Origin of the sequence: Streptomyces sp. NPDC006552, assembly GCF_040611655.1 — a bacterium.
GTDB lineage: Bacteria > Actinomycetota > Actinomycetes > Streptomycetales > Streptomycetaceae > Streptomyces.
In genome coordinates, this window is sequence record NZ_JBEXOS010000055.1 from 1 (window position 1) to 56,519 (window position 56,519).

General features: G+C 71.8%; 53 protein-coding genes. 11 read left to right on the forward strand and 42 right to left on the reverse strand.

Annotation, left to right across the window (positions count from 1 at the left end; translation table 11 throughout):
• From pheT to infC, 7 genes are all read right to left on the reverse strand, one after another.
• Positions 1-2,295: phenylalanine--tRNA ligase subunit beta (gene pheT, locus ABZY33_RS26620; protein ID WP_356494208.1), on the reverse strand; the 2,295-nt coding region annotated here is incomplete at its 3' end.
• Positions 2,295-3,422, reverse strand: a complete 1,128-nt coding sequence (pheS, locus tag ABZY33_RS26625; protein WP_356494209.1) for a phenylalanine--tRNA ligase subunit alpha — start codon at positions 3,420-3,422, stop codon at positions 2,295-2,297. The genes pheS and pheT, both read right to left, overlap by 1 nt.
• Positions 3,423-3,550: 128 nt before the next feature.
• The gene (locus ABZY33_RS26630; protein WP_356494210.1) at positions 3,551-4,639 is read right to left on the reverse strand and encodes an ATP-binding protein; all 1,089 of its coding nucleotides are present in this window, start codon (positions 4,637-4,639) and stop codon (positions 3,551-3,553) included.
• Positions 4,640-4,787: 148 nt separating this feature from the next.
• Entirely contained in the window at positions 4,788-5,618 is an 831-nt protein-coding gene (locus tag ABZY33_RS26635) for an RNA methyltransferase (protein ID WP_356494211.1), read from the reverse strand.
• A 170-nt stretch (positions 5,619-5,788) separates the two neighbouring features.
• On the reverse strand, positions 5,789-6,175 hold the full coding sequence (gene rplT / locus ABZY33_RS26640) for a 50S ribosomal protein L20 (protein ID WP_356494212.1): 387 nt from the start codon (positions 6,173-6,175) through the stop codon (positions 5,789-5,791).
• A 100-nt stretch (positions 6,176-6,275) separates the two neighbouring features.
• Positions 6,276-6,470 (reverse strand): 50S ribosomal protein L35, encoded by a 195-nt coding sequence (gene rpmI, locus ABZY33_RS26645; RefSeq protein ID WP_007829094.1) that lies wholly within the window; start codon positions 6,468-6,470, stop codon positions 6,276-6,278.
• A gap of 122 nt (positions 6,471-6,592) precedes the next feature.
• Positions 6,593-7,276, reverse strand: a complete 684-nt coding sequence (gene infC, locus ABZY33_RS26650) for a translation initiation factor IF-3 (RefSeq protein ID WP_356494252.1) — start codon at positions 7,274-7,276, stop codon at positions 6,593-6,595.
• Positions 7,277-7,666: 390 nt separating this feature from the next.
• Between infC and ABZY33_RS26655 the strand changes: the two genes are divergently transcribed.
• Positions 7,667-8,056, forward strand: coding sequence for a DUF1844 domain-containing protein (locus ABZY33_RS26655; protein ID WP_356494213.1), 390 nt, complete (start codon positions 7,667-7,669; stop codon positions 8,054-8,056).
• On the opposite strand, the gene ABZY33_RS26660 is transcribed toward ABZY33_RS26655, so the two are convergent.
• Entirely contained in the window at positions 8,053-8,790 is a 738-nt protein-coding gene (locus ABZY33_RS26660; protein ID WP_356494214.1) for an SseB family protein, read from the reverse strand. The genes ABZY33_RS26655 and ABZY33_RS26660 overlap by 4 nt on opposite strands.
• 96 nt (positions 8,791-8,886) lie before the next feature.
• Here ABZY33_RS26660 and ABZY33_RS26665 point away from each other — a divergent pair, with 96 nt between their 5' ends.
• A complete protein-coding gene (locus tag ABZY33_RS26665) occupies positions 8,887-9,834 on the forward strand; it encodes a serine hydrolase (RefSeq protein WP_356494215.1) in 948 nt (315 codons plus the stop codon).
• On the opposite strand, the gene mycP is transcribed toward ABZY33_RS26665, so the two are convergent.
• Together mycP and ABZY33_RS26675 are read right to left on the reverse strand one after the other, a co-directional pair.
• A complete protein-coding gene (gene mycP / locus ABZY33_RS26670) occupies positions 9,818-10,978 on the reverse strand; it encodes a type VII secretion-associated serine protease mycosin (protein ID WP_356494216.1) in 1,161 nt (386 codons plus the stop codon). The genes ABZY33_RS26665 and mycP overlap by 17 nt on opposite strands.
• A complete protein-coding gene (locus ABZY33_RS26675) occupies positions 10,975-11,796 on the reverse strand; it encodes a hypothetical protein (RefSeq protein WP_356494217.1) in 822 nt (273 codons plus the stop codon). Before ABZY33_RS26675 ends, mycP begins: the two co-directional genes overlap by 4 nt.
• A gap of 652 nt (positions 11,797-12,448) precedes the next feature.
• Between ABZY33_RS26675 and ABZY33_RS26680 the strand changes: the two genes are divergently transcribed.
• A complete protein-coding gene (locus ABZY33_RS26680; RefSeq protein WP_356494218.1) occupies positions 12,449-13,651 on the forward strand; it encodes an amino acid deaminase/aldolase in 1,203 nt (400 codons plus the stop codon).
• Positions 13,652-13,685: 34 nt separating this feature from the next.
• Here the strand turns inward: ABZY33_RS26680 and ABZY33_RS26685 are convergent, their stop codons facing one another.
• Genes ABZY33_RS26685 through ABZY33_RS26700 form a run of 4 tightly spaced genes read right to left on the reverse strand, consistent with a single transcriptional unit; the run spans position 13,686 to position 18,568 of the window.
• Entirely contained in the window at positions 13,686-14,969 is a 1,284-nt protein-coding gene (locus ABZY33_RS26685) for a haloacid dehalogenase-like hydrolase (RefSeq protein ID WP_356494219.1), read from the reverse strand.
• 43 nt (positions 14,970-15,012) lie between these two features.
• Complete coding sequence (locus ABZY33_RS26690; protein WP_356494220.1) at positions 15,013-15,807, reverse strand: 3-oxoacyl-ACP reductase; 795 nt, start codon at positions 15,805-15,807, stop codon at positions 15,013-15,015.
• On the reverse strand, positions 15,804-17,174 hold the full coding sequence (locus tag ABZY33_RS26695) for an aldehyde dehydrogenase family protein (RefSeq protein ID WP_356494221.1): 1,371 nt from the start codon (positions 17,172-17,174) through the stop codon (positions 15,804-15,806). Before ABZY33_RS26695 ends, ABZY33_RS26690 begins: the two co-directional genes overlap by 4 nt.
• 11 nt (positions 17,175-17,185) lie before the next feature.
• Positions 17,186-18,568: a glutamine synthetase family protein gene (locus ABZY33_RS26700; RefSeq protein ID WP_356494222.1), complete on the reverse strand. Its 1,383-nt coding sequence runs from the start codon at positions 18,566-18,568 to the stop codon at positions 17,186-17,188.
• A 96-nt stretch (positions 18,569-18,664) separates the two neighbouring features.
• On the opposite strand from ABZY33_RS26700, the gene ABZY33_RS26705 reads away from it, so the two are divergent.
• Entirely contained in the window at positions 18,665-19,390 is a 726-nt protein-coding gene (locus ABZY33_RS26705; protein WP_356494223.1) for an FCD domain-containing protein, read from the forward strand.
• Between the two features lie 233 nt (positions 19,391-19,623).
• Positions 19,624-20,322, forward strand: a complete 699-nt coding sequence (locus ABZY33_RS26710) for a gamma-glutamyl-gamma-aminobutyrate hydrolase family protein (protein ID WP_356494224.1) — start codon at positions 19,624-19,626, stop codon at positions 20,320-20,322.
• A 111-nt stretch (positions 20,323-20,433) separates the two neighbouring features.
• On the opposite strand, the gene ABZY33_RS26715 is transcribed toward ABZY33_RS26710, so the two are convergent.
• On the reverse strand, positions 20,434-21,324 hold the full coding sequence (locus ABZY33_RS26715; protein WP_356494253.1) for a LysR family transcriptional regulator: 891 nt from the start codon (positions 21,322-21,324) through the stop codon (positions 20,434-20,436).
• Between the two features lie 145 nt (positions 21,325-21,469).
• On the opposite strand from ABZY33_RS26715, the gene ABZY33_RS26720 reads away from it, so the two are divergent.
• Positions 21,470-22,618 (forward strand): TDT family transporter, encoded by a 1,149-nt coding sequence (locus ABZY33_RS26720; RefSeq protein WP_356494225.1) that lies wholly within the window; start codon positions 21,470-21,472, stop codon positions 22,616-22,618.
• A gap of 37 nt (positions 22,619-22,655) precedes the next feature.
• Here the strand turns inward: ABZY33_RS26720 and ABZY33_RS26725 are convergent, their stop codons facing one another.
• The 4 genes from ABZY33_RS26725 to ABZY33_RS26740 all read right to left on the reverse strand — a co-directional run bounded on the left by ABZY33_RS26725 (position 22,656) and on the right by ABZY33_RS26740 (position 27,917).
• Positions 22,656-23,378 (reverse strand): helical backbone metal receptor, encoded by a 723-nt coding sequence (locus ABZY33_RS26725; RefSeq protein WP_356494226.1) that lies wholly within the window; start codon positions 23,376-23,378, stop codon positions 22,656-22,658.
• Positions 23,379-23,383: 5 nt separating this feature from the next.
• Positions 23,384-23,971: an XRE family transcriptional regulator gene (locus ABZY33_RS26730; RefSeq protein ID WP_356494227.1), complete on the reverse strand. Its 588-nt coding sequence runs from the start codon at positions 23,969-23,971 to the stop codon at positions 23,384-23,386.
• 207 nt (positions 23,972-24,178) lie between these two features.
• Positions 24,179-26,785 (reverse strand): ABC transporter permease/substrate binding protein, encoded by a 2,607-nt coding sequence (locus tag ABZY33_RS26735; protein WP_356494228.1) that lies wholly within the window; start codon positions 26,783-26,785, stop codon positions 24,179-24,181.
• On the reverse strand, positions 26,778-27,917 hold the full coding sequence (locus ABZY33_RS26740; RefSeq protein WP_356494229.1) for a glycine betaine/L-proline ABC transporter ATP-binding protein: 1,140 nt from the start codon (positions 27,915-27,917) through the stop codon (positions 26,778-26,780). Before ABZY33_RS26740 ends, ABZY33_RS26735 begins: the two co-directional genes overlap by 8 nt.
• Positions 27,918-28,161: 244 nt before the next feature.
• Between ABZY33_RS26740 and ABZY33_RS26745 the strand changes: the two genes are divergently transcribed.
• The 3 genes from ABZY33_RS26745 to ABZY33_RS26755 all read left to right on the forward strand — a co-directional run bounded on the left by ABZY33_RS26745 (position 28,162) and on the right by ABZY33_RS26755 (position 31,110).
• Entirely contained in the window at positions 28,162-29,106 is a 945-nt protein-coding gene (locus tag ABZY33_RS26745; protein ID WP_356494254.1) for a 5'-3' exonuclease, read from the forward strand.
• Between the two features lie 57 nt (positions 29,107-29,163).
• Entirely contained in the window at positions 29,164-30,006 is an 843-nt protein-coding gene (locus ABZY33_RS26750) for a siderophore-interacting protein (RefSeq protein ID WP_356494230.1), read from the forward strand.
• A gap of 156 nt (positions 30,007-30,162) precedes the next feature.
• A complete protein-coding gene (locus tag ABZY33_RS26755; RefSeq protein WP_356494231.1) occupies positions 30,163-31,110 on the forward strand; it encodes a pseudouridine synthase in 948 nt (315 codons plus the stop codon).
• On the opposite strand, the gene ABZY33_RS26760 is transcribed toward ABZY33_RS26755, so the two are convergent.
• The 17 genes from ABZY33_RS26760 to ABZY33_RS26840 form a co-directional block, all read right to left on the reverse strand.
• Complete coding sequence (locus tag ABZY33_RS26760) at positions 31,104-32,570, reverse strand: cytochrome P450 (protein WP_356494255.1); 1,467 nt, start codon at positions 32,568-32,570, stop codon at positions 31,104-31,106. The genes ABZY33_RS26755 and ABZY33_RS26760 overlap by 7 nt on opposite strands.
• Before the next feature lie 129 nt (positions 32,571-32,699).
• Complete coding sequence (locus ABZY33_RS26765; RefSeq protein ID WP_356494256.1) at positions 32,700-33,260, reverse strand: ATP/GTP-binding protein; 561 nt, start codon at positions 33,258-33,260, stop codon at positions 32,700-32,702.
• Positions 33,261-33,327: 67 nt separating this feature from the next.
• The gene (locus ABZY33_RS26770) at positions 33,328-33,759 is read right to left on the reverse strand and encodes a DUF742 domain-containing protein (RefSeq protein WP_356494232.1); all 432 of its coding nucleotides are present in this window, start codon (positions 33,757-33,759) and stop codon (positions 33,328-33,330) included.
• Positions 33,756-34,163: a roadblock/LC7 domain-containing protein gene (locus ABZY33_RS26775; protein WP_356494233.1), complete on the reverse strand. Its 408-nt coding sequence runs from the start codon at positions 34,161-34,163 to the stop codon at positions 33,756-33,758. The genes ABZY33_RS26770 and ABZY33_RS26775 overlap by 4 nt, the downstream gene beginning before the upstream one ends.
• Positions 34,160-35,815 carry an ATP-binding protein gene (locus ABZY33_RS26780; RefSeq protein WP_356494234.1) on the reverse strand — a complete coding sequence of 552 codons (1,656 nt, stop codon included), beginning with the start codon at positions 35,813-35,815 and terminating at the stop codon, positions 34,160-34,162. The genes ABZY33_RS26775 and ABZY33_RS26780 overlap by 4 nt, the downstream gene beginning before the upstream one ends.
• A 364-nt stretch (positions 35,816-36,179) precedes the next feature.
• Positions 36,180-38,984 (reverse strand): DEAD/DEAH box helicase, encoded by a 2,805-nt coding sequence (locus ABZY33_RS26785; RefSeq protein ID WP_356494235.1) that lies wholly within the window; start codon positions 38,982-38,984, stop codon positions 36,180-36,182.
• Positions 38,985-39,027: 43 nt separating this feature from the next.
• Complete coding sequence (locus ABZY33_RS26790; protein ID WP_356494236.1) at positions 39,028-39,927, reverse strand: diacylglycerol kinase; 900 nt, start codon at positions 39,925-39,927, stop codon at positions 39,028-39,030.
• A gap of 43 nt (positions 39,928-39,970) precedes the next feature.
• Positions 39,971-40,921 carry a twin-arginine translocase subunit TatC gene (gene tatC / locus ABZY33_RS26795; protein ID WP_356494237.1) on the reverse strand — a complete coding sequence of 317 codons (951 nt, stop codon included), beginning with the start codon at positions 40,919-40,921 and terminating at the stop codon, positions 39,971-39,973.
• Between the two features lie 62 nt (positions 40,922-40,983).
• The gene (gene tatA / locus ABZY33_RS26800; protein WP_356494238.1) at positions 40,984-41,277 is read right to left on the reverse strand and encodes a Sec-independent protein translocase subunit TatA; all 294 of its coding nucleotides are present in this window, start codon (positions 41,275-41,277) and stop codon (positions 40,984-40,986) included.
• Between the two features lie 259 nt (positions 41,278-41,536).
• A complete protein-coding gene (locus ABZY33_RS26805) occupies positions 41,537-41,734 on the reverse strand; it encodes a hypothetical protein (RefSeq protein WP_356494239.1) in 198 nt (65 codons plus the stop codon).
• A gap of 9 nt (positions 41,735-41,743) precedes the next feature.
• Positions 41,744-41,989: a hypothetical protein gene (locus ABZY33_RS26810; RefSeq protein ID WP_356494257.1), complete on the reverse strand. Its 246-nt coding sequence runs from the start codon at positions 41,987-41,989 to the stop codon at positions 41,744-41,746.
• A 128-nt stretch (positions 41,990-42,117) separates the two neighbouring features.
• Positions 42,118-43,074: a WYL domain-containing protein gene (locus ABZY33_RS26815; protein ID WP_356494240.1), complete on the reverse strand. Its 957-nt coding sequence runs from the start codon at positions 43,072-43,074 to the stop codon at positions 42,118-42,120.
• Between the two features lie 18 nt (positions 43,075-43,092).
• Entirely contained in the window at positions 43,093-44,046 is a 954-nt protein-coding gene (locus ABZY33_RS26820) for a WYL domain-containing protein (RefSeq protein WP_356494241.1), read from the reverse strand.
• 140 nt (positions 44,047-44,186) lie between these two features.
• Entirely contained in the window at positions 44,187-44,561 is a 375-nt protein-coding gene (locus ABZY33_RS26825) for an FKBP-type peptidyl-prolyl cis-trans isomerase (protein WP_356494242.1), read from the reverse strand.
• 61 nt (positions 44,562-44,622) lie between these two features.
• Positions 44,623-45,636, reverse strand: a complete 1,014-nt coding sequence (locus tag ABZY33_RS26830) for an FKBP-type peptidyl-prolyl cis-trans isomerase (protein ID WP_356494243.1) — start codon at positions 45,634-45,636, stop codon at positions 44,623-44,625.
• 143 nt (positions 45,637-45,779) lie between these two features.
• Entirely contained in the window at positions 45,780-47,141 is a 1,362-nt protein-coding gene (gene pafA, locus ABZY33_RS26835; protein ID WP_164558827.1) for a Pup--protein ligase, read from the reverse strand.
• 9 nt (positions 47,142-47,150) lie between these two features.
• The gene (locus ABZY33_RS26840; RefSeq protein ID WP_356494244.1) at positions 47,151-48,419 is read right to left on the reverse strand and encodes an MFS transporter; all 1,269 of its coding nucleotides are present in this window, start codon (positions 48,417-48,419) and stop codon (positions 47,151-47,153) included.
• Positions 48,420-48,540: 121 nt separating this feature from the next.
• On the opposite strand from ABZY33_RS26840, the gene ABZY33_RS26845 reads away from it, so the two are divergent.
• Positions 48,541-49,581, forward strand: a complete 1,041-nt coding sequence (locus tag ABZY33_RS26845; protein ID WP_356494245.1) for a LacI family DNA-binding transcriptional regulator — start codon at positions 48,541-48,543, stop codon at positions 49,579-49,581.
• A 62-nt stretch (positions 49,582-49,643) separates the two neighbouring features.
• Here ABZY33_RS26845 and prcA read toward each other — a convergent pair whose 3' ends face one another.
• The 6 genes from prcA to arc all read right to left on the reverse strand — a co-directional run bounded on the left by prcA (position 49,644) and on the right by arc (position 55,830).
• Positions 49,644-50,429 carry a proteasome subunit alpha gene (prcA, locus tag ABZY33_RS26850; protein ID WP_356494246.1) on the reverse strand — a complete coding sequence of 262 codons (786 nt, stop codon included), beginning with the start codon at positions 50,427-50,429 and terminating at the stop codon, positions 49,644-49,646.
• Positions 50,430-50,490: 61 nt separating this feature from the next.
• On the reverse strand, positions 50,491-51,336 hold the full coding sequence (gene prcB / locus ABZY33_RS26855; RefSeq protein ID WP_356494247.1) for a proteasome subunit beta: 846 nt from the start codon (positions 51,334-51,336) through the stop codon (positions 50,491-50,493).
• Positions 51,288-51,878 (reverse strand): endonuclease VII domain-containing protein, encoded by a 591-nt coding sequence (locus ABZY33_RS26860; RefSeq protein ID WP_356494248.1) that lies wholly within the window; start codon positions 51,876-51,878, stop codon positions 51,288-51,290. Before ABZY33_RS26860 ends, prcB begins: the two co-directional genes overlap by 49 nt.
• 35 nt (positions 51,879-51,913) lie before the next feature.
• A complete protein-coding gene (locus ABZY33_RS26865; RefSeq protein WP_190193994.1) occupies positions 51,914-52,132 on the reverse strand; it encodes a ubiquitin-like protein Pup in 219 nt (72 codons plus the stop codon).
• A gap of 162 nt (positions 52,133-52,294) precedes the next feature.
• Positions 52,295-53,806, reverse strand: coding sequence for a depupylase/deamidase Dop (dop, locus tag ABZY33_RS26870; RefSeq protein ID WP_356494249.1), 1,512 nt, complete (start codon positions 53,804-53,806; stop codon positions 52,295-52,297).
• Positions 53,807-54,063: 257 nt separating this feature from the next.
• A complete protein-coding gene (gene arc / locus ABZY33_RS26875; protein ID WP_356494250.1) occupies positions 54,064-55,830 on the reverse strand; it encodes a proteasome ATPase in 1,767 nt (588 codons plus the stop codon).
• Between the two features lie 263 nt (positions 55,831-56,093).
• Here arc and ABZY33_RS26880 point away from each other — a divergent pair, with 263 nt between their 5' ends.
• Positions 56,094-56,408 carry a ferredoxin gene (locus ABZY33_RS26880; RefSeq protein ID WP_356494251.1) on the forward strand — a complete coding sequence of 105 codons (315 nt, stop codon included), beginning with the start codon at positions 56,094-56,096 and terminating at the stop codon, positions 56,406-56,408.
• Positions 56,409-56,519 lie beyond the last annotated feature (111 nt).

The following is a 56,519-nucleotide window of genomic DNA, read 5'->3' on the forward strand; positions in this document are numbered from 1 at the left end:
GGCTGCTGCACCGGCTCGACCGAACCCAGGTCCGGACAGGTCCCCACCACCACCTCCGCACCCGCCGTACGCAACCGCCGCACCGCCGACGAGAGCACCGGCGCTCGCCCGCTCGACGAGGTCGAGGTCGAGCTCCATGGCGCTGGTGCGGGCCGGCAGGTGGAAGGCCTTGACGACGCGCGGGTGCAGCTCACCGGCGTGGCCGACGAGCGTCCTGACCCCGTCGATCACGACGTACAGCGCGGCGCACCGGCCGGGGTGCCAGGGCCCGTACTGGCCCTGCTCGACGGTGAGGTCGGTGCCCGCCTCGTGGGCGACGGCGCGCGCCGCCTCGACGGCGTCGGCCCAGGTCGCCGGGGTGCCCTTGCCCCACCAGCCGGTCTGTCCTCGGGCGCCGGCCAGGACGACCGCGGCGTGCCGGGGCTGGTCCGGGAGGACGGCCGTCAGCTCCGCGACCTCCTCGGCGGTGGGCCGCCGGTCGACGGGCAGCCGCGTGGCGGTGCCCGGCTCGCCCCGCGGGTGGAAGACCAGGCCGGTCTCGAAGAGGGCGAGGTCGTGGCTGCCGCGCCCGTCGTTGCGGCGCACCGCCGCGAGCAGCCCCGGCAGCAGCGTCGTACGGAGGGCGGGCTCCTCGTCGGAGAGCGGGTTGACGAGGGTGACGACGCGGCGCTTCGGGTCGTCCTTCTCCAGGCCCAGCTGGTCGAAGACGCCCTCGCCGATGAACGGGTAGTTCAGCGCCTCGACATAGCCGGCGCCGGCCAGCGCGCGGCCGACCCGGCGGTGCGTGCGCTGCCGCTCGGTCAGCCCGAGGCCCGCGGGGGGCCTGGGCAGCGTGGAGGGCAGGTTCTCGTACCCCTCCAGGCGGATGACCTCTTCGGCCAGGTCGTTCGGGTCGGTCAGGTCGGGGCGCCAGGACGGCACGGTGACCGCGAGGACATCCTGTCCGTAGACGTCGCAGCCGACCTCCTGGAGGCGGCGCACGACGGTCTCGCGGCCGTAGTGGACGCCCGCGACCTGGTCCGGGTGGTCGGCCGGGACGGTGATGGTGCGCGGGGCGCCGGGCGCGATGACCTCGGTGACGCCCTGCTCGGCGGTGCCGCCGGCGAGCAGCACCAGCAGGTCGACGACGCGCTGCGCCGCGGCGGCCGTGGCCTGCGGGTCGGTGCCGCGCTCGAAGCGCTTGGCGGCCTCCGAGGAGAGCTTGTGGCGGCGCGAGGAGCGGGCGATGGTGCGGGCGTCGAAGTGCGCGGCCTCGATGACGACGTCCGTGGTCCCGGCCGATTCCGCGTGGTCCGCGATCTCGGTGTCGGCGCCGCCCATCACGCCGGCGAGGCCGATGGGGCCGCGCTCGTCGGTGATGACGAGGTCCTCGGCGTCGAGCGTGCGCTCGGTGCCGTCGAGGGTCGTGAGCTTCTCGCCGGACAGGGCGCGGCGCACCCCGATCGCGCCCTGGACCAGGGACCGGTCGTAGGCGTGCAGCGGCTGGCCGAGCTCGAGCATCACGTAGTTCGTGACGTCGACGGCGAGCGAGATCGGGCGCATCCCGGCCTTCTGCAGCCGGCGCCGCAGCCAGATCGGCGAGCGGGCCTCGGGGCTGAGCCCGGTGACCGTGCGGGCCGTGAAGCGGTCGCAGCCCATCGGGTCGGAGACCTGCACGGGGTAGCCGTGCGCGTTCGGTGCGGGCACGTCCAGGAGGGCCGGGTCGCGCAGCGGCAGGCCGTACGCGGTGGCGGTCTCGCGGGCGATGCCGCGCATCGACAGGCAGTAGCCGCGGTCGGGCGTGACGGCGATGTCGAGCACCTCGTCGACGAGCTGGAGCAGCTCGATGGCGTCGGTGCCCACCTCGTGCTCCGGTGGCAGCACGATGATGCCGTGCGTGCCGTCGTCGCCCATGCCCAGCTCGTCGGTGGAGCAGATCATGCCGTGCGAGGTCTTGCCGTACGTCTTGCGCGCGGCGATCGCGAAGCCGCCGGGCAGCACGGCGCCGGGCAGCACGACGACGACCTTGTCGCCGACCTGGAAGTTCCGGGCGCCGCAGACGATCTCCTGCGGCTCGCCCGTGCCGTTGGCGGCGCCGACGTCGACGGTGCAGAACCGGATCGGCTTCTTGAAGCCCTCCAGCTCCTCGATGGTCAGCACCTGGCCCACCACGAGGGGGCCCTTGAGGTCGGCGCCGAGCTGCTCGACGGTCTCGACCTCCAGGCCGACGCCGACCAGCTTGGCCTGCACGTCGCGGCCGGTCTCGGTGACGGGGAGGTCGACGTACTCCCGCAGCCAGGAAAGCGGGACCCGCATCAGATCTCCATCCCGAACGGCCGGGTGAAACGGACGTCACCCTCGACCATGTCTCGCATGTCTTCGACGTTGTGGCGGAACATCAGCATCCGTTCGATGCCGAACCCGAAGGCGAAGCCGCTGTACTTCTCGGGGTCGACGCCGCACGCGGTCAGCACGCGCGGGTTGACCATGCCGCAGCCGCCCAGCTCGATCCAGCCCTCGCTGCCGCAGGTGCGGCAGGGCCGGTCCGGATTGCCGACGGACTCGCCGCGGCACACGTAGCAGACCATGTCCATCTCGGCGGACGGCTCGGTGAACGGGAAGTACGCGGGCCGCAGCCGGGTCTTCATGTCGTCGCCGAAGAGCGCCTGGACCATGTGGTCGAGGGTGCCCTTCAGGTCGGCCATGGTGAGGCCCTCGTCCACGGCGATCAGCTCGATCTGGTGGAAGACGGGGGTGTGCGTGGCGTCCAGCTCGTCGGTGCGGTACACGCGGCCGGGGCAGACGATGTAGACGGGCAGCTCGCGCTCGAGCAGCGAGCGCGCCTGCACCGGGGAGGTGTGGGTGCGCAGCACGACACCGCTCTCGTCGCCCGTGGTGCCCTGCGGGCCCTGGACGAAAAAGGTGTCCTGCATCTGCCGCGCCGGGTGGTCCGGCGTGAAGTTCAGGGCGTCGAAGTTGAACCACTCCGCCTCGACCTCGGGGCCCTCCGCGATCTCGTACCCCATCGAGACGAAGACGTCCGCGACGCGCTCCATCATCGTGGTGAGCGGGTGGCGGGCGCCGGCCGGGGTGCGGTCGTAAGGCAGCGTGACGTCCACGGCCTCCTCGACCAGGACGCGCGCGTCGCGCTCGGCCTCCAGCTCGGCCTGGCGGGCGGCGAGGCCGCGGCCGACCGCGGCGCGGGCCTGACCGACGAGCTTGCCGGCCGCGGCCTTGGCCTGCGGCGGCAGCGCGCCGATCTCGCGGTTGGCGAGCGACAGCGGCGACGTGCCGCCGGTGTGCGCGACCTTGGCCTCCTGAAGCGCCTCGAGCGAGTCCGCAGCGGCGAAGGCGGCGAGCGCCTCGCCTTGCACGCGCTCGATCTCTTCCGGTTTCAGTGCCTCGACCTCGACAGGGTCGTACGACTTGTTCGGTGCCGACATCTCTTCCCGTACTTCCGATTGGCTGGCGGATGGCCCCGTCCATGACTCGTCCGGACGTGGAGACGCAAGGTGCCAAAGGACGAGTCTAACGGTGGTGACGTGTGCGAACGCGCCCGTGGGGCCGGTGCTCAGGCGTTGAGGTACGCCGGGGCCGCCACGGGCAGCGTAAATCGGAAGCGGGCGCCGCCACCGGGCGCCCGCCCGACGGTGATGGTGCCGCCGTGGGCCTCGACGATGCCCTTGACGATGTAGAGGCCGAGCCCGGTGCCGCCGCGCTTGCTGCCCCGCCAGAAGCGGGTGAAGACGCGGTTCATGGACTCCTCCGGGATGCCGGGGCCCTCGTCGCTGACGGTGACCGAGGTGGATTCCCTGGCTGTCGTGGCGGGCTCGACGTCAATGGTGACGGTTCCCTCGCCGTGGCGCACCGCGTTTTCCAGCAGGTTGCTCAGTACCTGGTCGACCTTGTCCGGGTCGGCCCACAGGTCGGGCAGCGGCTGCTCCACGCGGAGCAGGAACCGCTCGGCGGACTGGCCGGCGGCGACGTGGGCCTGGATGTGCCGGGAGACGGCGGCGCCGAGGTCGACGGGCTGGCGGCGCAGTTCGAGGCGGCCGGAGTCGATCCGCGAGATGTCGAGCAGCTCGGCGATGAGCCGCGTCACCCGGTTCGCGTCGGCGTCGACGGTCTCCAGCATCAGCCGCTTCTGCTCGTCGGTGAACCGCTCCCACTTGGCGAGCAGGGTCGCGGTGAACCCCTTGACCGAGGTGAGCGGCGAGCGCAGTTCGTGGGCGACGATGGCGATCAGCTCGGCGTGGCTGCGCTCGGTGCGGCGGCGGGCCTCCGTGTCGCGGAGCGAGACGATGACGCGGCGCACGGGGCCGGTGGGGTGGGCGCGCACGTACCGCGCGGTGACCAGGACCTCCCGGCCGCCCGGCAGCAGCAGGTTCCGCTCGGGCTGTCCCTTGCGGGTGGCGAGGCCGCCGTAGGGGTCGGTCAGCTGCCACCAGCGGCGGCCTTCGAGGTCCTCCAGGGGCAGCGCGCGCTCCAGCGGCGCCCCGAGGGCGCGGGCGGCGGGGACGGCGGTGATGCGCTCGGCGGCGCGGTTGAAGCCGACGACGTGGCCGCTCTCGTCGGCGACGACGAGTCCGTCGGGCAGGTCGTCGGGGTGCAGGCCCGCTCCGGCGGGACCGGGCGCGGCCGCCCCCGGGGGGGTGCTCATCCCGTCAGTCCTGCTGGTGCGGACCGTCATCTCCCCGTACCCCACCTCTCGAGACGGCACAGTGGGCCCCGAGTGCGCCACCCTACTAGCCGCGGGTGACTGACGACCAGTCACCAGGGACCCCGCCGGAGCGTGCGCCCCGGAGCGTTCAGCGGCGGCATCCGCCGGGGGCGCGCTGGGCGCGCGCGGAGGCGTACAGGCAGACGGCGGCGGCCGTCGCGAGGTTGAGGCTCTCGGCCTTGCCGTGGATGGGCACGCGCACGACGGCGTCGGCGAGGGCCCGGGTCTCCTCGGGCAGCCCCCACGCCTCGTTGCCGAAGACCCAGGCGGTCGGGGTGCCCATGGTGCCCTTGTCCAGCTCGTCGTCGAGGTCGTCGGCCCCGGCCCCGTCGGCGGCGAGGATGCGCACGCCGGCCTCCTTCAGCCGGGCGACGGCCTGCTCGACGGGGACGCCCACCGCGACCGGCAGGTGGAACAGGGAGCCGACCGAGGCGCGGACGGCCTTGGGGTTGTACAGGTCGACGGAGGCGTCGGTGAGCACCACGGCCTCGGCGCCCGCGGCGTCGGCGCAGCGCAGCACCGTGCCGGCGTTGCCGGGGTCGCGGACGTGCGCGAGGACGGCGACGAGCTTCGGCCGGGCCGCGAGGATCTCCTCGAACGGTGTGTCCAGGAACCGGCAGACGCCCACGAGGCCCTGCGGGGTCACCGTCGTGGAGATGTCGGCGATGACGTCCTCGTCGGCGAGGTGCACCCGGGCCTCGACGCCGCGGGCCGCGGCGACGATGTCGGCGTACCGCTCGGCGGCCTCGACCGTGGCGAACATCTCGACCAGCGACCCGTGCGCCGCGGCTTCCCGCACGGCCTGCGGCCCCTCGGCGAGGAACAGCCTCTCCTTGCCCCGGAAGTTCCGCCTGGCCAGCCGCCGGGCGGCGGAGACCCGGGACGACTTGGCGGAGATCAGCTCAGGAGCGGCAACCATAGGAACTCACCTGGGGACAGAGCGCCCCCGAAGGGGCGCGGGGAACTGCGCGACCAGCCACGACCGGACTGCGCACGGCGGACGACAGACGACGGCAGACGGGGTGCCGAACGCGTCGGACCCGCAGGCCGGCTGACCTGCGGGTCCGATTACACCGGCTCAGCGGAGCGTCAGGCCGCGGCCTTGGGCGCGTTGACGTCCGACGGCAGCGCCTTCTGCGCGACCTCGACCAGCGCCGCGAACGCGTTCGCGTCGTTGACGGCCAGCTCCGCGAGGATCTTGCGGTCCACCTCGATGTTGGCGGCCTTCAGACCCTGGATGAGGCGGTTGTACGTCATGCCGTTCTGGCGGGCAGCGGCGTTGATGCGCTGGATCCACAGCTGACGGAAGTCGCCCTTGCGCTTCTTGCGGTCGTTGTAGTTGTAGACCAGGGAGTGGGTGACCTGCTCCTTGGCCTTGCGGTACAGACGCGAACGCTGACCGCGGTAGCCGCTGGCCTGCTCGAGGATCGCCCGACGCTTCTTGTGCGCGTTGACTGCGCGCTTGACGCGTGCCACTTGTTAACTCCTTGTAGCGGGGCCGGGGTGGGACTCACCCGGCCCGAATTCGAATAGGTCCCGGTCTAGCCGACGTGCGCGGCGCGCAGGCGCCGGTACGTCACTTGCCGAGAAGCTTCTTGATCTTCTTGGCGTCGCCCGGAGCCATCTCGGCGTTGCCGGTGAGGCGGCGCGTCAGCCGCGACGACTTGTGCTCGAGCAGGTGGCGCTTGCCGGCGCGCTCACGGAGCACCTTGCCGGAGCCGGTGACCTTGAAGCGCTTGCTGGCACCGCTGTGCGACTTGTTCTTCGGCATAGCGCCGTTCTCTCCTCGTCAGTGGCGTCCCTGCCGGTTCGTGCCGTGGGCTCGAACCGGCCGTGGTGGAACGTCAGTTGTGTCAGTGGGTATCCGGGGCGCACAGGCTGTACGCCGCCGGATCATGCCTCGGCAGGAGCCTCGGCGGGGGTCTCGGCGGACGCCTCGGCCGGAGCCTGGGCGTCATCCTCGGAAGCCTGGTCCTCGGCGACGTTCTGCGACTTGCCGGGGTTGGCCTTCGCGTCGGCCTTGCGGGCGGCCTGCGCCTCGCGGGCCTCGGCCATGGCCTCGGTCTTCTTCTTGTGCGGCCCGAGAACCATGATCATGTTTCGGCCGTCCTGCTTCGGGTTCGACTCGATGAACCCGAGGTCTTCGACGTCGTTCGCGAGCCGCTGCAGCAGTCGGTAGCCGAGCTCCGGCCGGGACTGCTCGCGACCACGGAACATGATCGTGATCTTGACCTTGTCGCCCTGCTTGAGGAACCGGACGACGTGACCCTTCTTGGTGTCATAGTCGTGCGGGTCGATCTTCGGCCGGAGCTTCATCTCCTTGATGACCGTGTGCGCCTGGTTCTTGCGCGCCTCACGGGCCTTCATGGCCGACTCGTACTTGAACTTCCCGTAGTCCATGAGCTTGCAGACGGGCGGGCGGGCGGTCGCCGCCACCTCGACGAGGTCGAGGTCGTACTCCTGAGCAAGCTCAAGGGCCTTGGCAAGCGGAACAATCCCGACCTGCTCGCCGCTGGGACCGACAAGTCGCACTTCGGGAACGCGAATCCGGTCGTTGATGCGGGGCTCGGCGCTGATGGATCCTCCTCGGTTAGCACCACACGACGGCCTGGCGGACCGCCGCGTATTTTCTGATGACTACCAACCGTGCCGGAACAGAAAAAATGCCCCGGACGGTACACGCGCGGGGCCCCGAAGAATTACCGGAGCACCGCCACGGTGGACCGCGGGGCGCAAGCTCGGACGGTTCCATCGTCCGTACGGAACGATGGGGACCGTCTGACCGGTGACCCGCCGCCCGTGAAGGCGGTCAGGTGGGAGAATCGGAGCCTCCACTTGTGGGCCGGTCACTCAGGTCGTGGACGTGGGTGTCCGGCCGGTCGTCACACAAGGTTAGCAGCATTTGGGGGGTGCGCCCAACCGGGTGCGCGGACGGGGTCCGCGCACGGGCGGCATATCGTGGGACACATGAGTGACGCCACCCCCGAAGCCCCTTCCGCCGCCTCCGCCGCCGCCCCGGCCGGCCCCGACTACGACGCGCTGACCCGCGACATCGCCGAGGTGCCCGCCGTCGAGGTCATCGTGACGGTGGCGGTGAACCTGATGAGCGCCGCCGCGGTGAAGCTGGGCCTGACCGAGGAGGGCGACGCCCACAAGGACCTCGACGAGGCCCGCAAGCTGATCCACGCCCTGGCCGGGCTGCTCGACGGCAGTGCCACCGAGATCAGCTCCTTCCACGCGGCGCCGCTGCGCGACGGCCTGAAGTCGCTGCAGCTGGCCTTCCGCGAGGCGTCCCTCGTGCCGGACGAGCCGGGCCAGGGCCCGGGCGAGAAGTACACGGGGGCCGTGTACGGCTAAACGCTTTCCCGTACGTAGAGGGGCTCGCCGGGTGGCGTGGCCTCGGCCGGCAGGAGTGCCAGGTCGAGGCCGCGTACCAGGCGGGCCCGCAGTGTTTCGTCGGCGGTGATGCGCCCGGCCACGGCCCGCGCGGTGGTCGCCGGGTCCGCGCCGGGGGCCAGGACCAGGGCGAGGACGCCGTCCGCGGAGCCGGGACCCAGGTGGGCCCGGGCCACCGCGGGCTCCGCGGCGACGGCGGCGCGGACCGCGGCGGTGACCGCCGGGTCGGCCAGCGGGTCGGCCGTGGTGCGGCCCTCGGCCACGGCGTAGAGCGCGGCGCCCGTCAGCTCGTACGGGACCGGGCCCGCGAGGTCCAGGACGACGGTGTCCGCCTTCTCGTGGGCGGCGGCCTGGAGCGCCTGGTGGAGCGGGACGGCGACCGGGCGGGCCGCGGGGTCCCAGCGGGCCAGGGAGTCCGTGGAGGTGAAGGCGGGCAGCGCGGTGCGGCCGCCCGCCTTGAGCGTCGGGACCGCCATGTCGCTGCTCTTCTCGCGGCGCAGCCCGTTCTCGTCCTCTTCCACCTCGCCCAGTACGGCGACGACGGGGACCAGCAGGCGGGCGCCCTTCAGCGCCTCCAGGACGGGGCCGTGGTCCGTGCGGTCCTGTTCCCAGGCGGCCAGGGCCGCGGCCAGGCGCGGGTCCGCGGTGCCGTCGTCATCGGAGAAGCCGGGGTCGGGAATGTTCTTGTTCGCCACGTCCACCGACCCTACCGAGCGGCTGGGGCCGGGTTCTCAGCGGACCCAGAGGTGCGCCTCATGGTCCCCACAGGACCGCGCCGCACCCTCGGTCCCATGGCTCACCGCAACCGGTGGCGGGCACGGCCCGGTCGCCGCCGCACCCTCGTCCACGTGGCCGTCGCGTCGGCGGTGCTCCGCTCCGCCACCGCCGGCACTACGGTCTACGTGAGGACGCAGGCGCACGGCGCGACCGCCCTCGTGTCGAAGGTCGCCACCGCCGAGGAGGGCTCCGTGTCGCCGTCTCCCACTCCTTCTCCCGCTGCCTCGGCCGCCGTGGACCGCGACAGCGCGCTCGCCGCCGCGGTGCGCGCCGCGGCCGCCGGACACGACGGGCCGGTCTCGGTGGCCGTGCTCGACGTGGCCGCCGGGACGAGTGCGGTCTACGCCTCCGGCGACGGGACGTACGACACCGCGAGCGTGGTCAAGGTCGACGTGCTGTGCGCCCTGCTGCTGCGGGCGCAGGACGAGGGCCGGGCCCTGACCGCCCAGGAAAGGACGTACGCCACCGCGATGATCGAACGCAGTGACAACGCGGCGGCGACCGCCCTGTGGGACGTCATCGGCGGCGCGGACGGCCTGGACGCGGCGAACGAGCGGCTCGGGCTGACGCAGACCCGTGGCGGGAACGGGCCCTTCTGGGGCCTCACGCAGACCACGGCCGCCGACCAGCTCCTCCTGCTCCGGCAGGTGTTCGGCGTCGGGGACTCGGCACTGGGCGCGGCGTCGCGGGCGTACGTACAAGAGCTGATGGGGAACGTCGTGGCCGATCAGGCGTGGGGCGTCTCCGCGGCGGGCTCGGGCGGCCGCGAGCTGAAGAACGGATGGCTGCGGCGGAGCACCACCGAGCTGTGGGACATCAACAGCGTCGGGCGCATCGACGTGGCCGGCAGCCGGTATCTGGTGGCCGTCCTCTCCGCGGGGAACCCCGCCGAGGACGGCGGGATCGCGCTGGTGGAGGGCGTGGCGAAGGCCGCGGTGCGGGCGCTCAGCGACGCCGGCTGAGCCGGCGGCCGCGCCACAGGTGGACGGCCGCCCCGAGGAGCAGCGCGCCCAGGACGTACGCGACCGGGGCGACCCAGCCGGCCGGGCCGTCGTCGTCGGGGTCGTCCGGTCCCGCGCCGAAGTACTTCTCGCCGTACGCCGCCGAGGTCAGGCCCCGCGGTTCCAGCCGCCCGCCCGCCTGGATCGCGGCGGCCGGGTCGACCGTGCCGAAGCCGCGCGAGTCGTCGCGGCCGCCGCTCGGCGGGTCCTGCGCGGTGTCCTCCATCAGCTGCTTGATCTGCGACGGCTTCAGGCCCGGGTGCGCGGCGCGGACCAGGGCGACGGCGCCGGAGACGAACGCGGAGGCGGCGCTGGTGCCCCACGCCGAGTAGTACTTGCGGTCGGGGTCGGCGGTGACGATGCCGCGGCCGGGGGCGGCGACGGTGGCGTACCAGCGGCGGGTGGAGAAGTCCGCGCGGTGGCCCGCCGCGTCGACGGCGGTGGCCGCGATGACGCCCGGGTAGGCCGCCGGGTAGGAGATGTGGTCGCCCTTCTTGCCGCCGTTGCCCGCGGAGGCGACGACGCAGACGCCCTTCTTCAGCGCGTACTGGACGGCTTCGTCCTCGCCCGACTCGGCGTGGGCGGTCGGCGAGTCGTCGCCGAGGGAGAGGTTGATGACGTCGGCGCCGTGGTCGGCGGCCCAGCGGATGCCGTCGGCCAGCGCGTCGCCCCGGCTCTCGCGGGCCTTGGCGCGGGACGGGTCGCCGTCCTCCAGGATCACGCGCACGGGCAGGATCTTCGCCTGCGGGGCGATGCCGATGACGCCGTCGCCGCCTGACGCGCCGTGCCCGTGGCCCGCGATGATGCCCGCTATGGCGGTGCCGTGCCGGGCCCAGGAGTCGTCGCCGCGCCCGGCGCCGAACCCTATGAGGTCCTTGCCCGCGAGGACGTTGCCCGCGAGGTCGGGGTGCTGGTCGTCGACGCCGGTGTCCAGAACGGCGACCGTGACGCCCTTGCCCTGTGTGGTCCGCCACGCCTCCTGGGTATGCATCGCCGCCAGGCCCCACTGCTGGGCGCGGACCGAGTCGGCGTGCGCGGCGGCGGCCGGCAGCACGGCGAGGGCCGCGGCGCCGGTGAGGGCGGCGAGGCGGTGGCGGCGGTTCATGACGGCTGCTCCGTGGACTTCTGGACGGCCTTGCGCAGGCCGCGTTCGACCCGGTCGGCGATGCCCTGGGCCTCGTGGCCGAGGCCGGCCTGGGCGGGGGCGGTGGTGGCGCCCGCCTTCATCGCCTCGGCGGCGGGCTGGGGCTCGGCGACGGTGCGGCCGTCGGCGAAGCCGGAGACGGCGTAGACGACGACCGGGGCGTCGGTCAGGACGTTGAGCGACCAGGACGCGCGCTGGGCGTCGCCGAAGTGCGCCGCGTCGGTGCCGGGGACGGCGTACGGGCGGGGTACGAGGTCGGCGCGGCGGTCCAGGCCCTCCTCGGTGAAGCGGGTGCGCAGCGCCTGGGACGCCTCGGCGTCGGCGCCGGTGAACAGCAGGCCGACGGTGGTGACGTTGCTCTGGGTGGCGTCGGTGTAGGTGGCCCGGAGCAGGCGCAGGCAGCCGGCCGGGCGCAGCGCCTTGTACAGCAGCGGGTCGAAGGCCTTCCGGCAGCCGCTGTCGGGGGCCACGCCGATCCGGGTCCAGGTGCGGTCGGCGCCGCCGGGGCCGGCTCCCTCGCCGTTCAGGGTGCGGGGGAAGAGCTGGTCGACCGGGATGGCGTGCCACAGGCCGGCGGCGTCGCGGTAGGCGCTCTGCGCGGTCACGGCGGCGTCGGTGCCGCCGCCGGTGAGCAGGGTGCCGGTGGCGGCGCCGCCGATCAGGCCGAGACCGAGCACGAGGCAGGCGGCCGCGGCGGCCGCGCGCGGGGGCAGGCGGGTGCCGACGGGGCGCAGCCGGGTGGTGCGGTCGTCGTAGTGCTCGGGGCGGGCGAACCGCACGAAGGGCCTGCCGGCCGTGGCGGGGGTGGGGGTCAGGTCGACGGTGCCTATGGGTCTGCGGGGGGGTTGGGGGGTGTGGGGGGCGCGGGTGGGGGGTGGCGGAGTCGGGGGTACGGGGCGTAGGCGGGTGGTGGTTTCGTTGAGGTGCGCCTCGGCGCCGTGGGGGGAGGGGGTGGTGGTCGCGGGTGCCGGTGGGGTGTGGTTGCTCGCGCCGTTCCCCGCGCCCCCTGGCGGGGTCCACTCCGGTGGGAGAGGGAGCGCGCGGGTCGACGGGGTGCGGTTGCCCGCGCCGTTCCCCGCGGCCCCTGGCGGGGGCGACATCGGTGGGAGGGGGGTCGCGCGGGGTGTCTGTGCGGGGGGCGGAGGGGTGTCCGGGAAGCGGGCCGAGGGGGGTGGTGGGGGTGGCGTCGCGGGCATGGGGGGTGTCGTCGCCGGGAGGGGGGCCCGCGGCGGGGTCGCCGGGGGCGGGGGCGTCGAGGGACGCGGCGGGACACGTCGGGCTTCCGTGCTCATGCCTCCCCGTTTCCTCAGCCTGCGTGCGCGTCACTCTAACGGGCCTGTCCCTGGACCGGGTCCGGCAGTCCACGGCCTCGGCCGATCTGCCCGGAACGTCCCTCTACCCTGCGGTAATCGCGTCTGGCAGGCTTCGGTCATGACACCGCGCGCCGCGGACCGCGCCCGCTTCGACCGGGCCACCGCTTCTCTCGACGCCCCGCTCGCCCTGGTCGACCTGGACGCCTTCGACGCCAACGCCGACGACCTCGTACGCCGTGCCGCCGGGAAGCCGATCCGGGTGGCCAGCAAATCCGTGCGCTGCCGGGCGCTGCTCGAACGGGTGCTGGCCCGGGACGGGTTCGCCGGGATCATGTCGTTCACGCTGGCGGAGTCCGTCTGGCTGGCGCGGTCCGGGTTCGAGGACGTGCTGCTCGCGTACCCGTCCGCGGACCGGTCCGGTTTCGCGGAGCTGGCGCACGACGCCAAGCTGGCGGGCGCGGTGACCGTGATGGTCGACGACGTGGCGCAGCTGCGGCTGATCGACGACGCCCGGGACGGCGGCGGCGAGGAGATCCGTGTCTGTCTGGAGCTCGACACGTCGTGGCGGCCGCTGGGCGGCCGGGTGCGGGTCGGCGCGCTGCGCTCGCCACTGCGCACCCCGGCCCAACTCGCCGAGCTGGCCCGGACCGTGGCCCGCCGGCCGGGGTTCCGGCTCGTGGGCATCATGGCGTACGAGGGTCATGTGGCCGGGGTGGGGGACGCGCTGACGGGGCGTCCGGTGCGGTCGCGGGCGATCCGGCTGATGCAGGCGGCGGCGCGCAAGGAGCTGGCCGCCCGGCGCCGCGAGGTGGTGCGGGCCGTACGGGCGGTGGCGCCGGAGCTGGAGTTCGTGAACGGCGGCGGCACCGGGAGTGTGCAGCACACCGCCGCCGAGGACGCGGTGACGGAGATCGCCGCCGGTTCGGGCCTGTACGTGCCGCGGCTCTTCGACAACTACACGTCGTTCACCGGCCGTCCGGCCGCGCTCTTCGCCCAGCCGGTGGTGCGCAGGCCGGGGGTGGGCGTGGTGACGGTGCTCGGCGGCGGCTACCCGGCGTCGGGCGCCGCCGGCGCGGACCGGCTTCCGGTGCCGTACCTGCCGGAGGGGCTGCGCTACGACGCCCAGGAGGGGCCGGGCGAGGTGCAGACGCCGCTGCTGGGGGCGGCCGCCGACGACCTGCTCATCGGCGACAAGGTGTGGTTCCGGCACGCGAAGGCCGGTGAACTGTGCGAGCGCTTCGAGGTGCTGCACCTGGTGGCGGGCGACACGGTGACCGCGACCGTGCCCACGTACCGGGGTGAGGGGTACACGTTCCTGTGATCCCTCGCGGGCGTGGGCACGGGCTTCCGCGGGCTCAGTACACCGTGTCGGTCTGGTCGGGCACGACCGAACGGTCACCGCGCAGCACCGGTCCGAAGCCGCCCTCGGGGAGGTTGTAGGCGGCCGTGGAGCACGGGTACGTGCCGTTCTTGCGCGGCAGCGGCTCGATGAACATCGGGTTGACGACCCAGCGTCCGTCGGCGTCGTCGTAGGCGCGGCACATGATCTCGTTCTTGTTCCGGTTGAGCACGAGGTGGGCGCCGGTCGCGTCGCCGACGAACGTCACGTCCGTGTCGGCGTCCCCGCCGCCGAGCGCGATGCGCTTGCCGGGGCGCTGCTGCTTCCAGGCCTGCTTCCCCTTGATGTGGAAGATGTCCTGGTTGATCCAGCAGCGCTTGCCGTCGATGTAGGGGATGGCCTCGCCCTGGTTGCGGGGAACGCCGCCGCAGCCTTCGTTGTACGTGGTGATGCGGCCCTTGCGGTCGAGCACGGAGCGGATCGCGACGGTGTGGGCGCGGTCGATGCCGACGCCGCGCGACCAGACCTCGGTCACCGGCTCGGAGCCGGCCGACACGATGTAGACGTCGAAGCCGGCCCGCTGGAGCGTACGGATCAGATCGCGCTGCTGCGCGTAGTAGCGGACGTAGCCGGGGATGGTGTGCGTGCCCAGCTTCTGGGTGGCGCCGACCGGGGCGGCGAGGGCCTCCTTGCGGGCGGCGGCGGCGTACGACTCCAGTTCGGGGACGGTGTGCCCGGCGAACAGCTGCGGCACCCAGGCGTACTGGGGCACGGTGCGGCGGTGGTTCCACTCGCCCGCGAACGCGGCGGCGCCGCTCATCGTCTTGCCGGACTCACGGATGTTGAAGATCTCGTCCGTGCAGTCGGTGTCCTTGGAGGTGGGCAGCGGTCTGCCGGCGGGGACGCGGGTGCCGCAGGCCGCGGTGAGCGCCTTGTCGGCATCGTCCGTCAGCCACTTGCTGGTCTTCTTCCAGCTCGCGGGGCGCAGAATCTTGTCGTGCCGCAGCGACCAGGCGATGGTCGCGTCGGTGACGTCGTTCTTGGTGACGGTGTTGTCCCAGTCGAACGCGGCGACGGGGCGGGGTCCGCGGTGGCCCGCGCAACTGCCCCGTTCGTCGATCATCTGCTGGAGGTGGGCGCGGTTGTCGCCGTACCACGGCAGCTTGTGCGACAGCTGCGGGCAGGCGCGGGGCGCGGGGGTGGACGCGGACGTGGCGGCGGCCGCAGGGGAGACGAGAGCCGCGGCCACCAGGGTGGTGACCACGGCCGAAGTCCACGCGGCAACATGACTGTTACGCATGTGAGTGGACCGTACACGCGTGGGCGGCCCGCCCACAGGGTTCCTACAGGGGTGTCACGTACGCGCCGGAGATACCGCCGTCGACCAGGAAGTCGGTGGCGTTGACGAACGCGGCGTCGTCGCTGGCGAGGAAGGCGACCGCGGCCGCGATCTCGTCGGCCTCGGCGAACCGGCCGGCCGGGATGTGCACGAGGCGGCGGGCCGCCCGCTCGGGGTCCTTGGCGAAGAGTTCCCGGAGCAGCGGGGTGTCGACCGGGCCGGGGCACAGGGCGTTCACCCGGATGCCCTCCCGTGCGAACTGCACGCCCAGCTCCCGGGACATGGCGAGGACGCCGCCCTTGGAGGCGGTGTAGGAGATCTGCGACGTCGCCGCGCCCATCCGCGCCACGAAGGAGGCGGTGTTGATGATGGAGCCCTTGCCCTGGCGCCGCATGTACGGGAGCGCGGCCTTGCAGCACAGGTACACGGAGGTGAGGTTCACTTCCTGGACGCGCTTCCAGGCGTCGAGGCCCGTGTCCAGGATGGAGTCGTCGTCCGGCGGCGAGATGCCCGCGTTGTTGAAGGCGATGTCGACCGAGCCGTACGTGTCGTGGGCGGTCCGGAAGAGCGCTTCGACCTGGCCGGCGTCGGTGACGTCGACCTGGACGAAGGTCCCGTCGACCTCCTCGGCCGCCTGCGCGCCCGTCACCTCGTCGATGTCGCCGCACACCACGCGGGCGCCCTCGGCCGCCAGGCGGCGCGCGGTGGCGCGGCCGATGCCGCTGCCGGCGCCGGTGATGACGGCGGTGCGGCCGACGAGGCGGCGGCAGATGTTCTCCTGCGGCGGTGAGTCGGTCACGGTGCGGAGCCCTCCGTGCTGATGAAGACGGTCTTGGTCTCGGTGAAGGCGGTCAGGGCGTCGGGGCCGAGTTCGCGGCCGAGCCCGGACTGCTTGTAGCCGCCGAACGGGGTCCAGTAGCGCACGGCGGAGTGCGAGTTGACGGAGAGATTGCCGGCGCGGACGGCGCCGGACACCCGCAGGGCACGGCCGAGGTCCCGGGTCCAGACCGAGCCGGCGAGGCCGTACGGGGTGGCGTTGGCGAGGCGGACGGCGTCCTGCTCGTCGGTGAACGGCAGCAGGACCGCGACGGGCCCGAAGATCTCCTCGGTGGCCGCGGCGGAGTCGGCCGCCTCCCCGGTGAGCACGGTCGGCGGGAACCAGAACCCCGGCCCGGTGGGCGCGGTGCCCCGGATGCCGGGGGCGGCCGGTGGCACCAGCCCCTGGACGCGCTCCAGCTGTCTGCGCGAGATCAACGGGCCCATCTGCGTCTTCTCGTCCAGCGGATCACCGACGACGACGGCGCCGAGCGCGTCCGTGAGCAGCGCCGCGCACTCCTCGTGGACGGAGCGCTGGACGAGGATGCGGGTGCGGGCGCAGCAGTCCTGGCCGGAGTTGTCGAGGAAGGAGAACGGGTCGAGGGCGCGGGGCAGATCGGCGTCGGCGAAGACGATGCTGGGGCTCTTGCCGCCGAGTTCGAGGGTGACCGGGGTGACGCGCGCGGCGCACCGCTCCATGACCTCGCGGCCGGTGCGGGTCGAGCCGGTGAAGACGATCTTCGCGACGTCCGGGTGGTCGACGAGGGCGCGGCCCGCGACGCTCCCCTCCCCGGGCACGACCTGGAAGAGGCCCTCGGGCAGCCCGGCCTCCAGGGCGAGTTCGGCGAGGCGCAGCGCGGTCAGCGGAGTCGTCTCGGCCGGCTTGAGGACGACGGCGTTGCCGGCGGCGAGCGCGGGGGCCGTGCCCCAGGCGGCGATCGGCATCGGGAAGTTCCAGGGGGCGATCACGCCGACGACGCCGAGCGGTTCGTGGAAGGTGACGCTGAAGCCACCGGGGGCGGGGAGCTGCGCCCCGTTGAGGCGTTCGGCGCCGCCGGCGGCGTACAGCAGCAGGTCGCGGACGTTGCCCGCCTCCCAGCGCGCGGCGGCGATGAGGTGTCCGGCCTCGCGCACCTCCAGGCGGGCCAGTTCTTCGAGATGCCCGTCGACGGTGTCGGCGAAGCAGCGCAGCAGCCGGGCCCGGTCGGCCGGGGCGACGGCCGCCCAGCCGCGCTGGGCGCGGGCGGCGCGCCGGACGGCGGCGTCGATGTCCTCGGCGGTGGCGGCGGGCACGGTGGCGACGATCTCTTCGGTCGCCGGGTTCAGCACGTCGAGCGGTGTCCGGGTCAACGGCGGGTCCTTTACATGCGTTCGAAGGAGCGGCGCAGCTCCCAGTCGGTCACCGCGGCGTCGAACGCGTCGAGTTCGACCCGCGCCGTGTTCCGGTAGTGGGCGACGACCTCGTCCCCGAAGGCGGCCGCCGCGATCGGGCTGTTCTCCCACAGCTCGGCGGCCTCGCGCAGGGTGGTGGGGACGTGCGGGTAGCCGGCCTCGTACGCGTTGCCCGCGCAGGGCTCGGGCAGCTCCAGCTTCCGCTCGACGCCGTACAGGCCCGCCGCGACCAGGCCGGCGACGGCGAGGTGCGGGTTGACGTCGCCGCCGGGGAGCCGGTTCTCGAAGCGCAGCGAGCGGCCGTGGCCGACGACGCGCAGGGCGCAGGTGCGGTTGTCATGTCCCCAGGCGACGGCGGTCGGGGCGAAGGAGCCGCGCTGGAAGCGCTTGTAGGAGTTGATGTGCGGGGCGTACAGGAGGGAGAAGTCGCGCAGGGCGGCGAGCTGGCCGGCGAGGAAGTGGCGCATGAGCGGGGACATCCCGTCGGGCCCGGCCATCGCGTTCGCGCCGTCCGCGTCGGTGAGCGAGAGGTGGATGTGGCAGGAGTTACCCTCGCGTTCGTTGTACTTCGCCATGAAGGTGAGCGAGGCGCCTTCCTGCGCGGCGATCTCCTTGGCGCCCGTCTTGTAGATCGCGTGCTGGTCGCAGGTGACGAGGGCCTCGTCGTAGCGGAAGACGATCTCGTGCTGGCCGGGGTTGCACTCGCCCTTGGCGGACTCCACGCTCAGGCCCGCGCCCGCCATGTCGTTGCGGATGCGGCGCAGCAGGGGCTCGATCCGGCCGGTGCCGAGGACGGAGTAGTCGATGTTGTACTGGTTGGCCGGGGTCAGGCCCCGGTAGTTCGCGTCCCAGGCCTGCTCGTAGGTGTCCTTGAAGACGATGAACTCCAGCTCGGTGCCGACCTGGGCGCTCAGGCCGTGTTCGGCGAGGCGCTCCAGCTGGCGGCGGAGGATCTGCCGGGGCGCGGCGACCACGGGCGAGCCGTCCGCCCAGGCGAGGTCGGCGATGAGCAGGGCCGTGCCCTCGTGCCAGGGGACGCGGCGCAGGGTGGCCGGGTCGGGGCGCATGGCGAAGTCACCGTAGCCGCGGTCCCAGGAGGACATCGCGTACCCGTCGACGGTGTTCATCTCGGCGTCGACGGCGAGGAGGTAGTTGCACCCCTCGGTGCCGTGCTCCAGCACCTCGTCGAGGAAGAAGCGCGCGGCGAACCGCTTGCCCTGGAGCCTGCCTTGCATGTCCGGGAAGGCCAGGACGACCGTGTCGATCTCGCCGCCCGCGACGAGGGCGTGCAGCGCCTCCACGGAGAGCGGGGGTGTGCGGTCCGCCGCCGCGGGCGGTGTGCGGTCTGCCACGGGAGGAACCTCCTTGGGGCCCGGAGGGTCCCTTGGGTCGGCCGAGAGCCATAAGGTATTGCCGAGAACCATTGCTTGGGAAGGGGGTTGGGCCAGATGTCCCACACGGGAGCCGAGGGGGGCCTCGGGACGGTGCTGCGCCCGGTGCGGGCGGGCAACGGTTTCGAGGAGGCGCTGGCGCAGATCCTCCAGGTCGTCCGGCTCGGCCTGGTGCCCGGCGGCGAACGGCTGCCGTCGGAGCGGGAGTTGGCGGACCGGCTCGGCATCAGCCGGGTCACGCTGCGGGAGGTCCTGAAGGTGCTCCAGGACCAGGGCCTGGTGGAGTCGCGGCGCGGGCGCTACGGCGGCACGTTCGTGCTGCCGCGGTCCGGGGCGGCCGGCGAGGAGGAACTGCGGCGCCGGATCAACGGCGTGGACATCGAGGACGTGCTGCGCTTCCGGGAGGTGCTGGAGGCCGGGGCCGCCGGGCTGTGCGCGGCGCACGGGCTCGACGCGGAGCGGGCCGGGCGGCTGCGCGCGGCGCTCGCCGCCACCCATGACGCGCCGCTCGCCGACTACCGCCGCACGGACACGCTGCTCCACCTGACGCTCGCCGGACTCTCCGGCTCCCCCTCGCTGGCCGCGCAGTACGCGGCGGTGCGCGCGACGGTCAACGACCTCCTCGACTGCATCCCGCTCCTGGTACGGAACCTGGAGCACTCCCAGCGCCAGCACACCGCGCTGGTGACGGCGGTGCTCGACGGCGACGCGGACGGGGCGCGGGAGGCGATGCGCGAGCACTGCGCCGGGACGGCCGCGCTGCTGCGCGGATTCCTGACCTGATCCTGACCCGCCCTGGCCCCGGCCCCGGCCCGGGGGTCGCTCTCCGTGCAGCCTTTCCGCAAAGGTTCGTATTCATCCCATTGGGCGGCCGGAAGGGAACGGGGGCGGTGCCCGCATGCTGAACGTGGCGGTGTCCCGCGCGGCTGATCTCGTACGCTCTGCTGTCGCCGGAGCGGGCACCGGGCGAAATGCCCGCCCGCAGGGACACGACCGAGGTTCGGGAGCACGGCACCATGCAGAGCAGGCCGCTGATCGGCATCAGCACCTACTGGGAGAAGCAGACCCGCTGGGGCGTGTGGGAGCTGCCCACGGCGCTTCTGCCGGCCGGTTACCCGCAGCTCGTCCAGGCGTCCGGCGGGCTCGCCGCGATGGTGCCGCCGGACGACGCCCGGCACGCGCCGTCGGTGGTGGCGCGGCTCGACGGGGTGATCGTCGCGGGCGGCCCGGACGTGGAGCCCGCCCGGTACGGCGCCGAACGCGACCCGCGGACGGGCCCGGCGGCGACGGAGCGGGACACCTGGGAACTGGCGCTGATCCGGGCCGCGATGACGTCCGGCACCCCGCTGCTCGGCATCTGCCGCGGCATGCAGTTGCTGAACGTGGCGCTCGGCGGGACGCTGACCCAGCACCTCGACGGCCACCGGGACGAGATCGGCGCCTTCGGGCGGCACGCGGTGACATCGGTGCCCGGCACCCGGTACGGGGAGCTGGTGCCGGAGGAGACGCAGGTGCCCGCCTACCACCACCAGGCCATCGACCGGCTCGGCCGGGGCCTGGTGGCGTCGGCGCACGCGGCGGACGGCACCGTGGAGGCCGTCGAACTGCCCGGGATGACCTGGGTCATGGGCGTGCAGTGGCATCCGGAGATGGGCGAGGACACCCGCGTCACCGAGGGCCTGGTACGAGCGGCGGCGGCCCCCCACGGCTTCTGAGAGCCGAGCTGTTCAGCCCCTCCGGCGATTGAGGAGCGGGATCCGGGGCAGCGCCCCGTGACCTCAGCACCGGCGCCGGGCGCGCCCGGAACAGGACCGGCCCGCGCCCTCTCACGCCGACCGCGTCAACCCCAGCAGATCCCTGGCAGGCCCCACCGGCAGGTGCCCCGTGGGCCACACCGCCCGAAGATCCCGCGCCAGCCGCACCCCCTCCAGCGGAATCCGGACCAGCCGCCGCGCGGCCAGCTCCTCCCCCACTGCCAGCTCGCTCAGGACGGAGGGCCCCGCCCCGCTCACCGCCGCCGCCTTCACCGCGGTCGTCGACGACAGCTCGATCAGCGGGCGGGCCAGACCGCCGAGCGCCGCGTCGAGGACCTGCCGGGTACCGGACCCCTCCTCCCGCAGGATGAGCGGCGTGCCGGCCAGCTCCGCCGCCGTGAGCGCCCGGCGCCTGCGGGCCCAGGGATGGCCCGGGGCCGTCACCACGATCAGGTGGTCGTGGGCGATGACGGCGGCGTCCAGACCGGCGGGGACCGCGGTCCCCTCCACGAACCCGAGGTCCGCCTCGCCCGAGAGCAGCCGCTCGGCGACCGCGGCGGAGTTCCCCGCGAGCAGCGACACCGCGGTGTCGGGCCGCTCGGCGCGCAGCGCGATCAGCCAGCGGGGCAGCAGGTACTCCGCGATCGTCATGCTGGCCGCCACCCGCAACCGCGAGTCCCGCCGGTCGCGCAGGGCCTGCGTCCCGGCGTCGAACTGCTCCGCCGCCTCCACGACCCGCCGCGCCCAGTCCGTGACCAGGGCGCCCGTGTCCGTGAGCCGGGAGCCGCGGGGCGAGCGGTCGACGAGGGCGAGACCGAGCTGCCGCTCCATCGAGCGGATCCGGCTGCTCGCCGCGGGCTGCGTGATGCCGAGCTCGCGCGCCGCCCCGCCGAGGCTGCCCAGCCGCGCCACGGCGAGCAGCAGCTCCAGCGCGCCGAGATCGGGGACCCGGTGCGCGAGCATGCCCGGCGGCGCCGCCCCGGACCCCGCGGCCTCCCGCCGCTCCCGGGCGCTCCCCCCACTGGACTCCACGCTCATAAACCCAGCTTATGCCCCCATAGCGGCAACGGCCCTGGTGGGGGGCGGGTCCGCCCGTCACGGTGGGGTCATGGTCACCGCCGCCCACCCCGCCGCAGCCCTCGGCCCCCGCGCCACGCAGCACCGCGCGCCCGCCGTCCGCCACCTCGGCCCGAACTGGTACGCCGCCGTCATGGGCACCGCGATCGTGGCGAACGCCGGTGCGACCCTGCCCGCGACGTCCGCCGTACCGCGGGCGGCCTGCACCGCCGTGTGGGCGGTGTCGGCCGTGGCGCTGCTGGTGCTGCTCGCCGCGCGGGCCCTGCACTGGACGCACCACCGCGACCAGGCGCGGGCGCACCTGCTGGACCCGGCGGTGGCCCCGTTCTACGGCTGCCTGTCGATGGCGCTGCTCTCCGTGGGCGCCGGAGCCCTGCTGCTCGGCCGGGACTGGATCGGGCTCGGGGCCGCGCTCGCCGTCGACACGGTGCTCTTCACGGCCGGCACCCTGACCGGGCTCGCCGCGGCGGTCGCCGTCCCGTACCTGATGGTGGTCCGGCACCGGATCGAGCCGGGCCGGGCCGCGCCGGTGTGGCTGCTGCCCGTGGTGGCGCCGATGGTGTCGGCGGCGGTCGGACCGCTGCTCGTCCCGCACCTGCCACCGGGCCAGGGCCGGCAGGCGCTGCTCCTGGCCTGTCACGGCATGTTCGGGATGAGCCTGCTCGCGACGCTCGTGATGCTGCCGCTGATCTTCGCCCGCCTCGTCACCGCGGGCCCGCTCCCCCTGGCCCTGGCACCGACGCTCTTCCTCGTCCTCGGCCCGCTGGGCCAGTCGACGACCGCCGCGAACAAGTTCGCCGACGTGGCGCACGGCGTCCTCCCCGCCCCCTACGCCCGCGGCTTCGCGGTGTTCGCGGTCCTGTTCGGCGTCCCGGTGATGGGCTTCGCCCTGCTGTGGCTGGCGCTCGCGGCGGCCCTGGTGGTCCGGGCCCGCCGCGCGGGCATGGGTTTCTCGATGACCTGGTGGGCGTTCACGTTCCCGGTCGGCACCTGCGTCACCGGCGCGGAGGGCCTGGGCAAGCACACGGGCCTGGCCGCGTTCGACGCCCTGGCCCTCGTGCTCTACGCGGTCCTGGTCGCGGCCTGGGCGGTGGCGGTGACCCGTACGGCACACGGCCTGTTCACCGGCCGCCTCCTCACGGCCCCCGCCCCGGCACGGTCCCCGGCACCGGCCGCCTGACTCCGGTCCCCCGCCTGGGCGCGAGGCCCGTACGTACCTAGGTGACCGCACCCCGCAACGCCGCCCCCAGCACCGCCGGGGCCTCCCCCAGGGACGGCCCGTACCAGGTGAGATGGCGCCCGCTGACCAGTGCCGCGGGAAGTTCGAACGCCTCCGGCCCGTCCTCCGCCGTGAAGCGGTAGGGCTCGTCCGGCAGCACCGCCAGCTCCGCCCCGCAGGCCCGGAGTTCGTCGAGCGCGACGCGCGGATAGCGCTCCGCGTGCCCCGCGTACACGTGGTCGACGCCGAGCCGTGCCAGCAGGTCCCCGGCGAAGGTGGCGCGGCCGAGCACCATCCACGGGCGCCGCCAGACGGGCACGACGGCCCGCACCCGGCGCTCCGCCACGACCTGCGCGGGCGCGTCCCACGCGGCCTCGGCCTCGTCCAGCCAGCGGGGCCGGGACGCGGCTCCGCACGCGGTCACCACCCGGTCCAACTCGCGCAGCGCGTCGGGCAGCCGGCGCACCTCGGTGACGAGGACCTCGATCCCGGCGGCGCGCAGGGCGGCGAGGTCCGCCGCCCGGTTCTCCTCCTCGTTGGCGACCACGAGGTCGGGCCGCAGCGCGACGACGGCGGGCACGTCGGGGTTCTTGGTGCCACCGATCCGGGCGACGCCGAGGTCCACCGGATGGCTGCACCAGTCGGTGGCCGCGACCAGGGCGCCGGGAACCGTCACCGCGACGGCCTCCGTCAGCGAGGGGACCAGGGAGACGACCCGCACGGCCGCTACTTCGGTCCGGGCTCGTCGACCGCGTCGATGTGCTCCGCGACCGCCACGACGAGGACCCGCGCCTCGGCGACGGTCGCCCGCCAGCGGTGCCGTACGCCACCGGTCAGGTAGAGGGTGTCGCCGCGCACCAGGCGGTAGGCGCGGCCCTCCGCCTCCACCTCGACGGCGCCTTCGGTGACGTGCATCAGGACGTCGTTGCGCAGCTGGAACTCGCGGCCCGGGTCGTGGTCGCCGACGAATTCCTGCGCGTGCATCTGGTGGTGTCCGCGGACCAGGGAGCGGACGACGAAGGCGCCGCCGCCCTCCGCGGAGCCGTCCTCCACGCTCGTGTCGTCGGCGCGCACCAGGTCCACCGTGCGGGCCGGGTCCGCGGCGGCGAGCAGTTCGACCGCGGTGGTGCCGAGGGCGTCGGCGACCTTCTCCAGGGAGCGGTGGCTGGGCCGGGCCCGCTCGTTCTCGACCTGGCTGAGGAAGGGCACGGACAGGCCGCTGCGCTCGGCGACGGCGGAGAGCGTCAGTTCGAGTGTCCGGCGCCGGCGCCGGACGGCCGCGCCCACGCGCAGTGTCTCCTTGTGTTCGTCCATGACATCCGCTCCCTCCCACCGCATTGCCCGGATCGTTTACTTGCACCCTACGCATGTTCGCCTGCCGGTTTCATGCGAGCGGGATAAGCAGTGGGTCACGATCGGCCCGCCGGCCGCCCACGCCGAAGGGGTGGGCCCCGGCCACGGCTGCTGCCGCGGCGGGGCCCACCCCTCGGTCCGAAGGCGGCGCACAGGGCGCCGTGGCCGTCAGGAGGCGGTCATCCGCTTCTCGACGTCCTGGTGCGTCTCCAGCCACGCGGAGACGGCCTTCTCCTCCTGGCCCTGACCGCGCTTCTTGATCTCGGCCTCCAGGCTGCCCAGCTCGTCCTCGCTCATCTTGAAGTCCTTGAACCATTTCGTGAGCTGCGGGTACTTCGCCGGGAAGTCCTTGTGGGAGATCGTCCGGATGGTGTTGCCCTCACCGAACTTCTTCTTCGGGTCGGCCAGCTTGGTGAGCTTGTACTCGCTGTAGGCCCAGTGCGGCGACCAGAGCACGACCGCGACCGGCTCCTTCTTGGCGTAGGCGCGCTTCAGCTCGGCCAGCATCGCCGGGGTGGAGCCGTCGACGACCTCGTACTCCTTGTCCAGGCCGTACCCGGGGAGCACCTCCTTCTTCAGGAGGTTCATCTCGCCGGTGCCCGGCTCGATGCCGATGATCTTCCCGTCGAAGGTCTTCGCCTTGCCCTTCAGGTCCGCGAGGGACTTGACGCCCTTCACGTAGGACGGGACGGCGACCTCCAGCGAGGTCGGGCTGTACCAGCTGCCCAGGTCCTTCAGGTTGTCCTTGTTCTTGTTCCAGTAGTTGCTCTGCGCGTACGGCAGCCAGGCGTCGAAGTTGACGTCGAGGTCACCGCTGGCGAGGCCGGTGTAGACCGGGCCGACGTCCATCTGCTTGAGGTTCAGCTTGTAGCCGCGCTTGTGCAGGACGTTCTTCCACAGGTAGGTGACGGCGACGTCCTCGTCCCAGGGGAACCAGGCGACGTTCACCGGCCGCTTGGTCTCGGCCGCGTTCGCCTTCTTCACCGGGGCCAGCTTGTCGACGACGCCCGGGTTCTTCTTCAGCCAGGTCTTCACAGCGTCCTGCTGCTTTCCCTTGCCGGTCTTGTTGATCTCGGCCTCAAGGCTGGTGAGCTGCTTCTCGCTCATCTTGAAGTCCTTGAGCCACTTGTCGACCTCGGGGAAGTCGGTGCCGAAGCCCTTGCGTGCCAGCGAGTGCACGCCGTCGCCCTTGCCCCAGGCGCCCTTGGGGTCCTTGAGCTTCTTCAGGTCGTAGTCGTTGTACGCCCAGTGCGGCGACCAGAGCGGCACGACGATCGGCTTCTTCTTGGCGTAGGCGCGCTTCAGCTCGGCCAGCATCGCCGGCGTGGAGCTGTCGACGACCTTGTACTCCTTGTCGAGGCCGTACGCCTTGAGGATCTTGCTCTTCAGCAGGGCCGTCTCGCCGGCGCTCGACTCGATGCCGGTGATCTTGCCGCCGAACGTCGCGCCCTTGCCCTTGAGGTCGGCGAGGGAGTCGATGCCCTTCATGTACGAGGGCACGGTCAGCTCCAGCGACGTGGGGCCGTACCAGGAGCCCAGGTCCTCCAGCTTGGAGCCGTACTTCTTCCAGTACTGGGCGTGCGTGGTCGGCAGCCAGGAGTCCGTCTCGAAGTCGACGGCGCCCTGGGCGAGCGAGGTGTAGAGCGGACCCGCGTCGAACTGCTTGGCCTCGACCTCGAAACCGCGCTCCTCCAGGATCTCCTTCCACAGGAACGTGGAGGCGACGCCCTCGTCCCAGGGGATGTAGCCGATGGAGATCTTCTTGCCCTGGCCGACGTTGCCGGTGTCGCCCGAGGCGGTCGTCGACGTGGAGCCGCCGAAGACGCCCATGCCGCCCGCGACGAGCGCGAGGACGACGACGCCGACCATGGCGACGGCCGGACGGGGGCGGTAGGACCAGATCTTCAGGCCCTGCGCGGCGCGCACCTTGGCGAGCGCGCGGCGGCCCAGCGGGGAGACCTGCTGCCCCAGCGAGCTGGTCATGCGGTCGAGGTAGATCGCGAGGATGACGATGGAGATGCCGGCCTCGGCGCCGAGGCCCACGTTCAGCTGGCCGATGGCCTCGTTGACGGCGCCACCGAGACCGCCGGTGCCGACCATGCCCGCGATGGCGGCCATGGACAGGCCCAGCATGATGACCTGGTTGACACCGGCCATGATCGTCGGCAGGGCGAGCGGCAGCTGCACCCGCATCAGGGTGTTGCCGGGCTTGGTGCCGAACGCGTCGGCGGCCTCGACCAGCTCCTTGTCGACCTGCCGGATGCCCAGCTCGGTCATGCGCACGCCCGGGGGCAGCGCGAAGATCAGTGTGGCGACGATGCCGGCGGGGGCGCCGGAACCGAAGAAGAGGATGGCCGGGATCAGGTAGACCATCGCCGGCAGTGTCTGCATCAGGTCGAGGACCGGCCGGAAGAGGCCGCTGACCCGGTTGGAGCGGGCCGCCCAGATGCCGAGCGGCACGGAGATGACGAGCGCGATGATCGTCGACACGAGGACGAGCGACAGCGTGAGCATCGCGTCGTCCCACAGTTCCAGGTTGTCGATGAACCAGAACCCGACGAAGGTCAGCACGCCCGCGGTGGTGCCGCGCAGCCAGAAGGCGATGACGGCGAAGATACCGGCGAGCAGGAGGGGCTCGGGGGCCTGGAGCACATCGCCGATGCCGTCGTAGAGGCCGTCGAAGATGGTCTTGAAGAAGTCGAAGAGCCACGACATGTGGTTGAGCAGCCACTCGACCACGTCGTTGACCCAGTCACCGAAGGGGATCCTAGGCACCGGCGTTCACCTTCTCCACCGGTCCGTCGCCCTCGCCGCGCGGCGTCGGGACGGCGTCCTTCGGCGCTTCCTGGGCGGGGCCGGGGGCCGCGCCGTCGCTCTCCACGGACTTCATCGGCTCCCCGAGGACGGCCAGCAGACGCTCCCGCGGGACGACGCCGACGAGGGCGCCGTCCTCACCGGTCACGGCGACGGGTATGGAGCTGGTGGAGCAGGGCGTGAAGAGTTCGATGATCGGGGTGGACTCGGTGACCGTCGCCGGGGCGGCGGCCGCCGTGTACCCCTCCTCGGGGGTGGCCATGATCGCGCCGGCGGTCAGCACGCGGGAGCGGTCGACGTCCTGGGTGAAGGAGGCGACGTACTCGTTGGCCGGGGTGACGAGGATGTCCTCGGCGGTGCCGATCTGGACGATGCGGCCGTCGCGCATGACGGCGATGCGGTCGCCCAGGCGCATGGCCTCGTTCAGGTCGTGGGTGATGAAGACGATGGTCTTCTTCAGGGTCTTCTGCAGATCGAGCAGCTGGTCCTGCATGTCACGCCGGATCAGCGGGTCGAGCGCGCTGAACGACTCGTCCATGAGCAGCAGGTCGGCGTCGGTCGCAAGGGCGCGGGCCAGACCCACGCGCTGCTGCATACCGCCGGACAGCTCGTCGGGGAAGGACTTCTCCCACCCTTCCAGGCCGGCCAGGCGCAGCGCCTCCGTGGCCCGCGCGTCCCGCTCGGCGCGGGGCACGCCCTGCACCTCCAGGCCGTACGCCGCGTTCTCCAGGACGGAGCGGTGCGGGAAGAGCGCGAAGTGCTGGAAGACCATGCTGATCTTCTTGGAGCGGACCTCGCGCAGCTCGCGGGGGGACAGCTGCGTCAGGTCGTCGCCGTCGAAACGGACGTGTCCCGCCGTGGGCTCCAGCAGTCCGTTCAGCATGCGCAGCAGGGTGGACTTGCCGGATCCCGACAGACCCATGACGACGAAGATCTGCCCGGGCTCGACGGTGAAGGACGCGTCGATCACCGCGGCGGTCGTGCCGTCGGCGCGCAGTTCCTCACGGTCGGCTCCGCGGCGGAGTGCCTCCACCGCCTCATCGGGTCGTCTGCCGAACACCTTGTACAGGTCTTCGGCTTCAAGCCTGGACACATACACCTCTCGGGTCGAACCAAGACGGCCCGCCTCCCCCGCCGGCGGGCCGTGGTGCGGTGCGGGGTCGGCCCGCGTGAAGCCGGCCGCGCCGTCAATAGTTGAACGTGCGACCGGGTCCGCTCCGAGGCGGCACCTCCCCAGGTTTATGCGAACCAAACAGAACAGTGGCCCAGTTCACATTCTGTTAACCCTTCACCCCGGATTCCGCGACGAACGGTGACTGTCCGTGGCGTGCGGCATGATGCGGAGCGTGACCCAGGAAACGAACCAGCGCCTGATGCTGCTCGACACCGCGTCCCTGTACTTCCGGGCCTACTTCGGGGTGCCGGACTCCGTCAAGGCCCCCGACGGCACGCCGGTGAACGCGGTGCGCGGGCTGCTCGAATTCATCACCCGGCTCGTCCACGACCACCACCCCACCGACCTGGTGGCGTGCATGGACGCGGACTGGCGCCCGCAGTGGCGCGTCGACCTCATCCCGTCCTACAAGGCGCACCGCGTCGCCGAGGAGACGGCGGCCGGGACGCCGGACGAGGAGGAGGTCCCCGACACCCTCTCCCCGCAGGTGCCGATCATCGAGGCGGTCCTGGACGCGGTGGGCATCGCGCGCGTGGGTGTGGCGGGGTACGAGGCGGACGACGTGATCGGCACCTTCACCGCGCGGGCGACGGGCCCGGTCGACATCGTCACCGGCGACCGCGACCTCTTCCAGCTCGTCGACGACGCGCGCGAGCGCCGCGTGCTGTACCCCCTCAAGGGGGTCGGCAGCCTCCAGATCACGGACGAGGAGCTGCTCCGCGAGAAGTACGGGGTGGACGGCTCCGGCTACGCGGACATGGCGCTGCTGCGCGGCGACCCGAGCGACGGGCTGCCCGGGGTGCCCGGCATCGGCGAGAAGACGGCCGCGAAGCTGCTCGCGCAGTTCGGGGACCTGGCCGGGATCATGGCCGCGGTGGACGATCCGGCCTCCAAGCTGACGCCGACCCAACGCAAGCGGCTGAACGAGTCGCGGCCCTACCTGAAGGTGGCGCCCCAGGTGGTGCAGGTGGCACCGGACGTGCCGCTGCCGAGCGTCACCACGACGCTGCCGCGTACGCCGCACGACCCCGAGCTGCTCGACCAGCTGGCGACCCGCTGGGGCCTGGGCGGATCCCTCCACCGCCTCCGCACCACCCTCTCGGCCTGAGGTGCTAGCTTAGGCTTGCCTAACTACGCCGCGCAGCACCGATCAAGGAGACGGCACATGGCCGAGCGTCCCGCCCGCAAGCCCCGCAAGGCCCGCTCGGCGCAGGTCGTGCGCACCGAGCGGCTCACCGCGCACATGCAGCGCGTGGTGCTCGGCGGCGAGGGCCTGGCGGACCTCCCCGAGCTGACCTGCACCGACCACTACGTCAAACTGCTCTTCCCGCCGGCCGGTGTGACGTACGCCGAGCCGTTCGACGTGGAGCGCATCCGGGAGGAACTGCCGCGCGAGCAGTGGCCCGTGACCCGGACGTACACGGTGCGGGCCTGGGACCCGGCGGCGCGCGAGCTCTGCCTCGACTTCGTGATCCACGGCGACGAGGGCCTCGCCGGTCCCTGGGCGGCGAGCGTCCAGCCCGGCGCGACGATCCACTTCATGGGCCCGGGCGGCGCCTACGCCCCCGACGCGTCGGCCGACTGGCACCTGCTCGTCGGCGACGAGAGCGCGCTGCCCGCCGTGGCCGCCGCGCTGGAAGCGCTGCCGCCGGGGGCGCGGGCCCACGCCTTCCTGGAGGTCGAGGGCCCCGAGGAGGAGCAGAAGATCGAGACGCCCGTCGAGGTCACGTGGCTGCACCGGGCGGGCCGCCCTGTCGGCCAGGCGCTGATCGCCGCGGTCACCGGCCTCGACTTCCCCGCGGGCCGCCCGCACGTGTTCGTGCACGGTGAGGCGGGCTTCGTGAAGGAGCTGCGCCGTCATCTGCGGGTGGACCGTGGGATCCCGCGCGAGGACCTGTCGATCTCCGGGTACTGGCGCCTGGGCCACAACGAGGACGGCTGGCAGGCGTCCAAGCGGGACTGGAACGCGCAGGTGGAGGCGGAGCAGGAGGCTCCGGCACCCGCCTGACCCGACCGAGAGGCAGGTGATCATCTCCCGGCCCCGCCGGCGGTTGAGGAGCGGGGCTCGGGGCTTCGCTCAGGCGCCGAGGGCGCCGAGGGCGCCGACCGACGGACCCGCCCAGGACGGGCACCGAGCGGAGAGCGCCCCGTACCCTGACCCGGGATGAGACACCGCAGGCACCGCACCCCGCCCTCCCCCCTCCCCCAGCGCGACGGCATCGACGCCGTCCGCGTACGGATGCCGCCGGCCGACCGGTGGGAGACGGTGCGGGCCCACCTCGTCGACCGCCTGGCCGCACCGAAGGGGACGGTCGACGCGATGATCGCCGAGGCCCGGATCGTCGGCGCGGACGGCACGCCCATCACCCCGGCGACGCCCTACCGCCCCGGTGGCCACGTCTGGTTCCACCGGGACCTGGAACCCGAGCATCCGGTCCCGTTCGCCGTCGAGGTCGTCCACCGCGACGCGCACATCCTCGTGGCGGACAAGCCCCACTTCCTGGCCACCACCCCGCGCGGCAGCCACGTCACCGAGACGGTGCTGGCCCGGCTCCGCCGGCTCTCGGGAGAGCCGGCCCTGAGCCCGGCCCACCGCCTGGACCGGCTCACCGCGGGCCTGGTGCTCTTCGTCGTACGGCCCGAGGAGCGCGGCGCGTACCAGACCCTGTTCCGCGACCGGCAGGTCACCAAGGAGTACGAGGCGGTGGCCCCGTACGACCCCGCGGTGCCACTGCCCGCCACCGTCCGCAGCAGGATCGACAAGGAGCGGGGCGTCCTGACCGCGCACGAGGTCCCGGGCGGCGTCCCGAACGCGCTGAGCACGATCCGGCTCCAGGCCACCCGGGGCGCGCTGGGCCTGTACCACCTGACGCCGCACACCGGCCGCACCCACCAGCTGCGGGTGCACATGAACTCCCTCGGCCTGCCGATCCTCGGCGACCCGCTCTATCCGCGGATCGCCGAGGAGTGCCGCCCCGACGACTTCCGCAGGCCGCTGCAACTCCTCGCCCGCACCCTGGAGTTCCGGGACCCGGTGACGGGCCACGAGCACAGGTTCGTGAGTGAGCGGCGGCTGGCGGCCTGGGAGTCCTACGAGTCCTGGGCTCAGTAGCCCCGCCACCACCGCAGGAACCGCTGCCAAGCCGAGACCGGGGCCGCATCCCGCGCCTCGTCGCCGGCCGTGGGCGGGGCCGGGGCGGTGTCCGGTTCCACGGGGCCGGCCGGGGCGGTGGGCGCGGCCGCGGGCACCGGGCCCCCGGACGACACCTGCCAGTCGGTCCGCGGCGGCGGCACCATGCTGGGCCTGGTGATGACGGACTGCTGGGCGCGCGGCGTGAAGGAGACGGGCAGCGCCACGAGGTGCCGGGAGAGGATGGTCGACCGCCACCGCAACTCCCCTTCGTCGATGGAGAGTTCCGCGTCGGGCAGCCGCATCAGGAAGGCGTCGACGCCGATGTCCGCGATGGCGCGCCCGATGTCCTGCCCGGGGCACTCGTGGGGTCCGCCGCCGAAGGCGAGGTGGGACCGGTTGCCCTGCATGTGCTCGGTCGGATCGGGGCGCACGGCCGGGTCGACGTTGCCCGGCGCGATGCCGAAGATCAGTCCGTCACCGGCGCGGATGTGCTGTCCGCCCAGCTCGGTGTCGACCTTGGCGAAGTAGGCGACCATCGCACTGAACGGCGGCTCGTCCCACAGCGACTGCTCGACCGCTTCCGGCACGGTCATCTGCCCGCCGTTGAGCTGGGCGCGGAAGCGCGGGTCGGTGAGCACGGTGCGCAGCACGTTGGCGATGAGGTTGGCCGTGGCCTCGTAGGCGGCGATGAGGACGAGCCGCAGGTGCTGGCCCACCTCGTCGTCGGTGAGGCCGGCCGGGGCGGCGATCAGCCGGCTGATGAAGTCGTCGTCGGGACCGCCCCGGCGGCGGGCGGTGAGCTCCATGAGGATGCCCATGATGTATTCGTTGCTGGCGATCGCCGTCTCGGTGCCCTTGATCATGTCGCGGGCGGCCTGCACGAAGCGCTCGCTGTAGGCCTCGGAGGCGCCGAAGATGTCGAGCATGACCATCATCGGCAGGTGCTCGGCGAACTCGCTGACGACGTCGCACGAGCCGCGCTCGCAGAACCGGTTGATGATCTCCTGGCAGGCCTTGTTGATGGCCCGGCGCAGGCTGCGGTGGTCGATGATCTCCAGGGCGTGGGTGACGGCGCCGCGCAGCCGCAGCTGTTCGGCCCCCTCGGTCATGGAGCAGATGGGCTGCCAGCTGAAGACCGGCGCGAGCGGGTGGGTGGGTTTGACCGTGCCGTTCTTCAGGGCGGTCCAGTTGCGGGCGTCGCGGTTGAACTGGGAGGTGGAGCGGATCATGTGGAGGTTCTCGCTGTGGCCGAGCACCGCCCACATGCGTACGTCGTCGTGGATGAGCACGGGGGCGACGGGCCCGTGCTCGGCGCGGAGTTTCTCGTAGACGGCCGCGAGGTCCGCGTCGGCCTCGGGCCCGTAGAGCCGGCGGATCCCGTCGGGACCGAGCGCGTGCGCGGGGCAGCCCGGCGGCGGGCCGAACGCGGGGTCGCCCAGGGGGTCGTAGCCGGCGGGCGACTGGGAGGGCTGGGAGGGAGACGTCACGGTGATCGCTCCGGTCGTGAAGGCAACAGGGGTGGTGGGGGCGGGGTGAGGGCGCACGGGGCGCGTGGGGACGCCATGGCGTCAGACCCGTACGGCCATCTCGTGCAGATAGCGCATGAGGGTCATGAGGACGTCACGGCTGGAGGCGCGGCGGCGCGCGTCGCACTCGATGATCGGGACGTGCGGGTCGAGGTCGAGGGCGTGGCGCAGCTCCTCCGTGGGGTAACTCGGCCCGTCGGGGAAGGCGTTGTTCGCGATGACGAACGGCACGCCGCGCTCCTCCAGGCGTCCGATCACGTCGAAACTGACTTCGAGGCGGCGGCTGTCGATGAGCACGACGGCGCCGAGCGCGCCCTCGAACAGTCCGTTCCACAGGAACCAGAACCGCTCCTGGCCCGGCGTGCCGAACAGGTAGAGGACGAGTTCGTCGGTGATGCTGATCCGCCCGAAGTCCATGGCGACGGTGGTGGCGGTCTTGGTCTCGGAGCCGTAGTCGTCGTCGACGCCGATGCCCGCCTGGGTCATCGTCTCCTCGGTGGTGAGCGGGCGGATCTCGCTGACCGAGCCGACCATCGTGGTCTTGCCAACACCGAACCCGCCCACGATGACGATCTTCACGGCGGAGGTGACCGTCTCGGGCATCCGGTCCTCGGCGCGCGGGCCGGGGATGTGAACGCCGCTCGCCGGCGTCTCCGTCGCGGCGCCGGCGTCAGAGCTTCTGTAGTCCATGCATCACCGCTTCGAGGAGGGAACGGTCGGCGACGGCGCCCCGGATCACCGGTGCCCGCGACTGGACGAGTTCGGCCGCGAGGAGTTCGCCGAGCAGCACGGTGACCACGCTGAACGGCAGGTTGAGATAGGCCGAGATCTCCGCCGTGGACAGGGGCGTGCGGCACATGCGCAGGACGGCGCTCTGTTCCGGCGGTGCGGCCGGCGGGGGGTCGGCGCGGGCCACGATGAGGGTGACCAGGTCGAGGGTGGCGCGCTCGGCGCCCTCGGTGCCGCCGGTGATGACGTAGAGCCGCTCGGGGTCCCTGGGGTCCTTGGGGCCCTTCTCGTCCGGGCCCGGGGCCGGGCGGCGCTCGCGCTGGGGCGGCGGTTCTTCGTCGCGGAACGGCGGTTCCAGGGAGCGTGGCGTCATACGGTCTGGCCGTTGCGTCGGGGCGGGCTGGTCAGGTGGGCGCCGATGCGGATGACGAGGTCGCGCATCTGGTGGCTGATCAGCCCCGCGTCGACGTACGGGTCGGCGAGGACGGCGAGGTACGCGCCCTTGCCCGCGGCCATCAGATAGAAGAAGCCGCCGTCGACCTCGATGATGACCATGTTCATCTTGCCGTTGCTCTCCGGGATCTCGGAGGCGACGGCGGAGGCGAGGGACTGGAGTCCGGCGCAGGCCGCGGCGATCCGGTCGGCGCCGTCGGGATCGCCGCCGAACCGGGCGATGCGCAGACCGTCCGCGGAGAGCACCACGACCTGGCGCACATTGGGCACGCCGTCGGCGAGCTCCTTGAGCATCCAGTCGAAGTTGGCGCGTTGCTGGATCACTGGCGGTCTCCCTCGTCGACCTGCTGGTTGTACGCGTCGTCGTACGGCTTGTCCGGGTCCGCACCGGCGGCCGCGCCGTTCTCGCCGGGCTTCAGCCCGTTCATGAACGCCTCGACCCACAGGCCCGGTTCGGGCTGCGCGGGCCGCTCGTGCTCCGGTTCGGCGGGCGGGGCGGAGGCGGGGCCGCGACCGGAGCCCGGCCTCGCGCCGCCGCCGGAACCCGCTCCGGACGCCGGCCCGGACAGATCGGGGTGGCGGGGCGTCACGACGATCTGGTCGTCGATGATCTTCGTGTCGACCTTGCGGCGCCGCTGCGGCAGTCCGTTGGCCCGCCATTCCGTGACCACGGGGACGTCGTCCTCCATCGCGGTGACGACCGGGGCGGAGGGGCGCGGACCCGTGGTGGGCCGGCGCGTCTTCTTCAGCCGCGGCTCTTCCTTGATCGGTACGCCGTTGTGGTCGACGCGGGGGACGGCGGTGGCGCCGATGCCGTGGGCGAGGCCGGGCGCGGGCCCGGTGCTCATCATGTCGCGCGGCACGACGAGGACGGCGCGCACGCCGCCGTAGGCGGACTGGCGCAGCGAGATCTGCATGTCGTACATCGAGCAGAGGCGGCCCACGATGGCGAGGCCGAGGCGCGGGTTCTCGCCGAGGTCGTTCAGGTCGATGCCGGCCTTGGCCTTGTCGAGCATCCGCTCGGCCTTGGCGCGCTGCTCCTCGCCCAGGCTGACGCCGCCGTCCTCGATCTCGATGGCGATGCCGGTCTGCACCTCCACGGCGGTGACGTGCACCCGGGTCTGCGGTGGCGAGTAGCGGGTGGCGTTGTCGAGGAGCTCGGCGCAGGCGTGGATGAGGGGCTCCACGGAGACGCCCCTGATGGCCACGTCACAGATCGCGTGCAGGTCGATGCGCGGGTATTCGAGGATGCGGGACATGGCGCCGCGCAACACGCTGTAGAGCCGGACGGGCTTGGGCCACTGGCGGCCGGGGCGGGCGTTGCCGAGGACGGTGACGGAGTCGGCGAGCCGGCCGATCAGGGCGGTGCCGTGGTCGATGCGCAGGAGGTCGTCGAAGACCTCCGGGTTGCGGCCGTGGTCCTCCTCCATCTCGCGCAGTTCCTGGGCCTGTTTGTGCACGATGGCCTGGACGCGGCGGGCGATGGAGACGAAGGCGCGCTGCGCGGCGTCGCGCATGGCCTCCTCGCGGTCGATCTCCTTGAGGGCGAGGCGCAGCAGTTCGCGCTCGCCCTGGGTGGTGTCGCGGAAGGCGGGGTCGGAGTCGCAGGTGTTGCGGACGGCGTCCCGGGGGTTGTCACCGGTGCGCATCCGGTACAGGGCGTGCGGCAGGACCTCCTTGGCGACGCGCATCGTGCGGTGTTCCTGGGCGGAGATGCGCGCTTCCAGGTCGGCGGTGTGCCGCGCGTACTGGAGGCGCAGCCCCTTGAGGAGGCGTCCGCGCCGGACGGCCTCGGCCGCGACGGCGACCACCAGGAGCGTGCCGAGCGCGCCGCACAGGGCCACGGCGAGGCGGGCGGGCTGGGTGACCAGGGCGACGGCCGCGCCGGTGGTGGCGGCCATGACCATGGCGGGCAGCAACAGCACGCGTGTGTAGGGGATGTCTCGGCCACCGGGAGGCGATTGAACACTCACCATGTATGCCCTCTGAACGGTCGGGTCGGGGAAGTCGGCGATGGTTCGCCACAGTTCGTGCCGGGGATCAATGCGCACCATCGACGCACGGGGGAACAAACGCCCGAATCCAGCTCAACTCGGTGCGCTGCGGGCGAGCTTAGTCCGACCGGATCATCGCCGAGTCATATTCAGCAAGGCCCTGAAATCTCCCGGCGGCAGGCATACACTCGCTCCCATTTGCACGCTCCGCTGCGATTCGCACACATGGAGTAAGGGCGTCCACGCGCCCGAACTCCCGTGCGTCACACGGCAGAAGGGCCCGGGACATCCCGTCCCGGGCCCTTCTCCATCCCTGCCATGTACCGGGGGCGCCGCCCCCTGCGGGCTACCCCACCGAGGAGTACGCCACGACGCCGCGCAGCAGCCCGTCCACGGCCTTGCGCGCGTTGCGCGCCACCGTCGACTCGCGGGGCGCCGCCGCCGCGATCTGTCCCAGCACGTCGATGACCTGCTTGCACCATCGCACGAAGTCACCGGCCGGCATCTCCGCCTCGCGCAGCACCTCGTCGAGGCCGCGGCCGGAGGCCCACTGGTACGCGGCCCAGGCGAAGCCGAGATCGGGCTCGCGCTGGCCGACCCCCTCCGCCTGGTTGATCCGGAAATCCTCCTCCAGAGCATCGAGCCGGCCCCAGATCCGCACCATCTCGCCGAGCGCGGCCTTCGCCTTGCCCGACGGGACCTTGGGCGCGAGCGCGTCGTCGGCGGCCCGCGCCTCGAAGACCAGCGCCGAGACGCACGCGGCGAGTTCGGCGGGGTCCAGGCCCTCCCACACCCCGTCGCGCAGGCACTCGCTCGCCAGCAGGTCCAGCTCGCCGTAGAGCCGCGCGAGCCGCTTGCCGTGCTCGGTGACCTCGTCGCCGCGCAGATAGTCCATCTCGGTCAGCAGCTTGACGATGCGGTCGAAGGTGCGCGCGATCGTGTTGGTGCGGCCCTCGATGCGGCGCTCCAGCTGCGCGGTGTCGCGGTGCAGCCGGTGGTAGCGCTCGGCCCAGCGGGCGTGGTCCTCCCGGTCGGAGCAGCCGTGGCAGGGGTGGGCCCGCAACTCGGCGCGCAGCCGGGCGATCTCCCGGTCGTCGGCGGCCGGTGCCCGTCCCTTCCTGTGCCGGTCGGGCACGATGTGCCCGGCCTTGGTGCGCAGCGCCGAGGCGAGATCACGGCGCGACTGCGGCGAGCGGGAGTTGAACGACTTCGGGATGCGCATCCGCTCCAGCACCTCCACGGGCACCGGGAAGTCGATCGAGCCGAGCCGCTTGACCTGCCGCTCCGCGGTCAGCACCAGCGGGCGCGGGCCGTCGTGGTGCTCGAACCCGCGGTGCCCGTTGGTCCGCCCGGCCGGGAGTCCGGGGTCGAGCACGAGCGCGAGCCCCGCGAACTTGCCCGTCGGTACGTGGATGACGTCACCGGGCTTGAGCTTCTCCAGCGCCGCCGCCGCCTGGACCCGCCGCTGCGCCGCGCCCTGCTTGGCCAGGTCCGTCTCACGGTCCTTGAGCTCGCGGCGCAGCCGCGCGTACTCGTCGAAGTCCCCGAGGTGGCAGGTCATGGACTCCTTGTAGCCCTCGAGCCCCTCCTCGTTCTTCTGGACCTGCCGGGAGATGCCGACCACCGACTTGTCCGCCTGGAACTGCGCGAACGAGGTCTCCAGGAGTTCGCGCGAGCGGTGCCGGCCGAACTGCCCGACCAGGTTCACCGCCATGTTGTACGAGGGCTTGAAGCTCGACCGGAGCGGATAGGTGCGGGTGCCCGCGAGCCCGGCGAGGTGCTCCGGGCTGAAGCCGCGCTGCCACAGCACGACGGCGTGGCCCTCGACGTCGATGCCCCGGCGGCCGGCGCGCCCCGTCAGCTGCGTGTACTCACCCGGGGTGATGTCGGCGTGCTGCTCCCCGTTCCACTTGACGAGCTTCTCCAGCACGACCGACCGGGCGGGCATGTTGATGCCGAGCGCCAGCGTCTCGGTGGCGAAGACGGCCTTGACGAGGCCGCGGACGAACAGCTCCTCCACGACCTCCTTGAAGGTCGGCAGCATGCCCGCGTGGTGGCAGGCGATCCCGCGCTCCAGGCCTTCGAGCCACTCGTAGTACCCGAGGACGTGCAGGTCCTCGTCCGGGATGGAGGCGGTGCGCGCCTCGACGATCTCGCGGACCTCGGCGCGCGCGTCCTCGCTGTTCAGCCGCAGCCCCGCGAAGAGGCACTGCTGGACCGCGGCCTCGCACGCGGCGCGGCTGAAGATGAAGGTGATGGCGGGCAGCAGCCCCGCCGCGTCGAGCCGGTCGATGACCTCGGGGCGGCCCGGCGTCCAGATCCGGGAGCGCTGGCGGCGCTCCCGCTCCCGGTCGGCCTCGCGCATGGCGCGCCCGCGCCGCCGGTCCTGGTACGAGGGCCGGCTCGCCTCCATGCGCGCCATCCGCGTCAGGTCGGGATTGACCGCCTTCTTGCTGCCCTCGCCCTCCTCGAAGAGGTCGTACATCCGGCGCCCGGCGAGCACGTGCTGGAAGAGCGGTACCGGCCGGTGCTCGGAGACGATCACCTCGGTGGAGCCGCGCACGGTGTCGAGCCAGTCGCCGAACTCCTCCGCGTTCGACACCGTGGCCGACAGGGAGACCAGGGTCACGGACTCCTGGAGGTGGATGATCACCTCTTCCCAGACGGCGCCCCGGAAGCGGTCGGAGAGGTAGTGGACCTCGTCCATGACCACGTAACCGAGGTTGCGCAGCGCCTGCGAGCCCGCATACAGCATGTTGCGCAGCACCTCGGTGGTCATCACGACCACGGGTGCGTCGCTGTTCACGCTGTTGTCGCCGGTCAGCAGGCCGACCTTGTCGGCGCCGTAGCGCTTGGCGAGGTCCTGGTACTTCTGGTTGGACAACGCCTTGATCGGCGTCGTGTAGAAGCACTTCTTGCCCTGCTGGAGGGCGAGGTGCACGGCGAACTCGCCGACGATCGTCTTGCCCGAACCCGTGGGCGCGGCGACCAGGACGCCCTTGCCCGCCTCGAGCGCCTGGCACGCCTCGATCTGGAAGGGGTCGAGGCCGAAGTCGTACATCTCGCGGAAGGACGCGAGCGCGGTGGCCTGCTCTGCGGCCCGTCGACGGGCTGCCGCATACCGCTCGGCCGGTGAGAGGTCCTCTGTCATCGTGCTTTCGAGCCTACCGGCCCCCGCTGACAACGGACGATCTTTATCCGGTGAGGACGCGCACCGCCCCCGGCACGCACCGGGCGACCAGCGGCAGCGCCCCGACGGGTTCGCCGTCCGCGTATCCCGTGACGCCCCCGGCTCCCTCGGTGGCCAGCTCGACCCGCGCCGCCCGGTAGGTGCTCACCACGGGATGGGTGAGGTGGGTGCCCTTGTAGACGCGTGGGAAGACCCGCAGCAGGGTCCTGCGCGAGCACTCCCCGACCACGGTGACGTCGAAGAGTCCGTCGCTCATGTCGGCGTCGGCGCAGATCCGCATGCCGCCCCCGTACGACGTGCCGTTGCCGACGGCGACGAGGGTCGCGGCGATCTCGCGCACGGAGCCGTCGTCGAGCGTCAGGCGGAAGGGTACGGGCTCGAACGCGGCCAGCTCCGCCACGATCGCCAGGTCGTACTTGAACCGGCCGAGCGGCAGCCGCATCCGGTTGCCGCGGTCGTTGACCCGGGAGTCGAAGCCGGAGGCGAGCACGGTGGCGAACCAGTGGTCGCCGATCCGCCCCAGGTCGATGGCGCGGAGCAGCCCGCCCTTGAGGGCACGGGCGACGAGGGCGCCCGCCGCGGCCGGCTCCCGCACCGGCAGCCCCAGGGAGCGCGCGAAGTCGTTGCCCGTGCCGACCGCGACGACCCCGAGCGGGGTGTGGGTGCCGGCGACGGCCTGGAGGGCGAGGTTCACCAGTCCGTCCCCGCCGACGGCCACCAGGGCGCCGGTGCCCGCGTCGACCGCGGCACGCGCGCGTACCAGGGCGTCGGCGGCGTCCTCCCCGATCACGGTCCGCACGGAGAAGCCGGCCGCCCGCAACGCGGAAGCGGCCGGCTGCGCGGCGCCCGCGCCCCGGCCGCGTCCCGCGGTGGGATTGACGAAGAGGGTGATCTCGCTGGTCACGGGCCGGACCCTAACAACTGTCCGGCCACGGGCGGGGGTTGCCTCAGGTCACATCGTCGTAACCGTTGATCCGGTCCTGCTCGCCGGTGGACTGCTCGGGCAGTCCGCGGCTGGCGGAGACCGGCTCGACCTCGTCGAGCCGCTCGGGCGTCAGGTCGAGTTCGGAGGCCTCGTCGTCGGCGGGGCCGAGCGCGGCACGGCGCCGCTTGCGGGCGTCGTTGAGCAGGGAGAAGGCCGTGGCGCCGAAGTAGAGGATCCAGATCGGCGCGGCGAGGGCCAGCATGGTCAACGGGTCGGTGCTGGGCGTGGCGACGGCGGCGAAGACCGTGATCGCCATGATCATGCCGCGCCACCAGCCGAGCATCCGCTTGCCGGTGATCGCCCCGATGAGGTTGAGGAAGACCAGCAGCAGGGGCAGCTCGAAGGAGAGGCCGAAGACCAGCACCATGCGCAGGACGAGGTCGAGCAGGTCGTCCAGGGGCAGCAGGTTGGAGGTGTTCGACGGCGTGAAGCCGATGAGGACCTTGGCCGTGGTGGGCAGCACCGAGTAGGCGAAGTAGGCGCCGCACAGGAAGAGCGGCACGCCCGTCCCCACGAACCCGTAGGCGTACTTCTTCTCGTGCTTGTGCAGCCCGGGCGCGACGAAGCCCCACAGCTGGTACAGCCAGACCGGCGAGGCCAGCACCACACCGGCCATCAGCGACACCTTCAGGGCCAGCGTGAAGGGGGTGAGCAGTCCGTTGACGGTGATCTGCGCGCAGTGCGCGTCCCTCACCCGGGCCAGCTCGGAGAAGTCGTGCGCGCAGCCGATCGAGTCGAGGATCGGCCGGGTGATCAGGTTGATGATGTCGTTGTAGAAGAAGGCGGCGACGACCGTGACGGCGACGATGGCCAGCAGCGCCTTCGCGAGCCGGTTACGCAGCTCGCGAAGGTGTTCCGCGAGGGGCATCCGCCCCTCGGGATCCCTCTCCTGTTTGCGAGCAGGCTTGAGCAACCCACGTCCTCATCTCGTGCGACAGGCCGCCATGGCGGGGGCGGCCCCGGATCGGCTCCTGATCAGCCCTTGGACGCCTGGTTGGTCTGCTCGGTCACGGGACGCGCGCTCGTCACGTCGCCGGGAGAGGCCTGGATCGTGCGCGGGGCCACGGGCTGCCCGTCCTGGTGCGGCGGGTCGGCGGGGGCGGCGGAGGTGTCCTTGCCCTCGTTCTTCATCGCCTTGGCCTCGCTCTTGAGAATGCGGGCGGACTTGCCGAGCGAGCGCGCCATGTCCGGAAGCTTCTTCGCGCCGAACAGCAGGATGATCACGACGAGGATCAGGATGATCTCGGGTGCGCCGAGCTTTCCGAACATATCCGTTTACCTTCTCACTGAGGCGGCAGGGGGCGGGACTGCCGGTACCGATCGGACTTCGGACTGTTGTCCGACCACCGTGCTGGCAGCGATCGTATCCCGTGGGGGTGAACGCGGGGCAATCCCCGTGCATACTCCCCATTGCGGCCCACGCCTCACTATCAGGCCGCTCCCTGGAGCGTACCCGTCCGGCCCGGGGGCCGGACAGATCACGACGGTAAAGCGCTTTCCCTTCCGCACCGCACGGCGCGGAGGGCGGTCAGAGCGCCTCGCCGCCGGCCTTGGCCACGTTCACCGCGGCCCGCTCCAGCTCCTCGGCCGCACGGTTGATCTGCCGGGTGGTGTCGGCGACTTGACGCCCGAGGCGCTCCGCCTCGACGAACACCTTGACCGCGAAGACCGCCAGCACGGCAAGCCCCACGAATCCCCCGGCCACGGCCAGCATCGCCCAGAACATGCGCCGAGCCTAGACGGTCTGGTGGAGGCGCAGCGTGCGCACCCCGCCACCGGTGAGGAGTTCGACGATCCGCTCGCCGGCGGGCTTGCGCACCGCGGTCCCGCACTCCGGGCAGGTGAACGAGTAGAAGGTGGTGCGGCGGCTGGCGCCGATCGCCAGCCGCAGCGCGGTGGCGGCGAGCTCGCTGCGGGCCCGGCAGTCCGGGCACGCGGCCTTGAAGACGACGGGCGTCGCGGCGGCGACCGTCGCGGACATCGTGGCGATATCGGTGGAATCCGTGACATCGGCCACACCGGTCATCCTGTCCACTGCGCACCTTCCATCCGTTGCGAACCTCGCGCCCACCGACGCCGCTCCGTCCCGCGACGGTGCCCCCCGCTTCCTCACGCGGCCCCGTCGTACGCGGCCAGCGCCTGCCGCGCCGCCTCCCGTGCGCTCAGCGCCAGCTCGGCCGGCGCCACGATGTGCCCGTCCCGGCCGAGCCGCAGCGCGAGCCGGCGCAGTGAGGACGGATCGGGCGTGCGCAGCGTGATCCGCAGGCCGCCGTCGGGCAGCTCCTCGGCGCTGTCGTGCGGGTAGTACTCGGCGACCCAGCGCCCGCCGGGCCCGACCTCCACGATGACCTCGGGGTCCTCGGCGGCCGGCTGCACCAGCCCCTCGGAGAGGTCACGCAGCTCGACCTCGGGCGGCGCCGCGGCCTCGTCCAGGACCCGGATCTCGGCGACCCGGTCGAGCCGGAAGGTGCGCCGCGCCTCGGATCGGCGGCACCACGCCTCCACATAGGTGTGGCCGACGCTGACCAGCCGGATCGGGTCGATCTCCCGCTCGGTGACCTCGTCGCGCGCGGGTGAGTAGTAGCGGATCCACAGCCGGCGCCGCTCGGAGATCGCGCGGTCGACGTCGGCGAAGACCCCGCCCTCGGACTCGAAGGTGACGTTCAGGCGCGCGCTCGCGCTCGCCACCTCACCGGCCGCGGTCTCCAGCTTGGCGGTCGCGCGCAGCAGGGCGAGGCGGTCGCTCTCGCGCAGCCCCGGCAGGGTGGCCACCGCCCGCGCGGCGACCAGCAGCGCCGTCGCCTCGTCGGCGGCGATCCGCAGCGGCTCGGCGACGTCGTCCGGGTTGTGCCACCAGATGCGGTCGCCGTCGGTGTCGATGTCCAGGAGGTCGCCGCCGCGGAAGCTCGTCCCGCACAGCGGCAGCACGTCCAGGTCCGAGATGAGTTCGTCCTCGGTGATGCCGAAGGCCCGGGCGACGTCCTCGACGCGCGCGCCGGGGCGCTCGCGCAGATACGTCACCAGGGACAGCATCCGCCGGGTCTGGTCGATGGCGTTGGAAGCCATACCTGTCTGTTCTCCCCCTCAGCCCTTGGCCACGGCGCGCAGCCGGTCCACGACGTCGGCCCGCAGCTCCGCGGGCCCAAGGACGACCACGTCGGGCCCGAACTCCACGAGCCAGGCGTCGAGCCCGTGCCCGTAGGGAACCTCCAACTCGTCCCAGCCGTCGCCCCGTTCCCGCACGGAGACGGCCTTGGCGCGCAGCGGGTAGCCCGCGCCCGTGCGCAGCCGGATCAGCGCGGAGCGGGTGGCACTCTCCCCCGCCCAGCCCGCGACGGTCTCGCGGACGGTCACCACATCCGGCACGGCGGCCGTGAACTGGCCGGCGCGCGAGCGGACCTTGCCGGTGATCCGGGAGAGCCGGAAGACCCGCTCCGCCTCCCGGTCGCGGTCCCAGCCCGCCAGGTACCAGTGGCCGCGCCAGCACTCCAGGGCCCACGGCTCGACATGGCGGGGCGCGGGGCGCGCGGCGGTCGCCTTGCGGTAGTCGAAGACGACGGGACGCCGGTCGCGGCAGGCCAGCATCAGCGGCTCGAAGGCCGCCTCGTGCACCGGGATCCGCGGTTCCAGCGCACCGTGGCTCTCGTACGGGTCCACGTCCTCGGGCATCCCCGCGGCCCGCAGCTTCTGCAGGGCGCCGCTGGCCGCACCGGCGAGGCGGGCCTGCTGCCACACCTTCGCGGCGAGCCCGAGGGCGGCGGCCTCCTCGCCGTCGAACGTGACGGGCGGCAGCCGGTTGCTGTCCCGGCGGGCCAGGTAGCCGACGTCGCCGTCCAGGTTCTCCACGGTCTCGATGACCAGGCCGAGTTCGCGCAGATCGTCCTTGTCGCGCTCGAACATGCGATTGAAGGAGTCGTCGTTGCCCGCCTCCAGGTAGGCCTCGATCGACCCCCGCAGCTCGCGCTTGCTGAGTGGCCGCCGCGTCCCGAGCAGACACAGCGCCAGATTCATCAGCCGCTCGGCCTTGGCAATGGCCATCGACGCCCTTTCCTCATGTGGCTCCCGACCGATGACCGTACCGCTCCGGGGTGTACCGGCAAAAGCCAGGGCACGGCGCAGGGCCCATGCCGACCGGCATGGGCCCTGCGCCGACCGGAAGCGGTCGTGGGGTGTCGGACTCAGACGGAGATCAGGTCACAGACGAAGATCAGCGTCTCGCCGGGGGCGATGCGGCCGCCGCCGGCGCCGCGCTCGCCGTACGCGAGGTGCGCGGGGATGGTCAGCCGGCGACGGCCGCCGACCTTCATGCCCTGCAGACCCGTGTCCCAGCCCTGGATGACCTGGCCGCCACCGAGCTGGAACTGCAGCGGGTTGCCGCGGTTCCAGGAGGCGTCGAACTCCTCACCGGTGGAGAACGCCACGCCCACGTAGTGCACGGAGACGGTGTCGCCCGCCTTCGCCTCGGGGCCGTCGCCCTCCCAGAGGTCCACGATCTCCAGGTCCGTCGGGGCCGGGCCGTCGGGGAAATCGATCTCGGGCTTGTCGATGCTCACGTGTAGTGCTCCTGCTTGTCGGCGATTGGGCAACCGGGACAGTCTGCCACTTCCGGGGCGGTCAGTGCGCGGCGAGGATGTCGACCACGAAGACCAGCGTCGAGTTGGCCGGGAGGGTCTTGCCCTTGGCCTCCTTGCCGTACGCCTGGTCGGCCGGGATCACCAGAAGGACCCGGTCACCGACGTGCTTGCCGACGATCCCGGTGTCCCAGCCCTTGATGACCTGGCCCTTGCCGATGACGGTCGAGAAGGGCTGGCCCGTCTTCCAGGACGAGTCGAACAGCTCCGCCTTCTCCTTGCCCGCGTTCGGCTTCCACGCGGCACCGCTGTACTGCATCGCGACCGTCTGGCCGCTCTTGACCTCGGCGCCCTTGCCCTTGATCAGGACCTGGTCGACGAGCTGCTTCGGCGGGTCGTTCTTCGGCACGGAGATCGTGGCCGGCGCCTCCGCGTCGGCCTTGATCTGCGGCAGGTTCGAGGGGATCGCGCCCTGCGTGCCCTCGGCCTTCTTCGGGATCACCTTGCCGATGTCGACGGCGAAGACCAGCGTGTCCGTCGCGGAGATGCCGGCCTGCGGATTGCCCTGGCTGCCGAAGCCCGCCGCCGGTGGCGCCACAACCAGTACCCGGCTGCCCTCCTTCTGCCCGGTCACGGCCTGCGCGAAGGCCGGGAGCTGGCCCTGGCCGCCCGCCGTGACCATCTGGTCGCCGCCGCCCTGCGCCCCGTAGGTCGTGCCGAGGTCCTTGCCGCCCTTCCAGAGCTTGCCGGTGAAGTTCATCGACACCAGGTCGTTCTTCTTCACCTCGGCGCCGCTGCCCTCGGAGAGCGTGTGCACGACGAACTTGCCGCTCGGGTCGCCCTTGGGCAGCGTGATCGTCGCCTTCTTGCCGAGGGCACCGCTCACCTTCGGCATCGGGTTCGCGGTGTCGACCGGCTTGGGCACCTCGGCCGCCTTCGGCGACGCGGAGGAGTCCGCCTTGTCCGCCGCGTCCTTCTTGCCGTCGTCGCTGCCGCAGGCCGTCGCGGTCAGCGCCAGTGCCGGCACGATCAGTAGAGCTGCAAGTCGGCGTCGCACAGTGATCCTCAGGTCGCTCGGGTACGGTCCGGCCACTCTAGGCCCTCCCCCGCCTTTTCCAAGGGCGGCCGAAGGGCCTCGTACGAATGATTCGTACGAGGCCCTGGCGGGGACGGGCCGGACCGGAGAAGACCCCGGAACGCCTACATACCGGCGATCAGCTTCTCCACCCGGTCGTCCACACTGCGGAACGGGTCCTTGCAGAGCACGGTGCGCTGCGCCTGGTCGTTCAGCTTCAGATGGACCCAGTCGACCGTGAAGTCACGGCGCTGTTCCTGGGCCCGGCGGATGAAGTCGCCGCGCAGCCGCGCGCGCGTGGTCTGCGGCGGCACCGACTTGCCCTCGAAGATCTTCAGGTCGTTGCAGATCCGGGCGGCCTGGCCCTTCTTCTCCAGGAGGTAGTAGAGGCCCCGGCGGCGGTGGATGTCGTGGTACGCGAGGTCTATCTGCGCGACCCGCGGATGCGACATGGTCATGTTGTGCTTGGCGCGGTAGCGCTCGATGAGCTTGTACTTCATGACCCAGTCGATCTCGGTGCCGATGCGGTCGAGGTCCTCCGCCTCGATCGCGTCGAGCGTGCGGCCCCACAGCTCCAGGACCTGGTCGACGGTGCCGGTGCGGATGCCCCGGCGCTCCACGAAGTCGACGGCCTTCTCGTAGTACTCGCGCTGCACCTCCAGGGCGGAGGCCTCGCGGCCGCTGGCCAGGCGCACCTTGCGCCGGCCCGTGATGTCGTGGCTGACCTCGCGGATCGCCCGGATCGGGTTCTCCAGGGTCAGGTCGCGCATCACCGTGCCCGCCTCGATCATGCGCAGCACCAGGTCGGTGGCGCCGACCTTGAGGAGCATGGTCGTCTCGGACATGTTCGAGTCACCGACGATGACGTGCAGGCGCCGGTAGCGCTCGGCGTCCGCGTGCGGCTCGTCGCGGGTGTTGATGATCGGCCGGGAGCGCGTCGTCGCGGAGCTGACGCCCTCCCAGATGTGCTCGGCGCGCTGGCTCACGCAGTACACGGCGCCGCGCGGAGTCTGCAGCACCTTGCCCGCGCCGCACAGCAACTGCCGCGTGACCAGGAAGGGAATGAGAATGTCCGCGAGGCGCGAGAACTCCCCGTGCCGTGCCACCAGGTAATTCTCGTGGCACCCGTAGGAGTTTCCCGCCGAGTCGGTGTTGTTCTTGAAGAGGTAGACGTCGCCTGCGATTCCCTCCTCGTGCAGGCGGCGTTCGGCGTCGACGAGCAGGCCTTCCAGAATGCGCTCGCCCGCTTTGTCGTGGGTGACCAATTCGGTCACGTTGTCGCACTCCGGTGTTGCGTATTCCGGATGCGAACCCACGTCAAGATAGAGGCGGGCACCGTTCCGCAGAAAGACATTGCTGCTGCGGCCCCATGACACGACACGGCGGAAGAGGTACCGCGCCACCTCGTCAGGGGACAGACGCCGCTGTCCCCTGAACGTGCATGTGACGCCGTACTCGTTCTCCAGCCCGAAAATGCGGCGGTCCATGTCTGAACATTACGCCCGATCCCCCGAGCTGAAACGGGGTTCGACAGCACGGTTTGGATCATTTTCCACAGCGGCCCTCTCCTGCCCGGACGTGCGAGGGGCCGTCAGAACCCGCCCCGTGGCCAGCAGTACGAGCAGCGCCAGGCCCCCCGCGGCCGCCGGCACGGCGAACCCCCACCGCGTGCCGCCCCATTCGACGACCGGCCCCGCGACCGCCGTACCCACGCTCGCCCCGACCGTGAACGTCGTCACGAGCCAGGAGAACGCCTCCGTCACCGTGCCCCGCGGCGCGTGCCGGTCCACGACGATGAACGCGCAGGCGATGCACGGCGCGAGGAAGACCCCGGCCACCGCCGTCAGCCCCACCATCCCCACCGGCCCGGGCATCAGCGTCAACGGCACGTAACACAGCGCCAGAAGGGCCACCAGCCACCGCAGCCGCCCCTCGGGGGCACCGCTCCACCGCCGCGCCCCGTACACGCTGCCGCCCACCAGCGCGCCGAGCCCCAGCGCGGCCATCATCCAGCCGTAGACCACGTTCGCCCCGGCACCGGCGTGCTCGTCACCGTACGAGACACCGGCGACCGTGATCGAGCCGAGCGCGAGCCCGACGAACAAGAAGGCGGCGAGCAGGACGAGCAGCCCCGGCGCGCGCAGGGCGCCCAGCCAGTGCGCCTCGCGGGGCGCCGACCGCCACTCCCGCGACGGCCGCGACAGCACGACGGAGAGCGCGCCGAGCACACCGATGACGTTCAGGACGACCAGCGCGGCCTGCGCCGACCACAGCGACACGCACACGGTCACCAGCAGCGGCCCGACGGTGAACATGACCTCCTGCGCGATCGCGTCCATCGCGTACGCCGTGTGCACCTGCTCCTCGCGCGGCAACACGCTCGGCCACAGCGCCCGCAGGCCGCCCTCCAGCGGGGGCGTGCAGAGCCCGGCCACCGCCACGGCGGTGTACGCCCACCCCGGCGCGCCCGTGCCGACGCACGCGAACAGCGTCATCGCCAGCGCCGACGCGACGGCGGCCGGCAACTGCACCGCCGGCTGGCCGCGCAGGTCGACGAGGCGGCCGAGCACCGGCTGCCCGACCGCGTTGGCCACCCCGTACACCGCCGCGAGCGCGCCGGCGAGCGAGTACGTGCCGCCCTCGGCACGGATGAACAGCACGATGGCGATCGCCGCCGTGGCGTTCGGCAGCCTGCCGACGAGCGTGCCCGTCAGCAGCCGCAGCGCATGGCGCGCCCGCAGGATCTCCGCGTACCCGGCGGCCATCGCGCCGCCCCCCTCCTGAAGTTTTACGTATAACGTCGAGGCGTTATACGTACCACGTGCCCGGGCCCCGCGACCACCCGATACCGTCGGCCCTCCAGAACGACCCCAGACGGAGGCAGCAGTGAGCAGCGGTACGGACGGGACAGCGGCCACCCGCCCCACCAGCCGGGACGTGGCCCGCGCCGCCGGCGTCTCCCAGGCCGCCGTCTCCCTCGTCCTGGGCGACAAATGGCGCGGCCGGGTCGCCGCCGCCACCGCCGAACGCGTCCGCGCGGCCGCACGCGAACTCGGCTACCGCCCCAACCTCGCGGCCCGCAACCTCCGCCTCGGCCGCACCCGCACCGCCCTGCTCGTCGTCCCCGCCCTCACCAACGAGTTCTTCGCCGGCGTCTACACCGGCGCCGCCCGCGTCGCCGCCGCCCACGACTTCGGCGTCGTCCTCTACCCCTCCCCCGACGGCATCGGCCGCGCCCGCGACCCCTTCCCCTCCGCCCCCGCCGCCCTCGACGGCATCCTCGCCTCCTCCATGGCCGCCGACGCCGTCACGGCCCTGCGCGGCGACGAACTGCCCCTCGTCATGCTCGACAGCGACCCCACCGACAGTCCCGGCGCCACCACCGTCAACCTCGACCTCGCCGACGGCATCCGGCAGATCACCGACCACCTGCTCACCTTCGGCCACCGCCACTTCCTGCACCTCGCCTCCGCCGTACGGTCCTGGACCTTCGACGTCCGCGCCCGCGAACTTGCCCGCCGCGTCGCCCAGACCCCCGGCACCACACTCCGCACCGTCCGCTCCGCCCTGACCGTCGAGGACGCCCTCGCCGCCACCGAGCGAGCCCTGCACACCTGCGGCCCGATCCGGCCCACCGCCCTCGTCTGCGACGACGACAAGCTCGCCACCGGCGCCTACAAGGCCGCCCGCCGCATGGGGCTGCGCATCCCCGAACACTTCTCGGTCACCGGATTCGACGACCTCTCCCTGGCCACCGCCGTCGAACCCGAACTCACCACGGTCCGCCTGCCGGCCGAACAGTTCGGCGAGCGCGGCATGGCCGCCCTCCTCGCCGTCCTCGACGGCCGCACCCCCGAGACGACCCCCCTCCCCGTCGACCTGGTCGTCCGCGGCTCGACGGCGCCCCCACCCCGCACCCGCTCCTGACACACGAGTGCCCCGGCCGGTACACCACCCGGCCGGGGCCCGCGCACACCTGCAAAGACCTACTACTCCTCGGCGGAATCCTCCGACGTATCGTCCGAGGCGTCGTCGGACACCGCGTCCGACGCCGCCTTCGACGTCGCGGCAGCCCCCTCGGCCGTGAGCAGCCGCGACAGCTGCCGCCCCGCGATCCGCTTGAACTTGCGCTGCTGCGGCCGCGTCCGGTCCAGGACCGCCACCTCGAGCCGCTCCGCCGGAATCTCCCGCTCACTGCCGTTCGTGTCCCGCGACAACGCCTGCACGGCCAGCTCCAGCGCCTCGGACAACGTCATACCGTCCCGGTGACGCTGGTCGAGATAACCACTGATCTGCTCCGCGTTGCCGCCCACCGCCACCGAGCCGTGCTCGTCCACGATCGACCCGTCATGCGGCAACCGGTAGATCTGATCGCCCTCGGACGTCTCACCGACCTCCGCGACGACCAGCTCCACCTCGTACGGCTTCTCGGCCGCGCTGGAGAAGATGGTGCCCAGCGTCTGCGCGTACACATTCGCCAGACCACGGGCCGTCACATCGTCGCGGTCATACGTGTACCCCCGCAGATCCGCGTACCGGACACCCCCGATCCGCAGGTTCTCGTACTCGTTGTACTTGCCGGCGGCCGCGAAGCCGATCCGGTCGTAGATCTCGCTGAACTTGTGCAGGGCCCGGGACGGGTTCTCACCGACGAACACGATGCCGTCGGCGTACTGCAGCACGACCAGGCTGCGGCCGCGGGCGATGCCCTTGCGCGCATACTCCGCGCGATCGGCCATCGCCTGCTGGGGTGAGACATAGAACGGCGTCGACACCGGCTATCCGTCCCTTTCTGTCAGTAACGCGTCAGTGAGGAAAGAAGGGCGAACAGACCACTCACAGCAGCGCAGCGCGCGGGCCGTCCGGCTGCTCGAGCCGCCGCTCCAGGATCGCCCGGGCGATCTCCGACGACTCCCCGTCCGTCAGCCGACGGAACCCGTCCTGCGAGATGACCGTGACGATCGGGAAGATCCGCCGCGCCATGTCCGGACCACCGGTCGCCGAGTCGTCGTCCGCCGCGTCGTACAGCGCCTGCACGACCAGCGTCGTCGCCTGCTCCTCCGTCAGATCCTCGCGGTAGAGCTTCTTCATCGCCCCGCGCGCGAAGACCGAACCCGAACCGGTCGCGGCGTACCCGTGCTCCTCGCTGCGCCCGCCGGTGACGTCGTACGAGAAGATGCGCCCCTTCTCCCGGTCGACGTCGTACCCGGCGAAGAGCGGCACCACGGCCAGCCCCTGCATCGCCATGCCGAGGTTCGAGCGGATCATCGTGGACAGCCGGTTCGCCTTGCCCTCCAGCGACAGCTGAGCACCCTCGACCTTCTCGAAGTGCTCCAGCTCCAACTGGAAGAGCTTCACCATCTCGACGGCCAGACCGGCGGTGCCGGCGATGCCGACGGCCGAGTACTCGTCCGCCGGGAAGACCTTCTCGATGTCGCGCTGCGCGATCACGTTCCCCATCGTGGCCCGGCGGTCGCCGGCGAGCACCACGCCGCCGGGGAACGTCACGGAGACGATGGTCGTGCCGTGCGGGGCCTCGATGACGCCCTGCGTCGGCGGCAACTGCCGGTTCCCCGGCAGAATTTCCGGCTGGTGCTCGGCCAGGAAGTCCATGAAGGACGACGACCCGGGCGTCAGGAAGGCAGCCGGTAGACGCCCGGTGCTACGAGGGTTGGCTTCCACGCGTTTCCTTCCAGGTATGCGGCGGCCCGCCTTATCGTGTCGGGCCGGTCCTTGAACTGCCCCAGGGCTGCGTTGCAGCTGAAGCACAGTACGCCACGGACCCTACCCGTCTCGTGGCAGTGATCCACATGTTCGGCCGGAGCAGACAGACAAATACAGCACACGCCTCTCTGCTCCTGGCGCAAGGCTTCCAACTCGTCCGGCCGGAGGCCGTACTTGCGCTTGAAGTAGCTGATCCGGTTCCGCTCCGCCCGGCAGGCCCGGCAGTAACTTGCCCAGCCGTCCGAGGAGGAGTTGTTGCGTTCCCACGCGGAGTGCGGCTTGACGATCTCGCACTGCGGGCAGCGCTTGTGGCCCGCGGGCACCCGGACCTTGGCCCGCACCTTCTTGCCCTTGGCCTCCTGGCGCTGGCGGTAGTACTCGGCCGAGCATGCGCGGCAGTACGCCTGGAGACCGTCGGGCATGGACTTGTTGCCGGCGAACGCCGCTCGCGACAGTGACTGATTACATCGCGAGCAGCGTCGACCCCCCGATTCATTCATGAGGAGACGACCTTCGATTCGAAGGAATCGGGGGTCTATTCGCCACCCTTTTGAACGAAGGACCTCACGAAATCCTCGGCGTTCTCTTCCAAGACGTCGTCGATTTCGTCCAGGACCGAGTCGACGTCGTCGCTCAGTTTTTCCTGGCGCTCCTTGAGGTCTTCGGTCGCCTGGGCGTCCTGCGCCTGCTCCTCGACCTCCTCGGTGGAGCGCGTCGCCTTCTGCTGTCCGCCGCCGGTGTCCTTGGTCGCCATATCCAGCTCACCCCGCTCGGTTCGACATACACGTCGTACGTATTCGTACAGGCCGTTCGTGATCAGAACCCTACAAGTCGGCTCCGACATCGGCCCCGCAGTTGGTGCAACGTGCGGAGCCCACCTCTGTGATTCCCCCGCCGGAGGCTTTTCAGCCGCGGATCAGCTGCCGGAGAGCACGCGGACCAGATCTTCGGCCGTCCGGCACCGGTCGAGCAGCTCCTTGACGTGGTTGCGCGTGCCGCGCAGGGGCTCCAGCGTGGGGACGCGTTGCAGGGAGTCGTGGCCGGGCAGGTCGAAGATGACCGAGTCCCAGGAGGCGGCGGCGACGTCGTCCGCGTACTGCTCCAGGCAGCGGCCGCGGAAGTACGCGCGGGTGTCCTCGGGCGGCGCCGTACGGGCCCGCTCGACCTCGTCCTCGGTCAGCAGCCGCTTCATCTTGCCGCGGGCCGCCAGACGGTTGTAGAGGCCCTTCTCGGCCCGTACGTCGGCGTACTGGAGGTCGACCAGGTGCAGCCGCGCGGCGTCCCAGTCCAGGCCGTCGCGGCGCCGGTAGCCCTCCATCAGCTCGCGCTTGGCGACCCAGTCGAGTTCGCCGGACAGGCTCATGGGGTCGCTCTCCAGGCGGCCGAGGACGTCCTCCCAGCGGGACAGGACGTCCTTAGTCTGGTCGTCCGCGTCGGCGCCGAAGCGCTCCTCGACGTACTTCCTGGCCAGCTCGTAGTACTCCATCTGGAGCTGGACCGCGGTCAGCGTGCGGCCGCTACGCAGAGTGATCAGGTGCTGGAGGGACGGGTCGTGCGAGACCTGGTGGAGGGTGCGGACCGGCTGGTCCACGGCCAGGTCGACGGCGATGAAGCCGTCCTCGATCATGGAGAGGACCAGCGCCGTCGTCCCGAGCTTGAGGTAGGTCGAGATCTCGGAGAGGTTCGCGTCGCCGATGATCACGTGCAGGCGGCGGTACTTCTCGGCGTCCGAGTGGGGCTCGTCGCGGGTGTTGATGATGGGGCGCTTGAGGGTGGTCTCCAGGCCGACCTCGACCTCGAAGTAGTCCGCGCGCTGGCTGAGCTGGAAGCCGTGCTCGTGTCCGTCCTGGCCGAGGCCGACGCGGCCGGCGCCGGTGACGACCTGCCGGGAGACGAAGAACGGCGTCAGATGCCGCACGATGTCCGAGAAGGGGGTCTCCCGCTTCATCAGGTAGTTCTCGTGCGTGCCGTACGAGGCGCCCTTGTTGTCGGTGTTGTTCTTGTACAGGTGGATCGGCTGGGCGCCGGGCAGCTGGGCCGCGCGGTCGGCGGCCTCGGCCATGATGCGCTCGCCGGCCTTGTCCCACAGGACCGCGTCGCGCGGGTTGGTGATCTCCGGGGAGCTGTACTCGGGGTGGGCGTGGTCGACGTAGAGCCGTGCTCCGTTGGTGAGGATCACGTTGGCCAGGCCGATGTCCTCGTCGGTCAGCTGGCTGGAGTCGGCGGACTCGCGCGCGAGGTCGAAGCCCCGGGCGTCGCGCAGCGGGTTCTCCTCCTCGAAGTCCCAGCGGGCGCGGCGGGCCCGGTGCATCGCCGCCGCGTACGCGTTGACGATCTGGGACGAGGTGAGCATGGCATTGGCATTGGGGTGGCCGGGGACGGAGATTCCGTACTCCGTCTCGATGCCCATTACTCGCCGTACGGTCATGCGGCCCTCCTTGCCCGGCGGCGCCCTCGGTCGGGGGCGGCGCTCAAGTACCGCTGGTTCTCCGATGCGCGTGCGGTGCCCGTACCCGCACGGCGCGACTCGGCGGTATGGACGAGCCTAGAACGCCTCCGCGCCGGTGGGGAGATCATTTGCGTCATTGCTTCGCTCCGACGTCGAGCGGACGGCCACGTGATAGTTGCCCGGAAAAACAGTGGGCTGCGGGTACCCGGTCCGGGCACCCGCAGCCACCCTGTCTTTTACAGGTACTGACCGGTGTTCGCCACCGTGTCGATGGAGCGTCCGGTGTCCGCGCCCTGCTTTCCGGTGACGAGAGTGCGGATGTACACGATCCGCTCGCCCTTCTTTCCGGAGATGCGGGCCCAGTCGTCCGGGTTGGTGGTGTTCGGCAGGTCCTCGTTCTCCTTGAACTCGTCGATGCAAGCCTGGAGGAGATGCGAGACCCTGAGGCCCTTCTGTTTCTGTTCGAGGAAGGCCTTGATGGCCATCTTCTTGGCGCGGCCGACGATGTTCTCGATCATTGCGCCGGAGTTGAAGTCCTTGAAGTACAGGACTTCCTTGTCGCCATTGGCGTACGTGACTTCGAGGAAGCGGTTCTCCTCGGATTCCGCGTACATGTGCTCCACGGCGGTCTGGATCATGTTGTGGACCGTGGCCGCCCGGTCGCTGCCGTTCTCGCCGAGGTCGTCGGCGTGCAGCGGCAGGCGCTGGGTGAGGTACTTCCCGAAGATGTCCTTGGCCGCTTCGGCGTCCGGGCGCTCGATCTTGATCTTCACGTCGAGTCGTCCGGGCCGCAGGATGGCGGGGTCGATCATGTCCTCGCGGTTCGAGGCGCCGATCACGACCACGTTCTGCAGACCCTCCACGCCGTCGATCTCGGCGAGCAGCTGCGGGACGATGGTGTTCTCCACGTCCGAGCTGACGCCGGAGCCGCGGGTGCGGAAGAGGGACTCCATCTCGTCGAAGAAGACGATGACGGGGGTGCCCTCGCTGGCTTTCTCGCGGGCACGCTGGAAGACGAGGCGGATCTGCCGCTCGGTCTCGCCGACGTACTTGTTGAGGAGCTCCGGGCCCTTGATGTTCAGGAAGAAGCTCTTGCCCTGGCCCTGTCCGGTCACTTCCGCGACCTTCTTGGCGAGCGAGTTGGCGACCGCTTTCGCGATCAGGGTCTTACCGCATCCGGGGGGCCCGTAGAGCAGCACGCCCTTGGGCGGCCGCAGCTCGTGCTCCCGGTAGAGGTCCGGGTACAGGTAGGGCAGCTCGACCGCGTCGCGGATCAGCTCGATCTGGTTGCCCAGGCCGCCGATCTGCTCGTAGCCGATGTCCGGTACCTCTTCGAGGACGAGCTCTTCGACCTCGCTCTTGGGTACGACCTCGTAGACGTAGCCGGAGCGGGGTTCGAGGAGCAGGGCGTCGCCGGGCCGGATGACGACGTCGAGCAGCGGCTCGGCGAGCCGTACCACTCGTTCCTCGTCGGTGTGGCCGGTGACAAGGGCGCGCTCGCCGTCCTCGAGGATCTCCTTGAGGGTGACGATGTCGCCGACGCTCTCGAACGCCATGGCCTCGACCACGTTGAGCGCTTCGTTGAGCATGACTTCCTGGCCGCGTGTGAGCTCGTCGAGCTCGACGCTCGGGCTCACGTTCACCCGGAGTTTGCGGCCGCCGGTGAAGATGTCGGCGGTGCCGTCCTCGTTCGCTGTGAGGAAGACTCCGAAGCCGGCCGGCGGCTGTGCGAGCCGGTCGACTTCTTCCTTGAGGGCCACGATCTGGTCGCGGGCCTCGCGGAGGGTGTTCGCGAGTCTCTCGTTCTGAGCGGACACGCCGGCCAGGTTGGTCTGCAGCTCGACGATCCGCTCTTCGAGAATCCTCGTATGACGCGGAGAGTCGGCGAGCTTGCGCCGCAGGACGGCGATTTCCTGTTCGAGATAGGCAACCTGCCCGGCGGGGTCGTCGGACCCTCGTCCCGGGCGGATGCCGCGGTTGATGTCGTCGTCGTGGGCTGCCACGGTCCTCACCTCCTCCAAGGGGAGCTGGACGCTTCCAGACCCTACCTGGGTGGGTGTTGATTGAAACCCCTAGATCACAAAGACGGTAGGAGTGTGTCTGATCTTCACCCTTGCGCTCTCCCTCACGCCAGGGGGATACCCACCCATCAACATCGGAAAGCGGCCGGTTGTAGGGTCGAACTGTTCAACACCCGTCAGGCCTGGCCCGACTTGCTCCTGTGAAGCCGGTCGGCGGGGCCCCGACGCAGGAAACGGCAGGAGACATGACCGTGCGGCAAGAGGCCGGATCCGGTACCGACAGCAGTGTTCCGCTGGAGGTGTGGATCGATCAGGACCTGTGCACCGGTGACGGGATCTGCGCCCAGTACGCGCCGGAGGTCTTCGAGCTGGACATCGACGGGCTCGCATACGTGAAGGGCGCGGACGACGAGCTGCTGCAGGACGCGGGGGCGTCAACGCCCGTACCGCTGCCGCTTCTCACGGATGTCGTGGCGTCCGCGAAGGAGTGTCCGGGCGACTGTATCCATGTGCGCCGCGTTTCGGACAGCGTCGAGGTGTACGGGCCCGACGCGGCGTGAGGAGGCGGTGCCGGGGTGGGTTCTCCTCTCGCACCCCCGGGGAAGCGGGGGTTGACGGACAGTCCAGGAGCCCACGGGCGCGCCACGCTTGCGAACACGCAGCGTGCACGC

What these genes read in the sequence shown, in the direction of transcription:
- pheS (WP_356494209.1), bottom strand. Translation starts at nt 3,422, where the DNA reads ATGTCGGCACCGAACAAGTCGTACGACCCTGTCGAGGTCGAGGCACTG.
- ABZY33_RS26630 (WP_356494210.1), bottom strand. Translation starts at nt 4,639, where the DNA reads ATGAGCACCCCCCCGGGGGCGGCCGCGCCCGGTCCCGCCGGAGCGGGC.
- ABZY33_RS26635 (WP_356494211.1), bottom strand. Translation starts at nt 5,618, where the DNA reads ATGGTTGCCGCTCCTGAGCTGATCTCCGCCAAGTCGTCCCGGGTCTCC.
- rpmI (WP_007829094.1), bottom strand. Translation starts at nt 6,470, where the DNA reads ATGCCGAAGAACAAGTCGCACAGCGGTGCCAGCAAGCGCTTCAAGGTC.
- ABZY33_RS26655 (WP_356494213.1), top strand. Translation starts at nt 7,667, where the DNA reads ATGAGTGACGCCACCCCCGAAGCCCCTTCCGCCGCCTCCGCCGCCGCC.
- ABZY33_RS26665 (WP_356494215.1), top strand. Translation starts at nt 8,887, where the DNA reads ATGGCTCACCGCAACCGGTGGCGGGCACGGCCCGGTCGCCGCCGCACC.
- mycP (WP_356494216.1), bottom strand. Translation starts at nt 10,978, where the DNA reads ATGAACCGCCGCCACCGCCTCGCCGCCCTCACCGGCGCCGCGGCCCTC.
- ABZY33_RS26680 (WP_356494218.1), top strand. Translation starts at nt 12,449, where the DNA reads ATGACACCGCGCGCCGCGGACCGCGCCCGCTTCGACCGGGCCACCGCT.
- ABZY33_RS26685 (WP_356494219.1), bottom strand. Translation starts at nt 14,969, where the DNA reads ATGCGTAACAGTCATGTTGCCGCGTGGACTTCGGCCGTGGTCACCACC.
- ABZY33_RS26705 (WP_356494223.1), top strand. Translation starts at nt 18,665, where the DNA reads ATGTCCCACACGGGAGCCGAGGGGGGCCTCGGGACGGTGCTGCGCCCG.
- ABZY33_RS26710 (WP_356494224.1), top strand. Translation starts at nt 19,624, where the DNA reads ATGCAGAGCAGGCCGCTGATCGGCATCAGCACCTACTGGGAGAAGCAG.
- ABZY33_RS26715 (WP_356494253.1), bottom strand. Translation starts at nt 21,324, where the DNA reads ATGCTCGCGCACCGGGTCCCCGATCTCGGCGCGCTGGAGCTGCTGCTC.
- ABZY33_RS26720 (WP_356494225.1), top strand. Translation starts at nt 21,470, where the DNA reads ATGGTCACCGCCGCCCACCCCGCCGCAGCCCTCGGCCCCCGCGCCACG.
- ABZY33_RS26730 (WP_356494227.1), bottom strand. Translation starts at nt 23,971, where the DNA reads ATGGACGAACACAAGGAGACACTGCGCGTGGGCGCGGCCGTCCGGCGC.
- ABZY33_RS26745 (WP_356494254.1), top strand. Translation starts at nt 28,162, where the DNA reads ATGCGGAGCGTGACCCAGGAAACGAACCAGCGCCTGATGCTGCTCGAC.
- ABZY33_RS26750 (WP_356494230.1), top strand. Translation starts at nt 29,164, where the DNA reads ATGGCCGAGCGTCCCGCCCGCAAGCCCCGCAAGGCCCGCTCGGCGCAG.
- ABZY33_RS26755 (WP_356494231.1), top strand. Translation starts at nt 30,163, where the DNA reads ATGAGACACCGCAGGCACCGCACCCCGCCCTCCCCCCTCCCCCAGCGC.
- ABZY33_RS26765 (WP_356494256.1), bottom strand. Translation starts at nt 33,260, where the DNA reads ATGCCCGAGACGGTCACCTCCGCCGTGAAGATCGTCATCGTGGGCGGG.
- ABZY33_RS26770 (WP_356494232.1), bottom strand. Translation starts at nt 33,759, where the DNA reads ATGACGCCACGCTCCCTGGAACCGCCGTTCCGCGACGAAGAACCGCCG.
- ABZY33_RS26780 (WP_356494234.1), bottom strand. Translation starts at nt 35,815, where the DNA reads ATGGTGAGTGTTCAATCGCCTCCCGGTGGCCGAGACATCCCCTACACA.
- ABZY33_RS26785 (WP_356494235.1), bottom strand. Translation starts at nt 38,984, where the DNA reads ATGACAGAGGACCTCTCACCGGCCGAGCGGTATGCGGCAGCCCGTCGA.
- tatA (WP_356494238.1), bottom strand. Translation starts at nt 41,277, where the DNA reads ATGTTCGGAAAGCTCGGCGCACCCGAGATCATCCTGATCCTCGTCGTG.
- ABZY33_RS26805 (WP_356494239.1), bottom strand. Translation starts at nt 41,734, where the DNA reads ATGTTCTGGGCGATGCTGGCCGTGGCCGGGGGATTCGTGGGGCTTGCC.
- ABZY33_RS26810 (WP_356494257.1), bottom strand. Translation starts at nt 41,989, where the DNA reads ATGTCCGCGACGGTCGCCGCCGCGACGCCCGTCGTCTTCAAGGCCGCG.
- ABZY33_RS26815 (WP_356494240.1), bottom strand. Translation starts at nt 43,074, where the DNA reads ATGGCTTCCAACGCCATCGACCAGACCCGGCGGATGCTGTCCCTGGTG.
- ABZY33_RS26820 (WP_356494241.1), bottom strand. Translation starts at nt 44,046, where the DNA reads ATGGCCATTGCCAAGGCCGAGCGGCTGATGAATCTGGCGCTGTGTCTG.
- pafA (WP_164558827.1), bottom strand. Translation starts at nt 47,141, where the DNA reads ATGGACCGCCGCATTTTCGGGCTGGAGAACGAGTACGGCGTCACATGC.
- ABZY33_RS26840 (WP_356494244.1), bottom strand. Translation starts at nt 48,419, where the DNA reads ATGGCCGCCGGGTACGCGGAGATCCTGCGGGCGCGCCATGCGCTGCGG.
- ABZY33_RS26860 (WP_356494248.1), bottom strand. Translation starts at nt 51,878, where the DNA reads ATGAATGAATCGGGGGGTCGACGCTGCTCGCGATGTAATCAGTCACTG.
- ABZY33_RS26865 (WP_190193994.1), bottom strand. Translation starts at nt 52,132, where the DNA reads ATGGCGACCAAGGACACCGGCGGCGGACAGCAGAAGGCGACGCGCTCC.
- dop (WP_356494249.1), bottom strand. Translation starts at nt 53,806, where the DNA reads ATGACCGTACGGCGAGTAATGGGCATCGAGACGGAGTACGGAATCTCC.
- ABZY33_RS26880 (WP_356494251.1), top strand. Translation starts at nt 56,094, where the DNA reads ATGACCGTGCGGCAAGAGGCCGGATCCGGTACCGACAGCAGTGTTCCG.